The following is a 57671-nucleotide window of genomic DNA, read 5'->3' on the forward strand; positions in this document are numbered from 1 at the left end:
CGTTCGCGAGGTCGCCGAACAGCCACGGCCGTCCCTGGCAGCCGCGCCCGATGACGACGCCGTCGCAGCCGGTCTTGGCCATCATGTCCAGGGCATCCTCGGCGGCGAAGATATCACCGTTGCCGAGCACCGGAACGGTGTCGCCGAGGTGGTCCTTGAGCCGGGCGATCGCGTCCCAGTCCGCGGTCCCCGAGTAGAGATCGGCCGCGGTGCGGCCGTGCAGAGCGACGGCGGCGACACCGGCGTTGCGCGCGGTCTCGGCGGCGTCGAGGAAGGTCGTGTGGTCGGCGTCGATGCCTTTGCGCATCTTCACGGTCACGGGTACGTCCCGGCGGGCCGCCTCGGTGACGGCCGTGGTGACGATGGATTTGAACAGGTCCTGCTTCCACGGCAGCGCGGAGCCGCCGCCCTTGCGGGTGACCTTGGGGACGGGGCAGCCGAAGTTGAGGTCGATGTGATCGGCCCGGTCCTCCTCGACGAGCATCCGCACGGCCTGGCCCATGGTCACCGGGTCGACTCCGTAGAGCTGGACGGAGCGCGGAGTCTCATAGGGCTCGTGGTGGATGATGCGCATCGTCTTCGGATTGCGCTCGACCAAGGCCCGGGTGGTGACCATTTCGGTCACGTACAGGCCGGCTCCGTATTCGCGGCACAGGCGGCGGAAGGCGGTGTTCGTGATTCCGGCCATGGGCGCGAGCACGACGGGCGAGGACAGCTCGATGGGCCCGATGCGCAGGGCTGTTTCGGGCTTCGGGGATGCGGTTTCTGGGGCACGACTGATGACACTCACAGGGCCATTATCCCAGTCAAGTCAAAATCGCACATTCGTCTGTCTCTCCCGCCTGCTTAGCCGGCTCGGCTCGTCCTTTTCGTCTCAACTCAATCAACGGCTTCGGTGCGCAGAAATTCCCGCACATCCCATTCGGTGTCGACGGAGAGTTCGGCGGCGAGCCGGTCGTCGTGGGTGACGATCACCATGGCACCGCCGAATCCTTCGAGAGCGGTCACCAGCGCCTCGATCGATGACAGGTCGAGATTGTTGCCCGGTTCGTCGAGGATGAGCAGCTGCGGAGCCGGGTCCTGGAGGAGCCCTGAGGCCAAGGCGACACGGAAGCGCTCCCCACCGGACAGGGTCTGACAGATCTGGCCGGCGCGTCCGGCGCGCAGTCCCATGGCCGCGAGCACTTCGTGGACGCGGTGCGGGTCAAGCTGCGGGTTGCCCGCGCGCACTGCCTCCATCACCGTGAGCTCCCCCGGCAGTCGGTACTGCTGGTCGAGGTGAGCCGTCGGTGCAGAGACGGTGATGGCGAGGTCGCCGAAGAGTGCGGCGATCGGCGGACCGGTTTCGCCAGCTCCCTCTCCCCCAGCTGTCTTTCCTGTGTCCTCGTCCTGTCCGTCCTGGCCGTCCTGTCCGTCCTGGCCGTTGGCAGCCGCCAGGATCGCTGCCAGCAGGGTCGACTTCCCCGCCCCGTTCGGTCCGGTCAGCCGGATCCGCTCGGGACCGACGATAGAATGCGGACGTTCGGACCTCGCCGAGGCGGCCGCGGAGATCTCGAGGACCCGTTTGGTCGCGTGCACCTGGGTGTCCGGCAGGTCGAGGCGGACGCTCGAGGACCGGCGCAGCGCATCCTTGGCGTTGGTGAGTTCGTCCCAGGCGGCCGCTTCGTCGGCGGCTTTGTCGTCGCGTCGTTTGGCCGCTGACTTCTCCGCGAAGTGAGCCATGGCGTTGGCTGCGATCCGGGGACGACGCCTATTCAGTTTGTCCTTCGCCCCTTTCTGCTCGCTGCGGGCGAGCTTCGTCTGCAGTTCGATCCGCTGTCGCTTCTCGATCTGGTGGGACTTCTTCGCATCGGTGACCTTCTGCTGCTTCGCCTCTTCTTCCGCGGCGACCATGGCTTCGTAGTCGTCGAAGTTCCCTCCGTAGACCCGCAGCCGGTCGGTCATCTCGATGATCGAGGTCATATGCGTCAGCAGCGTGCGGTCGTGGGAGATGACCAGGGTCGGTCCGCGCCGTTCGGCGAGCAGGGACGTCAGCAGGGCCCGCCCGTCCTCATCAAGGTTGTTGCTCGGTTCGTCGAGGATCAGCCAGGCTTCACCGACCAGTGCCGCTCGGGCCAGTCCGATGCGTGTGGCCTGTCCGCCGGAGAAGCTGCTCAGACTCCGGTCGAGATCGCTGACGCTCAGCTGCAGACCGAGTTCGGACAGCGCCACCAGGGCTCGCTCTTCGATGTCCCAGTCGTCGCCGATGAGGTCGAAGTCGGCGCCCGTCGCTACTCCGGCCAGGGCGCGGCCCAGCGCTTGTCGGACGGGTGCGATGTCCAGTTTGGTGTCGACCCGCTGCGTCGAATGCGGCAGCAGCTGGTCGATGTAGACGGCGCCATCGGGACCCGTGACGGTTCCTGACGAGGCTCGCAGTCGACAGGCGAGGATGCGGGCGAAGGTGGATTTGCCGATCCCGTTGTCGCCGACGAGTCCGACGAGGTCGGCAGGGATGGTGGCGGTGAGTCGGGAGAAGATCTCGGTATCGTCGCCGAGGCGGTAGTCCAGTTCGGACACAGTGATTGCTGCAGGCATGAGGGTCCTCATTGCGTGTACGCAGAAGCGCCGCGGGCCCGTGGCACCCGCAAGTCACGGCATGAGGATTCACTTCACAGCAGATACGTCCTTGAACGGAAACGGAACATAACAATGATCGCCGAGGCGGCTCGCCCGGTCAACACCACCCCTCCTTACTACCTGACGGCGGCCCAGCAACCTGGCGCGAGGTTGCTGGGCCGCCGTCAGGTAGTAAGAAGGGGTCCGGCAGATTCAGATGATGATGAGCATGAGTTCGGCGGGCTCGTCGTGAGGGTTGGCCAATTGGTGCGGAACGTCACCGGGAGCCTGGGCGCAGTCACCGGCGTGCAGGGTCGTGCGGCGGTCGATGGTGGCGACCTCGATGCTGCCCTTGAGGACGAAGAAGCTCTCACACGATCCGCTGCGGTGGGCAGCGAAGGCCGAGGTCTCGCTGCGCGGGTCGAGGCGGTAATGCACGACATCCATATTCTCGATCGCCGATGGCAGATCCCGCCGCCAGACCCCCTTGCCGAAGGTCGAGGTCGTGGGGATCGCCTCGCTGCGGGTGATCGTGACTTCCGGGGCGGCCAACAGTTCGCCGACATCGACGCCGAGGGCGCGGGAGAGACCCATGGCGTTCGATACCGATGTGTCCTGCTCACCGCGTTCGATCTTCGACAGAGCGGCGCGGGACAGTCCCGCCCTCACCGCGAGCTCATTGAGGGTGAGGTTGTTGTACTTGCGCCGGGCTCTGATGCGGGCGCCGAAGACACGTGCGCCGAGATCCTCTTCTTTCGCCATTGGAGCATCATATTCTATTCTTGGATCGTAGAATCACATCTCACAAAGGAAACTTCACCCTATGGCGGCAGTGCTGGCTCTCACACCGATCCTGATTGCCATCGTCCTGCTACTGCTCAAACAGAGCTCCTGGGTCGCCGCTCTCGCCGGCGGCGTGCTCGCGGCCGGTCTCGTCGCCTTCGTCTTCCCCACCCCCGCCTCGGTGTTGGTGGAATCGGGAATCGACTACTTTCCGCTCATCCTCGAGGTCGCGCTCATCCTGCTCTTCGGCATGCTGCTCGCCCGGCTGCTCGAGTCCGCGGGGTCGATGTCGCAGATCTCGTCCTGGGTCGAGTCGCTGTCACCGGGGCGACCGCTCGGGGTCGCGCTCGTCGTGTTCGGCATCGTGCCCTTCGCAGAATCGGTCACCGGCTTCGGCATCGGCGTCACCGTCGGGGTGCCGATCCTGCATCATCTCGGCTGCACCCTGCGGCAGTCCGCGATCCTCGGCCTCCTCGGTCTCATCGCGGTGCCGTGGGGTGCCCTGGGACCGGGCACCACCGTCGCAGCGGCGCTGGCCGGACTGGACGTCGACGAGCTCGGTCTGGCCACGGCGTGGATCAATGCGATCCCGGTCATCATCGTCGCGATCGCCGTGGTCGCGATCATGCGACCGTCCGCCGCCTCGGCGCTGGGGATCATCGGTTCCGGCGCACTCATGTGGGCGGGGATCCTCGCCTCCAGCTCCGTCATCGGCATGGCCCCGTCGGGGATCATCGGCTCCTTGATCGTCATCCTCCTCCTCGGTGCGCTGTTCATGATCCGGAAGAGAGCCACGGGGCTGACGCGTCGCCTCGGCGTGGCGGTTCTGCCCTACGGGGTGCTCACGGTCGGGCTGCTGTTGGCGCGGGCCCTGGACGCCGCGCTGCCATCGACGGTCACCCAGATCATCGCCTCTCCCCCGTTCTGGCTGGCCGCCGCCTGCCTCATCGCCGCCATCACTGTCGCCGGCAGACGCGAAGTCACCGTTGCGGCCGTGCGTTCCTGGATTCCCATCGGCGTCGGCACCGCCGCATTCATGCTCATGGGCTGGATCATGACGACGACGGGGATGAGCGAGGCGATCGGTTCCCTGCTGCCGGCCGGGCTCATTCTGCTGACTCCGTGGCTGAATTCCATCGGGGCAGTGCTCACCGGCTCGAACACGGGAGCGAACTCGATGTTCACCGGCACCCTGACCGCGGCCGCCGCATCATCGCAGGTCTCGGCTCTGCCGGTCGTCGCGGCCGGAAACGCGGCAGGCTCACTGGCCGCTCTCGCCGCTCCCCCGCGGGTGGCGATGGCCGTGCAGATCGCCGATGCGTCGGTGGCCGCCTCGGCGAAGGACATCTCCTGGGTGCAGGGCCGGGCGCTCGCGGTGGCGGGGATCAACGCCCTGGCCCTCGGTCTGTGGATCCAGTTCTTCGCCTGATCGAGGCAGGCGAGTTCGGCTCAGCGAAGCGAGCGGATAGTGCCGGGACGGGCTGGCTGCGCCCGAGGCACGCCCGCGGAACGGCTCAGACGCGGATGATCTCACGCGGGAAGTTCGTGAATGGCTCGCAGCCGGTGTCGGTGATGAGCACGGGTTCCGACAGTTCGATTCCGTAGCCGTTCATCCACATTCCGCCGATGAGGTGGAAGGTCATTCCCGCTTCGAGAATCTGGTCGTCCTCGGTGCGGATCGAGATCGTCCGCTCGCCCCAGTCGGGCGGGTAGCCGATCCCGATCGAGTAGCCCAGGCGGCTGGGTTTCTCCAGTCCTGACAGAGCCAGCACGCGATTCCAGGTGCGGGCGAGTTCTGCGGTGGGCACCTCGGGGGCGGCGACGTCGAGGACAGCGGACAGCGCCTCGGCGACAACGCCTTCGAGGCGGACGAGCTCCTGTTTCGGTCGCCCGGTCACCGCGGTGCGAGCCAGCGGAACATGGTAGCGGCGGTGGACGCCGGCGAGTTCGATGCTCACCGATTCGTCGCGTTCGAACTTCCGGTCGGTCCAACTCAGATGCGGGGTGTCCGCGCTTTCGCCGGTGGGCATCAGCGGGACGATCGAGGGGTAGTCGCCCCAGACTCCGTCACCGCCTCTGGTCTGGGCTTCGAAGATCGCGGCCGCCACTTCGTTCTGGCCGACGCCGACGCCGATCGTGCCCAGTGCCGCGTCCATGGCAACGGTGGTCACCTTCGCGGCCTTGCGCATGAGCGCGATCTCCGCCGGAGATTTGACCGCGCGGATCCAGTTGACGAGTTCGAAGGAGTCGACGAGGCGCCATTCGGGCACGCCGTTGACCAGCGCCCGGAAGGCACGCGGGGAGAAGAAATGCGAATCCATCTCGACGCCGACCGGAGAGGTGGAGGCACGGGCGACCTCCCACCGTTGGCGCAGGGCGAAGGCGACCCAGTCGAAGGGGTGGATATGCGGACGCTGCACATACCGTTCGGGATAGCCGACGATGTCCTCCGGTGGCAGCCAGGAAGTGTGCGAGGCTCCCCGCGCGTCCATATCGCGCATGAACAGAGTCATGGGTCCCGACGACGGCACGAAGAGCAGCTGCGGGGTGTAGAAGGACCACGCGTTGTAGCCGGTGAGGTAGTAGATGTTGGCCGGGTCGGTGACGATGAGCGCGGCCAGGCCCTGGTCGAGCATGCGGTTGCGCACCGAAGCGATCCGCCCGAGGTACTCCTCAGCGCTGAACGACAGTTCGTTCGCGCCGATCGTATCGACTTCGCCGGGAACCGGCTGCGGGCGCGCCTTGACCTCTTTGCCGGCCTGCCCCTGCTCGGCCCCGGGACGCATCCCGTGCACATCCGGGCGATTGTCGTCGCCGCCGTAGAACAGCTCACCCTCATTCATGATCCCAGTGTGGTGATCTCTCTCACATACTGTCAATCACTGTCGATGCGCGTGTTGTCGACGGTCTGCCTATCCGGGCGCCTGCGGGGATCTGACGGCTTTCGCAACGGCGATTCACAGAGCTTCTCAATAGGGCTTCGGACTGCCGCCGACGTCGGTCCCTGGCAATCCTCGGACCGCCGCTTCGGATGGTCGGCGAACGGCGGATTCGGATCGTCAGTGAACTACGGATTCGGGTGGTTGCTATCGGCGGATCCGGGCGACCCGGCAACGGCGCTTGACGCGGATACCCGTCGGCCTCCTCGGCGATATTGACGAATCCAGAACCAAACATTTTCAGTTTCGACTGAATTCGCATACACAACAGCGCATTTCAGCAGATTCGGTGATAGATTGTCCTGAGACGCACATCACGGAGGTGAAGAATGGACCCGCTTCTGCCGAACGGCAGCGGTTCCCGACTGGGGAATCTCGACGAGAAATCTAAGGCGATCATCGTCGAGCTGCAGCACGACGGAAGGAAATCCTATTCGGCCATCGGCAAGTCCGTCGGCCTGTCCGAGGCCGCCGTGCGCCAGCGGGTGTCGCGGCTCATCGATTCGGGTGTCATGGAGATCGTCGCCGTGACCGACCCGCTGAGTCTGGGATTCGCGCGACAGGCGATGGTGGGGCTCAAGGTCCGCGGGGACATCTCCGCGGTCGCCGAGAAGCTGCACGACTACGACGAGATCGACTACCTCGTCGTCACCGCCGGTTCGTTCGACCTCCTGGTCGAGATCGTGTGTGAATCGGATCGGCATCTGATCGAGTTCGTCAATGAGGAGCTCCGCTCGATCGATGCCGTCGTGGATACGGAGCTCTTCATGTACCTCTCACTCGAAAAGCAGAAATACAACTGGGGGACGCGATGACAGACAATGTCACCAGGGCCGGCACTCCTTATCAGGATGCCATCCGCAATAACGTGTGGATGCACATGTCACCACACCAAGCACTGTTCAACGGTGGTGAGGCGCCGGTCATCGTACGCGGCGAGGGTCACCACATCTTCGACGACAAGGGCAAGAAGTACCTCGACGGTCTCGCCGGTCTGTTCACCGTTCAGGTGGGGCACGGTCGTGAGCAGATCGCGAAGGCGATGTATGACCAGACGCTCAAGCTGCCGTTCATGCCGCTGTGGTCGTACGCCCACCCGCAGGCGATCGAGGTCTCGGAACGTCTGGCCAGCTATGCGCCGGGCGATCTCAACCGGGTCTTCCTCACCTCCGGCGGCGGCGACTCGGTCGAGTCGGCGATGAAGCTGGCGAAGAACTACTTCAAGCTCGTCGGCAAGCCCGGCAAGCACAAGATCATCTCGCGGGCCACCGCCTACCACGGCACGCCGCACGGTGCGCTGTCGGTGACCTCGCTGCCGGGTCTGCGGGAGCAGTTCGCTCCGCTGGTCCCCGGTGCTCACAAGGTGCCGAACACGAACTTCTACCGAGCACCTGAGCACCTCGCCCACGATGAGAAGGCCTTCGGCCGCTGGGCCGCCGACCGCATCGGTGAGGCCATCGAGTTCGAAGGTGCCGACTCCGTGGCCGCCGTCTTCCTCGAGCCCGTGCAGAACTCCGGCGGATGCTTCCCGCCGCCTCCCGGATATTTCGAGCGGGTCCGCGAGATCTGCGACGAGTACGATGTGTTGCTGGTCTCGGACGAGACGATCTGCGCCTATGGTCGCATCGGCGACATGTTCGCCTGCAACGACTTCGGCTATGTTCCCGACATCATCACCTCGGCCAAGGGCATCACCTCCGGCTATGCACCGCTGGGTGCGATGATCGCCTCCGATCGGCTCTTCGAGCCCTTCGGCCCCGGCGGCGATGAGACCTTCTACCACGGCTACACCTTCGGCGGTCACCCCGTCGCCTGTGCCGCCGCGATGGCGAACTTCGACGTCTTCGAAGAGGAGAAGCTCAACGACCACGTGCACGAGAACGCTGCGGCGTTCAAGTTCACGCTCGAGAAGCTCAAGGATCTGCCGATCGTCGGTGACGTCCGCGGTGAGGGATTCTTCTACGGAATCGAACTCGTCAAGGACAAGGACACGAAGGAATCGTTCACCGAAGAGGAGTCCGAACGGATCCTCAAGAACTTCGTGTCGGCGAAGATGTACGACAGCGGTCTGTACTGCCGCGCCGACGACCGCGGCGACCCGGTCATCCAACTCTCGCCTCCGCTGACCGTCGGTCAGAACGAGTTCGACGAAATGGAGCAGATCATCCGCGGCGTCCTGCAGGAAGCCTGGACAATGTTCTGACCCCAATTGCTACCTGACGGCGGCCCAGCAACCTCGCGCGAGGTTGCTGGGCCGCCGTCAGGTAGTTCCGGGGCGAAGTTCAGCGGTTCTGGTCGCGTTCACGGGCCTCGCGACGGGGCATCGGCGGCCGCTCCTCGGTGAGGTCTGCAGCCGCGATCATGCCCGAGTCGGCAGCCGCGATCGTGCCGGGGGCAGCCGCGATCATGCCGGGCGCAGCCGCGGATCCGGTGGGCCGCCCCGGCGGGCGCACTCCCGATTTCACCACGAGGACACCGAGTCCGGTCGTCAGCGGAATCGCGATGACCAGACCGATCGAGCACACGAGGATGCTCACCACCTCGACCGACATGTCTCCGAGTGTGAACGTGTCGAACAGCGGCTGATCGTGCGCGGAGACGATGATGAGCGTCATCAGCGCCGAGCCCACATACGCGAACGTGATCGTATAGACGGTCGAGGCGATATGGTCACGCCCGATGCGCATCGCCCGGGAGAACAGCTGACCGGGCTTCATCTCCGGGGCAGCGGCTGCCAGCTCCCACACCGCCGAAGCCTGTGTGATCGTGACGTCGTTGAGCACTCCGAGTCCGGTGATGAGGATCGCGCACACGATGATGTCCGTCATCCCCAGATCGGTCGTATCGACCAGCAGATACCCGTCCTCCGAATAGGCGATGCCCAGATTCGCCCAGGACGTCATCCACGCACCGAGGATGCCCGTGATGATGATGCCGAGCACCGTTCCGAACAGCGCCGTCGACGTCCGCGTCGAGATTCCGTGCGCCAGGTAGAGCGCGATGACCATGATCAGACTGGCAGAGACCATCGCCACCAGCACCGGCGGTTTGCCGTCGAGCATCGCCGGGAGCATGAAGACGAACAGCACGGCACCGGCGAACCCGAGTCCGATGAGTGCGCGCAGGCCCCTCAGACCGGCGACGAGGAGGACGACGATCGCGTAGATGATCGCCAGGGCGAGCATCGGGACGTTGCGGTCGAAATCGATGAACACGTAGTCAGTGCCCATCTCCGCCCGGTCCGGTGACTTCGTGAAGTCGAGGGCCTTGATCGTGTCGCCGACATCGACGCCGGCCTTGACCGCGTCGGGGGTGACATAGAGGCTGCCTTCCTGCCCGTTCGCCTCCACGGTGTACGTCGTGCAGTCAGCGCGGACCATCGGGTCCGTCTCCCCAGGGTCGCAGTCCGAAGCGTCGACGGCGGTGACGGTGACCTTCGTATCGCTGGTCCCTTCGGCCGAGTTCGTCGTCGGTCCGCCACAGGGCAGATCCTTGTCAGGTCCTGACGGCCACAGCACGAAAAGTCCGGCGATCGTGACGACGATGAGCGGGATGAGGCAGGCGAGCATGATCAGACGAACCTTCGGCGAGGCCTTCGGTTCGTGTGTGGACGTCATATGCATGGCGGTCCTTCAGAGACGGCTGACCGGACAGATGCGGGGGCGGTCGACCAGGGCGGAATGGCGGCTGGTGCTCACCGAGGCGGCCAACCATTATCACAACTACCTGACGGCGGCCCAGCAACCTGGCGCCAGGTTGCTGGGCCGCCGTCAGGTAGTAATTGGGGTCAGGCTCCGGCGAGGTGGTCGGCCAGGTAGTTCTCCACCTGATCGATGCTCACGCGCTCTTGGCTCATGTCATCACGCTTGCGGATCGTCACGGCCTGATCATCGAGGGTGTCGAAGTCGACGGTGATGCACAGCGGCGTTCCGATCTCGTCCTGGCGGCGGTAGCGACGGCCGATGGCACCGGCATCATCGAAGTCGATGTTCCAGCGTCGACGCAGCGTCGCAGCGAGGTCCTTCGCCGCCGGTGTCAGCTTCTCGTTGCGGCTCAACGGCAGCACCGCTGCCTTGACCGGTGCCAGGCGCGGATCCAGCTTGAGCACAGCACGCTTGTCGACTCCGCCCTTCGTGTTCGGCGCCTCGTCTTCGGAGTAGGCCTCGACAAGGAAGGCCATCATCGACCGGGTCAGGCCGAAGGAGGGTTCGATGACATACGGGGTGTAGCGGTCTCCGCTGGCCTGGTCGAAGTACTGGAGCTTCGCTCCCGAGACCTCCGTGTGAGTGCCGAGGTCGTAGTCGGTGCGGTTGGCCACACCCATCAGCTCGCCCCATTCGGACCCCTGGAAGCCGAAGCGGTATTCGATGTCGATGGTGCCTGCCGAATAGTGCGCACGGTCCTCGGCGGGAACGTCGAGGCGGCGGACGTTGTCCTCGGAGATGCCGAGATCGAGGAACCAGGACCAGCAGTCTTCGACCCACTGCTTGTAGTAGTCGTCGGCCTCGTCCGGGTGGACGAAGTACTCGATCTCCATCTGCTCGAACTCGCGGGTGCGGAAGATGAAGTTGCCGGGGGTGATCTCGTTGCGGAAGGCCTTGCCGATCTGGCCGATGCCGAACGGCGGCTTCTTCCTGGCGGCGGTGAGCACATTGTTGAAGTTCACGAAGATGCCCTGCGCGGTCTCCGGCCGCAGGTAGTGGAGTCCGGCTTCGGAGTCGACAGGTCCGAGGAAGGTCTTGACCAGGCCGGAGAACTCCTGCGGCTCGGTCCACTGACCGCGCGTGCCGCAGTCAGGGCAGACGATATCGGCCATGCCGTTCTCCGGAGCCTTCTTGTTCTTCGCCTCATACGCCTCGACGAGGTGGTCCTCGCGGTGGCGCTTGTGGCAGTTGAGGCACTCGACGAGAGGATCGACGAAGGTGGCGACGTGGCCGGAGGCTTCCCAGACGCGCTTGGGCAGGATGATCGAGGAGTCGAGGCCGACGACGTCTTCGCGACCGCGCACGAACTGCTGCCACCACTGCGCCTTGATATTGTCCTTGAGCTCCACGCCCAACGGCCCGTAGTCCCATGCCGAGCGGGAACCGCCGTAGATCTCTCCTGCTTGGAAGACGAATCCTCTGCGCTTGGCCAGGGCGATGACGGCATCCAACTTGGACTGTGCCACTAGTTCTCTCCTTGTTTCAGTTCGCCGACGGCCGGCTGCCGTGGCTCGCAGATACCAGCCTAACTGGTCACGCCGTCGCTTCCTCAACACCGACCGGACCCACCCTGACGTCCGCCCTCGGCGACGACAGGTGACGGCAGGAGACCATCGGAGGCGACTGATCTCACACTCGGTTTCCCACTCCGGGACCGCCTCGGCGAGGGTGCGGCATGTAGACTTGGGGTACACCCAAACCTTTCTCCGTACCGACGTCTTCACGTCTGTCCAAGCGAGTTCTTGGATCTCTACGGTTTCGGCCCGGATTGCTCACGATGATTGCACAAGCGGCCGCAGGGTAGATCGCCACTACAGTCATCTGCGATCAAGTGTGTGCCGACGTGAGAGAGATCACTCATGACCGATGTGTCCGCAAACGACGAAACCACTCCGAGATTCTCCGAACTGGGACTCCACCCGCTCGTGCTCAAGGCCGTAGAGGCGCAGGGCTACGAGATCCCCACCCCCATCCAGGCCGAGACGATCCCGACCCTCCTGTCGGGCCGTGACGTCATCGGTCTGGCCCAGACCGGAACCGGCAAAACCGCAGCTTTCGCCCTGCCTGCCCTGTCCGACCTCGCCGAGGCGGGGCGCGCCGACGACGGCCCGTTCGCTCTCGTACTCACCCCTACTCGCGAACTTGCGATCCAGGTCGCCGAGGCGTTCACCTCCTACGCCACGGAGCTGTCCGACTTCTCCGTGCTCCCGATCTACGGCGGTCAGGCCTACGGCCCGCAGCTGGCGGGTCTGCGCCGTGGTGCGCAGGTCGTCGTCGGCACCCCCGGTCGTGTCATCGACCACCTCAAGAAGGGATCGCTCAAGCTCGGCAGCCTCAAGCACCTCATCCTCGATGAGGCCGACGAGATGCTCAAGATGGGCTTCGCCGAGGACATCGAAGAGATCTTCAGCCAGGTCGGTCCCGACCGTCAGGTCGCATTGTTCTCGGCCACCATGCCGTCGTCGATCCACCGGATCACCGGGAAGTACCTGGACGACCCGAAGGAAGTCCGGATCGCTGCGAAGTCGCAGACCGGTGCGAACATCCGCCAGCGCTACTTCATGGTTCAGCACTCGCACAAGCTCGATGCGCTGACCCGGATCCTCGAGGTCGAGGAGTACGAGGGCATCATCATGTTCGTGCGCACGAAGCAGGCCACCGAGGAGCTGGCCGAGAAGCTGCGTGCCCGCGGGTTCAAGACCGCCGCGATCAACGGCGACATCCCGCAGCAGGCTCGTGAGCGCACGATCGATCAGCTGCGTGAGGCGAAGATCGACATCCTCGTCGCCACCGATGTGGCCGCCCGCGGTCTCGACGTCGAGCGCATCACGCTCGTCGTCAACTACGACATCCCGCACGACACCGAGTCCTACGTCCACCGCATCGGCCGCACCGGTCGTGCCGGACGCTCCGGTGAGGCGATCCTCTTCGTCACTCCGCGCGAGCAGCGCATGCTCGGCTCGATCGAGCGCGCCACGAAGCAGAAGGTCGAACCGCTGACTCTGCCCAGCGTCGAAGAGCTGACGAACACTCGCGTCGACAAGTTCACGAAGCGCATCGACGATGTGCTCGCGCAGACCGAACTGTCCGAACTCACCGACGTCATCGAGGCGTACTCGCTCTCCCGTGATGTGCCGGCCTCGAACATCGCCGCCGCGCTGGCGTCCCTCGTCCTCGAGTCGAATACGCTCAAGGCCCAGCCGATGCCCGAACCGGCACGTCGTCCGGGCCGAGACCGTGATCGCGACGGCGGTCGTGACGGCGGCCGTCCGGGCCGTGGCGGACGTGCCCGTGATGAGAACATGACGACCTACCGTCTGGCCCTCGGCCGCAATGAGCGTCTGCAGCCGGGCGCCGTCGTCGGTGCGATCGCGAACGAAGGCGGAATCACCTCGAAGCAGATCGGCCATATCGACATCCGTTCGAACCACACGCTCGTCGACCTGCCCAAGGACCTCGATCCGTCGGTGCTGCGCAAGCTCTCCCACACCGAGATCCAGGGCCGGCCCATCGACATCCGTCCGGATTCCGGACGCCCGGGACGCCCGTTCAAGAAGCGCAACTTCGACAAGCAGCCCGGTGACGGCCGCAACTTCCGGGGCGATCGCCGAGGCGGCAAGAAGTTCGGCGGTCGCAGCGACCGCTCCCGCGACCACTACTGATCCGCCTCCGGGACACGACCGGGGCTCCAGCTCCACGAACGTGGTCCCTGACCTGGGTTCGCTCTGAAGTGACAGTTCGGCCCCGCAGCATTGCGCTGCGGGGCCGATCTTCGTACCCAGACCAGTTCTTGACTACGCTCGCGGCTCCATAGCTTGGTGAAGCTGCAGCAGCTTGGTCCCTGCACCAAGCTGCTGCAGTTTCACCAAGCTGCTACGGAAATTGCGCGGGGCACCTCAGATGACCACGGCGCACCGCTCAGGTGTGCATGCCCCTCAAGCGCTCGGCGTGTCGACGGCGGCGCCGAAGCGACGGTCGCGGCGGGCATACTCTTCGATCGCCGCCCACAGGGTGCGCCTGTCGACGTCGGGCCACAACACATCCTGGAAGACCATCTCGGCATAGGCTGCCTGCCAGAGCAGGAAGTTCGAGGTCCGCTGCTCCCCCGAGGACCGCATGAACAGGTCGACGTCGGGCACGATGGGTGCGTAGAGGCGGGAGCGGACGGTCTTCTCCGAGACCTTGCCGGGTTTGAGCTTCCCGGCGGCCACCTCGGCGGTGATCTCATTGATCGCGTCGACGATCTCGGAGCGTCCACCGTAGTTCACGCAGAACTGGAGCACGAGACCGGTATTGTTCTTCGTCATCTCCGCGGCAGTCTCGAGTTCGTCAATGACCGAACGCCACAGCCGACCGCGCCGGCCGGACCACACGATCCGCACGCCCAGGGCGTTGAGCTCATCGCGGCGGCGGCGGATGACGTCACGGTTGAACCCCATGAGGAAGCGCACCTCTTCGGGTGAGCGCTTCCAGTTCTCCGTCGAGAACGCATACGCCGACAGATAGTCCACGCCGATCTCGATCGCGCCGTGGATGACGTCGAGCAGCGAAGCTTCCCCAGCTTTGTGCCCTTCCGTGCGCGGCAGCCCCCGCTGATTCGCCCACCGACCGTTGCCATCCATGACGATTGCGACGTGCCGAGGCACGAACTTCGCGTCGATGCGCGGAGGTCTCGCTCCGCTGGGGTGGGCCGGTGGTGCGGGGTAGCTCATGTGCTCTCCAGAACTCTCAGTGATCGGATATTGCGCTCGAGGTGCCAGGACACCCAGTCCGAGACCAGCTTCGACCCGTCGATCTGATCGTGCAGGTCGGAGGCCTCGGCACGCTCCCAGTCGCCGGACAGGAGCGCGGCCATATGCTCGAGCGCATCGGTGTCGGGCAGTGCCGCACCGGAGGGGCGACAGTTCGTGCACACGGCACCGCCCAAGGCTGCGGAGAACGCGCGGTGGGGTCCGGGATTCCCGCACTGGGCGCAGTCCAGCAGGCTCGGTGCCCACCCGGCCACGGACATCGCCCGCAGCAGGTACGCATCGAGGGACAGCCTCGGCGGGTGTTCGCGGTTGCACAGCGAACGGATGGCAGAGACGAGGAGGAGGAAATGCGTACGCGACTGGGGTTCGACTTCGGTGATGCTGCGTGCCGTTTCGGCCATCACCGAGGCGGCCGAGTAGACATCGAAGTCCGTGGCGATTCCGCGGGCGAAGGGTTCGACGAGTTCGACCTGGGTGACGATGTCGAGGCTGCGCCCGACATGGCATTGCAGATCGACGAGCATAAAGGGTTCGAGACGGGAACCGAACCGCGATTTCGTCCGTCGCACCCCCTTCGCGACGGCGCGGACGAGGCCGTGGCTGCGAGTGAGCACGGTGACGATGCGGTCGGCTTCGCCGAGCTTGTGCCCCTGGAGCACGATGCCTTCATCACGATAGTTGTGCACCTGCCCATTATCGCTTAAGCGCGGCGGGGAATCACCCCGCCGCGCTCTGCTGATGCTGTGAGATCGACCGCGTAGCCTCAGCTCTGACGGTCGCGAGCCGCACGGTTGACGGCCGAGACAACGGCCTTGAGCGAGGCCTTCGTGATGTTCGGGTGCAGACCGGCGCCCCAGACGACGCGGTCTTCGACGGCGAGTTCGACATAGGCGGCGGCGTTGGTGTCAGCACCGGAGCCGATGGCGTGCTCGGAGTAGTCTTGGAGTCGCACATCGACGTCGAACTGATCGATGAGGATCTTCACCAGCGCGTCGATCGGTCCGTTGCCGCGTCCTTCGTAGGTGCGTTCCTGACCGTCGACAATGAGGTCGACCTCGATGCGCTCTGCCGATGAGCCGCCACCGTCGACATTGCCCGAATCGGTACGCAGGCCGACGATCTGGAAGCGGCCCCATGCTTTCTCTGAGTCTTCGGCGGGCAGGTATTCGTAGTTGAAGATGCGGCGGATCTCCTCGGCGGAGACCTCGCCGCCGGCTTCGGTGTGCTGCTGCACGGCGCGGGAGAATTCGACCTGCATCCGACGCGGCAGGTCGAGTCCGTACTCGCTCTTGAGCAGGTAGGTCACTCCGCCCTTGCCGGACTGCGAGTTCACACGGATGATCGCCTCGTAGCTGCGGCCGAGGTCCTTCGGGTCGACCGGCAGGTAGGGCATGTCCCATTCCATGAGGTCGACGGGGGTGCCCTGGGCGTTCGCCTTCTTCTCACGGTCGGCAAACGCCTTGTTGATCGCGTCCTGGTGCGAGCCCGAGAACGAGGTGAAGACGAGGTCGCCTCCGTAGGGGTGACGTTCGTGTACTCCGATCTGGTTGCATTCGGTGACGGTGTGGATGACCTCGTCGATATCGGAGAAGTCGAGCTCCGGGTCGATGCCCTGCGTGTACAGGTTGAGGGCGACGGTGACGAGATCGAGGTTTCCGGTGCGTTCACCGTTGCCGAACAGGCAGCCTTCGATGCGGTCGGCGCCGGCCATCATTCCCATCTCCGCAGCGGCCACGCCGGTGCCCCGGTCGTTGTGCGGGTGCAGGGACACGGCCACTTCGTCGCGGTAGGGCATATTGCGGCAGAACCATTCGATCTGGTCCGCGTAGGTGTTCGGTGTGCCGCGTTCGACCGTGGCCGGCAGGTTGACGACGGTCTCGCGGCCGGCTGCCGGCTGCCACATATCGAGGACGCTGCCGACGATGTCGAGGGCGAACTCGGGTTCGGTGTCGACGAAGATCTCCGGCGAATACTGGTAGCCGAAGTCCGCGTCCGACAGCAGCGTCTCGGCGTGCTTCATCACGGCCTGAGTGCCCTGCAGTGCGATATCGCGAGTCTGGTCGAAGCCGTCTCCGTCGAAGCCGAAGACGACCTTGCGGAAGACCGGCGCGGTTGCGTTGTAGAGGTGCACGGTGGGCATCTTCGCGCCGACGAGTGATTCGACAGTGCGTTCGATGAGGTCCTCACGAGCCTGCGTGAGCACGGAGATCCGGACATCATCGGGAATCGCGTCCTGTTCGATGATCTCGCGGACGAAGTCGAAGTCGACCTGGCTGGCTGCCGGGAATCCGACCTCGATCTCCTTGAACCCGAGACCCACGAGCAGATCGAACATCTTGCGTTTGCGGTCCGGGGTCATCGGATCGATGAGCGCCTGGTTGCCGTCGCGCAGATCGGTGCTCAGCCAGCGAGGCGCCTTGCTGATGATCTGGTCGGGCCAGGTGCGGTCGCGCATATCCAGCGCGATGCGGTCCTGGAACGACTTGTACTTGCCGAACGGCATGGGAGAAGGCTTCTGCAGTTTCATTGTTCCTCTAACTTAAGTTTCTCAGCGCTTGACCAGCATACGAGGACTCCGCGACGAGCGTGCTGTCCGTTCAGGACTCGTCGCGGCAAGGAAGGAGGAGGAACCTATGAGCCACACCATCACCGTAGTCCCCCTTCCGCGGTCCGTCCGAATCCCGTCCACATCCTAAGATCGCCGAGGCGGCTCCCGGCTCCTACTTGAGGAAGTCGACCGAGGCACGGCGGACGTTGAATCCGACTCCGGTGTCGTCGGATTTGCAGGTCATGCCCTCTTCGCTGGAGGTGCAGGTCATCCCCGCCGCGGAGATCGAATCCCCGTAGCCGAGGACGCGCGCCGGGCCGTTGCTCTCGGGGGCCTCGACGCAGGAGAAGCCTGAGCCTTCCTTGTTCGCCACGACGATGGAGCCCCAGTCGTCGAGCTTGCAGTCGTCGGGCTTCTCCGGTGGGGAGTACTCGTAGTCCTTGATCACGCAGCGTGCTCGTTCGGAGTCGATGGTGCAGGCGATATTCCCCGACGGAGATGTGAAGGTCTCTTCGGCGACGGGAGCCTTCGAGCTGCCCGAATCGGACGGCTCGGGATCATCGGTCTGACCGATCGACGGTTCGTCCGTGGGTCCGACGGTGGTGGTGTCGTCACCCTGGGTGGAGTCCCAGACGATATAGCCGACGATGCCGAGGGCAAGGATGAGCGCGATGGCAGCAAGCACCCACAGCCACGCGGGGACCTTCTTCGTATCACTTCGCCGACCATAGGGGTCGTGCGGGCCGCCGGGATTCCCCGGTCCGCCGAGGCCTCCCGGCCCTCCTGGTCCGCCGGGCCGTCCTGGCCCGCCTGTTCCTCCGGGACCGGCAGGTCCACCCGGCGCATATCCGGCGGCATAGGCACCGCTATAGGCGGGAGCAGGGCCTGCCTGCTCGTATCCGGGCCCCGCGGGGCGACCGGTGCCGGGCTGAGCGTGATCGGGTCCCGCCGGCGACTGCACCGGTCCGGCGGCCTGCGGCTGAGATGCTGCGGCCTGACCGGCGGCACCGAACTCTCCGCCCCACTGCCCCTGGTGCGGGTGAGGATCTCCCCGATGCGGGTGCGATTCGGGCTGCTGCGAATGCGGCTCGGCTCGGTGTGGGTCCGCAGGCGCCGGCTGCGAGCCGGGCAGCGGGTTCCACTGCTTCGGCACCGAGGGAGCCTCAGCAGCGGCAATATCATCGGAGTTCACCTTGCGCGGCGCGGCCGGCAGCCCTCCGGTCTGATATCCATCGGCGGCGGCCAGTCCGCGCAACTCTTCGAGGCTGAGCACCTCGGTGGCATCGGTGCCGTCGGATTCGACCATCGACCGCAGCCTCTGCAGTTCTGCGGGAGTGAGTGCTTGGGTGGAGCCATCAGCGGCCGCGGACTCATCCTCGCCGATGAACAACTGGGTTGTGATCGACTCCGGAGACTCCTCGGCCGGCTTCCGACGCCCGGGGCGCGGAGGATGGTTCGGCACAGGTGGAATGCTCATGGTGTCATTTTCGCATAGTCGCTACCGGCGAGTTCTCATGCTTCGTGAGATGATGGCCTCATGTCCGATGGAGTCCTCCGGCGCGCGGGAGTGCCCGCGCTTCTCGCCTGCGCTCTGCTGGTGACCGCCTGCGGGGCCGAGGCCGACGACGGCACGGACGATTCCTCGGCGGCCGAATCCGCCGGTTTCGCCGCTCCGGCACAGCAGACGGGTTTCGGTGATTTCGCAGCCCCGGCCCAGGATTCCCCCACCGGCGCCGACTCCGCATCGACGACGTCCGATCAGTCCGGCACCGAGGCGACCGGCCCGGTCCATCCCGTCCCTGTCCCCGGTCTGGCGAAGGAGTTCGCTGACCAGATCCCGGCAGAGACCTCGCAGGTCCTCGTCGCGACCTCGCCGACAGCCGCTTCGGAGAAGTCGACCTTAAGCTTCTATGAATTCGCGGACAAGAAGTGGAAGAAGCTCAAGACCTTCGACACCCACAACGGCTCCGAAGGATGGCTGAAGGATCGCCGCGAGGGCGACAAGACCACCCCGATCGGAGTGTTCACGCTCAGCGACGCGGGCGGTTTCAAGGCGAACCCGGGCACCGACCTGCCGTACACCCAGGACAATCGTCTGCCATCCTCGGCGACGGTGGCCTATGGGGCGGACTACGAATCGGTCTTCGACTACATCATCGCCATCGACTACAACCGCAGACCCGGCACTCCCCCGACGGACAAGACCCGACCGATGGGCTGGGACAAAGGCGGCGGAATCTGGCTGCACCTCGACCACGATTCCGGCACGAACGGCTGCGTCACCCTCGACGAGGCGGACCTCAAGTGGATCATGCGCACGATCGATCCCGACGCTCACCCGCGCATCGCCATGGGGCCGGCACCCGAAGTCAAGAAATAGCAGCGCCTGAGAAGCAGAAGAGCAGGAACCCGTGCGCCGTCTCATCATCTCCCTTGTCCAATCGATCAACGGATCCTTCGCCGAGAACGGCTGGTCGACCGGGGTGTCCACGGACGCCGACTTCCGGCGCTTCCTCGCCCTGCGACGCAGCGCGAACGCGATCATCGTCGACCGGCGCACCGCGCTGAATCCGCAGCTGCCCGTCATCAACGCCGCAGGCAAAACGCTGGAGCACACCCCCGTGCATGTGCTCACCGAGTCCGATCCGACGGCCCTGCAGAGCGAGCTCGACGCCCGCGGCCTCGACTATCGTGCCCAGCACTTCACAGCAGACACGATCACCGAGGTGGCTGCCTTACTGCCGACGGCACCGTCCCCCGAATCGCGGCCCTCCGATGAGACGGTGCTGCTGTGCGAGTCGGGTCCGAATCTCGCGTTCCGGCTGCTCGAGCACTATCCGGGTGCGGAACTGCATCTGAGCGTGAGTCCGCGCTATATCCGCACCCCCGGCAGCCACTTCTCCGGGCTCGAGGCCGAGATCGCTCTGCGCCTGGTCGATGTGCGCACCGAGGACGACCAGATCTTCCTCCGCTACACCCGCGCCTGAGTCGAAGCAGTCAGCCGGCAGAGGTCCCAGCGTTCGCGTGGATCTCGGTGCTCACCTCGAAGCGATCGGGCGAGTCAAGGAGCGCGGTGATCCCGTCGGCCACCTCGGTGAGATGGACGGTTTCGACTCCCCCGGACAGATCATTGCGATCATCACCGCCAATGGGAGCCATGATCCGCAGCTCGCGGAAGGCCACGCTCGTCGATTCCGCCGCGGCGACTTCGATGAGCATCTTCTGTGCGGCGCCGAAGACGCTGATCGCCCCGGACCCGGCCAGCGCTTCGACGCTGGCGACGCCGTTGAGTGCCAGGTGGACGAATCCGCGGACCCCACTCGCCCGGTCGGTGGCCAGGGACTGCGAGAGCGCACAGGCCGTGAAGTGCCCGCGCAGGTAGGAGTCATAGTCCGCATCGAACTTCTCCAGACCTCGGTCGAGCACCGGTTCGTCGATGTACCACCCGCCGATGGCGGCGATGACAGCATCGACCGGCGGCAGGTCTCTGGAGGCGAGCGCCGAGGTGACCGCCTCCGGCTCGTCCACCCAGTTCGGCACAGTCACCGGCTCGTACGCCGTCTCCGTGTCCGGAGCGCGGCGGACGATGCCGGTGACTGAGTGCTGCGAACTGAGCTGCTGGGCGAGCCCGGTGCCGACGTGGCCGGAGGCGCCGAAGAGGAGGATGTGCATGAAGCGAGTCTATGTCCCCTGCGTATTCAGCGTCCTCCCTCCTCGGCACCCGTCCGCCTCTGCGGCGGACAGTGTTATTTGCGGATATAGACCTTGAGTCCGGTCTTCTTCGTATAGGTCATATAGCCGCGTTCGAAGTTCTGGCGTTTGACGCCGCTCTTCACAGTCCGGTCAGCGGTGGGCAGACCGAGCTTGCTTCGTTCATAGCCCAACTTCTTCCACTTCGTGAGGAAGCCGCCGTAGATGACATCGCTGCCTGTCTGCGGCGACCAGGTGATCATTCCGGAGTGGAATCTCTGGTATCGAGCGCTCTTCCGGTATTTGAAGGTCTGCTTATCGCTGCTGGGGAACCCGAGGACGCCTTTCTCATACTTCACTCGCTTGTAGGCGTCACGGATCTGGCCCTTGGTGAGGAAGTGCGCACCGGTCGATTTCGACCAATAGACGGTGCCCTTGGCGAACGGCTGGTAGGCACCGTTCGGGTTCTTCAGGTTCTTCTCCGAGCCGACCGGTTTGCCGGTCTTTCCCGCGTTCTTCTGATAGTACGAACCGATTGCGCCCTTCGTCGGGTACGTCTTCGGCTTCGGTGTCGGACTCTTGGTGGGCGTCTTCGTCGGTGGCGGGGTCAGCTCAGGCACCAGTGCTTTGGCTCCCGAGCGGATGCTGCCGAGCTTGTTGTAGAACGCGAGTCCCGGGCATTCGGTGTAGCTCGTGTCCCGGTGTCCGGCGACGACGTTGAGGCTGACCTTCTTCCCGAGGGCGTACTTGCTCGTGCCGCCCCCACCGGAGGTCAAGGTCATCTTCCCGGTGGGGTTGAACCCGTACTGCCCTGCTTTCCATGCGACGAGGCGCTTGACCGAGGTCTGTGCTGCCGAACTCGGAGCCGCCGACGAATAGGTGCCGAGCACGCTGATGCCGATGGTCCATGAATTGAACCCGGAGGCGTGAGCTCCGGTCACTGCCTTGTCCAGGCTGCCGGCACGGCCCTCGTACATGGTGCCGTATTTGTCGACGAGGAAGTTGTATCCGAGGTCGCACCACCCGCGGTTCTGCGTGTGGAAGGCGAGGTAACCGCGGATGATCGCCGGTGCCTGTGCTTTCGAGTACGAGTTCGAACCCGCTGTGTGGTGGATGAACACGCCCTTGGCCGACGACGTCTTGTCCGTGGCGCAGCGGACGAGCTTCTCATCGGCACCCCACTGTTTGCGGGTGACGATCTTAGCCCGCAGATCCTTGGCCGAGATCTGAGCGTCGACTGCCGGTCCCGTGGCCGAATGCGTGGTCACTCCCCCAGCGGACTTCGCGACCTGTGCGTCAGCCTCGGTGACTGCAGTCGACACCTGAGTGATCTGCAGATCATCGGTATCAGCCTGCTTGTCTGCGGCGCGCACCTCGACAGTGTCCGAATCGAGCACCGGAAGGGCAACGGACTGCGACTGGTGTGAGGCAGCGGGGATCTGAGCGGCCTCTGCGGAAACGGCGTCGGGGCCTCCCTCGTCATCGGTCGGCAGGCTCTCCCACGCCGACCAGCCGTTGCCGTCACGAGTGCGGATTTCGAGTTCGGGATCATCTCCTTCCCACGTGGCACCGATGATCGTGACGTCGGAGGAATCGACTGGCAGAGTCGTGACCTCATCAGTCTGGGCATCGACGGTCCTCTCGGAGGGAGTGCCGTCGGAGGAAGTGCCGTCGGCGGCAGAAGCGCCGGGCGTGTTCGTGTGTGTTTCCGGTGTGGCGGCGAGCGCCGGTCCCGATAGGGTCGCAGTGAGGAGAATTCCGGTGAGTGCCGAGGCGAGGAATGGCAACGGTTTCATCAGTTATGATCCTTGAGGTCATCCATGACCAAGTGAGCGTTCTTCTCACTGGATGGGGCCGAATTACGGGCACCCAGTGTGACCGCAGGATTATCTTAAGGTTATTCTCAGATTTTCGGAAGTCGGTACTTCAGCAGATGGCTGATCGCCGCGAACTCACGCGCCTCGAGGCTGTCCTCGATGCCTTCGCCGACAGGCTTCTTCCTCGTCATCCTCGCCGTGCTCATCCAGATCGGCATGCTCGTCGCTCGACTCGAGACCGGCCGCGAGCTCATCGTCATCATCGTCTTCCACATCGTCGGCACCGGAATGGAGATCTTCAAGACCGCCGTGGGTTCATGGAACTACGCCCCCGGCGGGGTACTCCACATCGGCGCCGTGCCGCTGTTCACCGGGTTCATGTACGCCGCCGTCGGCTCCTATACCGTCCGCGTATACCGTCTCTTCGACTTGCGGTTCAGCCATTACCCGCCGAGGTGGCTGACCGCGATCATCGCCGCCGCCATCTACCTCAACTTCTTCACCCACCACTTCATCGTCGACCTCCGACTGCTCCTCGTCCTGGCCACCGTCATCCTCTTCTTCCCCTGCCGCATGTACTTCCATATCCATCGCAGGACACTGACGATGCCCGTGCTGCTGGCCTTCCTCCTCGTCGCCCTCTTCATCTGGGTGGCCGAGAACATCGGGACCGCGGCCGGTGCCTGGCTGTATCCGAGTCAGGACGACGGCTGGCACCTGGTGCCGCTGACGAAGCTGGTGGCCTGGTTCCTGCTCATGATGATCTCCGTAGTCCTCGTGACCTTCGTCCACAGACCCAGGCCGCCTGAGGTCCACAGACCCGAGCCTCCTGACACCTATACTTGCTGAGAACCGAAACTTCCAGGACGGCCGAAGGAGACTCATGGCGGCACCCGATGCGCAGAATGAGAAGGAATCGAGCGCATTGCTCGAGGTGCTCCGCCCAACCAGCGGATCCAACCTGTCTGTCAGCGCTCGTGTGCTGCTGCGCATCATCGCCGGAGTCCTCGTCTTCGCTCTCATCCTCGCCCTCGTCGGACTGTTCCTCGTCCGCCGCTCCTTCCCGACCACCGACGGCGAGATCTCACTGCCCGGCCTCGACGCGCCGGTCACCGTCCACCGTGACGAATCGGGTGTTCCCACCATCGAGGCCGAATCCGCCCATGACCTGTTCCTGGCTCAGGGATTCGTCCACGCTCAGGACCGGTTCTGGGAGATGGACTTCCGCCGACACGTCACCTCGGGACGACTCTCCGAACTCTTCGGCAAATCCCAGCTGGGCACCGACACCTTCATCCGCACACTCGGCTGGCGGAAAGTCGCCGAGCAGGAGGTGAAGAAGCTCGACAAGACGAGTCTGGGCTACTACGAGGCCTACGCGGACGGCGTCAACGCCTACCTCAAGGACAAGTCCCCCACCGAGCTGTCCCTCGAATACGCCGTCCTCGGCCTCGAGACCGGCAGCACCGAGGTCGAGAAATGGACCCCGGTCGACAGCGTCGCCTGGCTCAAGGCCATGGCATGGGATCTGCGATCGAACCTCGAAGACGAGATCGACCGGTCGATCCTCAGCTCGGAGCTCACCGACGAGCAGATGAGCGATCTCTATCCGGATTACCCGTATGCCACCCGTCCGACGATCCTCGGCGGCAGAGCCGGCGACAAGGCACCGAAAAACCGCAGCGGCGACGACGTCGAGCAGAAGCCGCGAGTCGATGACCGTGCACGGGAGGACGATGAGGCACAGGCCGGAGGCACCGTCACCGAGGCACCCCGAACCGGGAACACCGACACCGAGGCGGCCGTCCCCACCGATGATCTCCTCGAACTGCGGAATACGCTCACATCGCTGCCGCCGATGCTGGGACAGAACAGCGACGATATCGGGTCGAACTCGTGGGTGATCTCCGGGGAGCACACGAACACCGGTCGACCGCTGCTGTCCAATGACCCGCACCTCGCCCCGGCGATGCCCTCGGTCTGGTACCAGGTGGGACTGCGATGCAAGAAGGTCACCGACGAGTGCCCCTTCGACGTCACCGGTTTCTCCTTCTCCGGACTGCCGGGAGTCGTCATCGGCCACAACCAGTCGATCGCCTGGGGATTGACGAACCTCGGCGCAGATGTCACCGACCTCGTCGTGGAGAAGATCCGCGACGGAAAGGTCATCCACGACGACGGCGACGAACCGCTGCAGGTGCGCAAGGAGACGATCGAGGTCGCGGGCGAGGACCCTCGCGAGATCACCATCCGCTCCACCCGCAACGGCCCACTCGTGTCGAAGCTCGACGGCACGTATCGCAAAGCGCTCGATGCGACGACCGGGGCGGATTCGCAGGACCCGAAATCGGGGCCGGCCGAGGAGCACTACGGTCTCGCCCTCGATTGGACGGCTCTGCGTCCGGGCACGACCGCCTCGGCGGTGTTCGCCATCAACAAGGCCACGAACTGGCAGGAATTCCGGCACGCGGCGTCCCTGTTCGACGTGCCCTCCCAGAACCTCGTCTACGCCGATGTCGCCGGGAACATCGGCTATCAGGCCCCCGGGATGATCCCACGCCGAGGCAAGGCCGACGGCACCGTGCCCCGCCGCGGATGGAAGTCCGACGAGGATTGGCAGGGCTGGGTCGACTTCGAGGATCTGCCCAGCCTGTACAACCCCGAACGCGGATGGATCGTCACCGCGAACAACCCGGTCGCCGCCCCCGGTGAGACAGTGCAGCTGGGTGAGGACTTCGACTACGGGGATCGCGCCCGCCGCATCACGAAACGCATCAAGGACGCGGTCGACGAGGGCCGGAAGCTGCGGCCGATGGACATGGCGGAGATCCAGAACGACGACCAGAATCCGTTCGCCGCGAAGCTCGTACCCGAAGCGGTGAAGATCCACTCCCATGGTGACGAGGACATCCTCGAGGCGAAGAAGCTGCTGAAGAGCTGGAACGGCTTCGACTCCGCAAACAGCGCGGGTGCCGCCTACTTCAATGTGCTCACGAAGACGCTGCTCGAGCAGACGATCAGCTCGAAGCTGCCCGACGGGGTGTCCCCCGCCGGCGGTTCACGGTGGTACCTCGTGCTCTCGGAACTGCTCGAAGACCCGGATTCCCAGTGGTGGTCGAGCAAGGGCGTCGAAGGTCGGGACCAGGCTCTGCGCAAGGCCATGAAGACGGCGTGGGCGGAGACGGAGGACCTGCTGGGACCGGAGCCCGTGACGTGGCGGTGGGGAATCCTGCACCGCCTGACGATCCGCAACGCCAGCCTCGGCGAATCCGGGATCACACCGGTGGAGAAGCTGTTCAACCGCGGCCCTTATGAAGTCTCCGGCGGTTCGGGCGTCGTCCATGCCACCGGGTGGGATGCCTCGGTCGGGTATGAGACGAACTGGGTGCCGTCGATGCGTCAGACGGTCGATCTGTCGAACTTCGACGCCTCGAACTGGATCAACCTCACGGGCGCGTCGGGGCATGCCTTCCACCCGCATTACGACGATCAGACGAACGATTGGGCCGCCAACGTCAATCGACCGTGGCCGTACTCGAAGAAAGCCGTGGCTGCGGCGGCGGAGGACACACTCACTCTCGAACCGTGAGGACGGGGTTTCAGTCCTTGGGCAGGATCTTGGCTTCGAGGAAGTTCGCGACATCGTCTTCCCAGCGCACCGGGTCGATGTTCCATTCCTTCGTGTGATGGGCCTTGCCGTATGAGGGCATGGTGACCAGATCCCGTCTGACCCCTGCCAGCGCGTGAGAGGGGCCGGAGGGAACGAATTCGTCGTCATCGGAGTGGATGAGCAGAACCGGCACATCGAGTTCGGCGGCACGGGTCACCCAATCCATGCGATCGAGATCGAGCGGGGTCTCCAGTCCGGTGATCGGCCGTGCCCATGGCTGCGTGATCATCTCGAGCGTGAGTTTGGCGATAGGTGTCGGCAGCATGTTCTTCTTCGCCTGCCCGTCGAGGACGTTCACCCAGTCGACGACGGGTCCGTCGAGGACCAGCGAGGTGACGAACCTGCGGTTGCGTCCGCGGGAGGCCGCCTGCAGGGCGATGGCTCCGCCCATCGACCAGCCGAAGAGCACGACGTTCTTCGCTCCGTGTTCGACCGCGAAGTCGATGGCGGCGTCGACGTCGATCCATTCGGTGTCGCCGAGCCCGTAGCGAGATGTGGTCTCCACCCGAACCTCGGCGTCGTTGCGGTAGGACATCGCGATCGAGGGCACCCCGAGGGTGTTGAGCACGGGGGCGGCACGCAGTCCCTCGGCGCGGGTGCTGGCTCGACCGTGGATGAGGATCGCCCAGGTGTCGTGCGGTTTCGGATGGTCGGTCGGCAGCAGCCACGCGGGCAGGTCCCCGGCGTCGGAGCGGATCTCGATGTCGTCGAAATTCACTCCGGCAGCGATCGGATCGGGATAGACGACTCCGGTCCACCGTCCCCGCCAGGCCCGTCGGATATCGCCGCGGGTGACGGACAGGATCTCTCGGGAGACCGTGCGCGAGCGCGGATCGTACTCGACGATGTCGCCGACGACGGCATGTCCCGAACCCTGGTTGAAGTAGAGACCATAGGTGCCGGGCACCGTGGTCTCCTCGTCGGCGGGCAGCTGAATGCGCATATTCGGCGGGAAACCGTCGATGTGCAGGATGTCGAGTTCTTCCGGGGCGTTCTCCGGAACGATGATCTTGCGGGCGAAGTAGGCGGCCAGACCCGATGACGCCACAGAGATCAGGGCACCGAGTCCGGCGCCGACGCCGATACCGGCAGCGAGCAGGCGGGCGGGGAACTTCGTGTCGCGGACCATGAAAACCTCCTGTGTTCATTGTTGCCTACGGAATGATCAGGCACCAAACGCTGTTGTGCGGAATGAGCGAGTGTCACTCGCTGTTGCGCTCACCAGGGGCGGAGATCTTCTCCTCCTCGTCGCAATCACCGTCACTGACAGAGACCGGAGGTCACGATGACTCAGTCATCAGATATCAACGCTGGAACTTCGACGAACGAGGAGGCCGCGGCTGAGGAGATCCGTTGGCAGGACGTGCTCTCTCCCGAGGAGTTCGCGGTGTTGCGCCAGGGCGCGACCGAACGTCCCTTCACTGGCGAGTACAACGACGAGACGGCAGCCGGGATGTACCAGTGTCGGGCCTGCGGAGCCGACCTGTTCCCCTCCGATACGAAGTTCGCCTCGCACTGCGGATGGCCGTCGTTCTATGCGCCTCTGGCCGAGGACCGGGTCCGCTACATCCGCGACACCTCGATGGGCATGGAACGCGTCGAGGTCCGCTGCGCGAACTGCGACTCGCATATGGGCCACGTCTTCTCGGGCGAGGGCTACGGCACTCCCACCGATCAGCGCTACTGCATCAACTCGATCTCGTTGAAGCTCAACACCGACGCTGCGGACAGCTGAGGTGGCGACGGACGCTCGGAGCACCGGGGCGACCCAGCTCGTCGTGAAGACCTTCGACGAGCTCCGGCCCAGGGAGCTCTACGGAATTGTGCAGCTGCGCTCCCGGGTCTTCGTCGTCGAACAGGAGTGCGTGTTCCTCGACCCCGACGGGGTGGACTCACTGCCGGAGACCCTGCACTTCTTCTACCCGCGACCGGCCACGGCGATGTCGGACACTCACGGCGCCGAGCACGGACGCGACCTCTCGCCATGGGCCTATGCCCGTCTGCTGCCGGCGGAGGTGCCCGACGGTCCGGCAGCCAGGCCGGGAGCGCGCAGCATCAGTCGCGTTGCCACCCACCCCGATGCCCGCGGGCAGGGGTGGGGCCGCCGACTGCTCAGCGACATCGTCCACGCCTGGTCGGCTTCCCCGCTGACGCTCAACGCGCAGTCACACCTCGAAGGTCTGTACTCGTCCCTCGGCTTCGCCCCGAACGGTCCGCGCTTCGATGAGGACGGGATCGAGCACACCCCCATGGAGCGCCCGGCAGGCTGACCGATCAGCCCTCGGCCTCGACGGAGGCGTCGACGGAGGCGATGATCTTCTGCATCACAGCGTGCAGTTCACGCACTCCGTCGACGTCCATGCCGAGCTTGGCCATCATCGTTCCGGGAATCGCCTCGGCGGTCTTGCGCAGTTCACGGCCGGTGTCGGTGAGGGTGACCTCGACAATCCGCTCATCGCTGTCGCTGCGCGTCTTCGTCACATAGTCCAGCGCTTCGAGGCGTTTGACCAACGGGGACACAGTCGCGGGTTCGAGTCGCAGCAGTCGAGCGATCTCGCGCATCGGCAGCTTCTCGTGCTGCCACAGCGCAAGCATGACCAGATACTGCGGATGCGTCAGACTGATGGGTTCGAGCACGGAGCGATACGCGCCGATCACCCCGCGGGACGCCACCGCCAGAGCGAAGCAGATCTGACTTTCCAGCGCCAGCGGGTTGTCCAGCGGCTCCGTCGAAGCTTCGGATTCCAGCATCGTGTGTCGTCGATCCTCCGTGTCGGCAATCAGGGCGTACATACTCTTCGCAGATTACTTAGTGCACTAATGGTTAGTGTACACTAAGGGTGAAACCTGCCCAATCCTCGCCCAAGCGGCACCTCGTCGATAGGATCCTCGCTATGTCGTCCGCCTCGCAGCCTTCCCCCGATGGTTCGAACCGGAAGCTCGACAAGAAGCAGAAGAATTCGGCACGGAAGACGAACCAGCACCCGGAGTCCCAGCGCGGAGTGGGCTGGCTCAACAACTTCTTCCGCAAGATCGTCGGACCGGCGCAGGTCGACAACACTCGCCCGGGCGGATACTTCGAGGACGAGACGCTGCGGCACCAGCAGCTCGATGCCATGGGGCTGGAGATGCGCACCGACGCAAACGGCCATTCCTATGTGGTGAAGAAGGGCAGCCGGTAGCCGCCGGCCGCTCCCCGACCATGCGCAGGGCCGCCGCACCGAATCGGTGCGGCGGCCCTTTCTCGCTGTCTCGTTCTCGCTGCCTCCGTCCCGGCCGGGCGACCTGCTCTCTGCCGCAGTCCCGGCCGGGTCAATGACGTTCGGTCAGCGCCAGTCGGAGATGATGTCGACGAGTTCGCGACGCGGTCCGGTGTAGAACGGTACCTCTTCGCGCACGTGCAGGCGCGCCTCGGTGTTGCGCAGATCGCGCATCAGGTCGACGATGCGATGGAGCTCGGCGGCTTCGAAGGCCAGCAGCCATTCGTAGTCGCCGAGGGCGAAGGAGGCGATCGTGTTCGCCTTGATGTCCTTGTACCCGGCGGCGGCCATACCGTGGTCGCGCAGCATCTTCGCTCGTTCGGCGGGGTCGAGGAGGTACCAGTCGTAGGACCGCACGAACGGGTACACGCAGATGTAATCGCCGGGTTCGGGATCGGTCAGCAGAGCGGGCAGGTGCGCCTTGTTGAACTCCGCAGGGCGGTGGATTCCGACGACGGACCACACTGGTTCGAGCACTCCGCCTACCAGGCTGCGGCGGATCGCCGAGTACGCGGCTTGGACGACTTCGATCTCGGGGGCGTGGTACCAGAACATGACGTCGGCATCGGCGCGCAGGGCGGAGACGTCGTAGATTCCGCGCACGATCAGACCACGTTGCTTCAGGGGCCCGAGAGCCGCATGCAGCTCATCGGCGAGTTCTCTCCGGTCGGCATCGCCGAGTTCTCCGGCAGAGGCGAAGACGGAGTAGGCGATATACCGCGTCTGCTCGTTCGCTTCCTCGATCTGGGCGTCGGTGGGCTGAGTGAATTCGCTCATATCTGCTCCTTCTGTCTTCTCTTCATTCTGAAGTGTCACGGTGGTCGTCTGCGCGTCGGTTCAGTCTCCGGGCCGCGGCGTCCGCGCGGGCGATGCAGGCGGGAATGCCGACTCCCCCATAGGCGGATCCGGCGAGTTCGAGGCCGGGCAGCGACGCGATCTCTGCGTCGATGGCGGCGATGCGTCCGGCGTGGCCGGGCAGGTATTGCGGCAGCGCGGAGTTCCAGCGCTGCACTACCGAGCCCAGCAGCTGCGACTCCGGACGGGAGGTGATCGTCTGCCAATCGGCGAAGGCACGTTCGACGATCTCCTCATCGGAGAACCTGCTCCAGACCTCGGGTCCGTCGCCGAAGCGTCCGATGCTCATCCGCACCAGGGCCGTCCCCGCGGGGATATGGTCGGCCGTCCACGGCCATTTGTTCGACACGAAAGTCGAGGCCTTGATGAACGTGCCCTCGGTCGCGGGGACGAGGAACCCCGAACCCTTCAGTTCGACTCCCCCGAGGTCGACGAGGGCGGCGACCAAGGCGGTGGAGGCATAGGGAATCTCGCCGAGGCGGCTCGCCGATTCCGGGGCCACCGACCTCAGCAGCCCGGCAGTCACATGCGCGGGCGTGGCGAGAACGAGCCCATCGGATTCGATGTCGTCCCCCTCACCGCGGACGATCCACCTTTCGCCGTCGCGGTCGATCCCGGTGACACCGGCGCCGAGGCGGACCGTCCCGCCGTCCAGCACGATCGCCTCGTGCAGGGCCGGGATGAGGCGGTTGATTCCGCCTTCGAAGCTCATGAACACCGGTTCCGGGTTCCCTGTCGACGCGGTCTGGGCATCGCGGGCGGCGAGGAGCCGTGCGACGAGGTCGAGCACCGAGGTGCCCTCGATCGCAGCGGGCAGCAGCGCGGGCACCGTTTCGGCCAGGGACAGGTCCCGGCAGCGACCGGCGTAGACGCCGCCGAGCAGCGGATCAACGAGTTCGTCGACGATGGCGCCGCCGAGGCGCTCGGACAGGAAGTCCCCCAGCGAGACGTCATCACCCTCGATCGGCGGGGTGATCCGTTCGGCCGCCAAGCGAGCGGCCGCCTCGGTGCCGATGAGGGATTCGACCTCGGCCGCTTCGGCGGGCACCCCCATGATCGTCCGTTTGGGAATCGCGTGCAGGCTTCCTCGACTGAGCACCTGCGAACTGTGCCGGGTCGAGGGGAACACCGAGGCGAGGCCGAGTTCGGCGGCCAGGATCTTGGTCTCCGGACGTCGGTTGAGGCTCGCTTCGGCTCCTGAGTCGATGCCCACGGGCACGCCGCCATCGAGCGTGGTCGCTTTCAGACAGCCGCCGAGGAGGTCGCCTGATTCCAGCACGGTCACTCGGTGGTCGGCGGAGAGACGATAGGCGGCGACGAGGCCGGAGATCCCTCCTCCGACGACGGTGATCTGAGACATTCGATCAGCCGCGGCTGCCGAGGATCTCGGCCGAGACGCGGTGCACGAGGTCGACGACGCGTCCGGGCACCTCGGGGTCGGTGTCGGGCAGGACGCCGTGGCCGAGGTTGAAGACGAATCCGCGGTCGAGTTCGAGTCCCTTGCGCACGATCGCCTCGACGCGGGCCGACAGCGCCTCCCACGGGGCGAAGAGCAGGGCCGGGTCCAGGTTGCCCTGGAGTGCCTGACCGGGATTGACGCGAGTGGCGGCATCGGCGAGGTCGACGCGGAAGTCGACGCCGACGGTCGTCGATCCGGCCTGTGCCATGGAGCCGAGCAGCTCACCGGTCTGCACGCCGAAGTGGATGCTGGGCACGTCGTGTCCGGACAATGCGTCGAAGACTGCGGTGGAGTGTTCGAGGACGTGGTTCTCGTAGTCCTCCCGAGCGAGGTAGCCGGCCCAGGAGTCGAAGAGCTGGAAGGCCTTGGCACCGGCGTTCAGCTGCACGTCGATGAAGGTCGCCGACATCGTCGCAAGCTTGCTCAGCAGGGCCGAGAACGCCTCGGGGTCGGAGACCATGAGCGACTTCGTCTTCTCGTGGTTCTTACTCGGCCCGCCTTCGATGAGGTAGCTGGCCAGGGTGAACGGAGCACCGGCGAAGCCGATGAGCGGGGTGGCCTCGCCGAGTTCGGCGGTCACCCGCTGGATCGATTCGGCGATGTCCGGGATGTCGGCGGCGTCGAGTTCGGGCAGGGCGTCGATATCGGCGCGGGAGCGCACCGGGGAGGCGATGACCGGGCCGACGCCGGGAACGATCTCCACCTCGACTCCGGCGGCCTGGAGCGGGACGACGATATCGGAGAAGAAGATGGCCGCGTCGACGCCGTGGCGGCGGACCGGCTGGAGGGTGATCTCGGAGACCATCTCGGGGTCGCGGCAGGCATCGAGCATCTGAGTGCCTTCGCGCAGCTTGCGGTACTCAGGCAGGGAGCGGCCGGCCTGCCGCATGAACCAGACGGGAGTGTGCGAAACCGGCTCCGAACGCAGGGCAGCCAACAGGGGTGATGTCATGGGGCCATCTTCCCATTCTTCGATCGCTCATGCCCACTCGTCGTCGGTTTCAAGACGGGCCGTCTTGCCGTCTCAGCATCCGGCCGAGGACACGATCCGACGGATTGTCCGGGGCCGCCTCGGCGTGGATGATTCCTCTGTCCGCACGGCTGATCTATCGTGGCAATTGTGGTCAACACCTCACCTCTCAATCGCATTCCGGCGGAGTTCTCCGCCGTGACGTCGGTGCTGCGTCAGGCGCGCAGCACGAACAACGTGTCGATTTCCGAGATTCCCGCCCCGGCCCGTCTGGCGCCCTACTCCTATGCGCTCGGGGCCGAGGTCAGCGCCGATGAGACGTTTCTGCGGGCCAGCGGCGAGGCCATCGACGAACTCGCCACCGGCCGTATCGTCGTCCTCTTCGATCCCGCCGCACCCGAGGAGTGGGAAGGCTCGTTCCGGGTCGTCTCCTATATCCGCGCCGAACTCGAACACGAACTCGGCAACGAGACGATGCTCGGGCATGTGGCATGGAGCTGGCTCGAGGATGCCCTCGATGCCAACGACTGCCAGGTGCTCGCCGCCGGCGGGACGACCACACGGGTGCTGTCCGAGAGCTTCGGCACCTTGGCCGATCGCCCGGCCACGATAGACTTGGAGCTGCGCGCCTCGTGGACACCCGTGATTGACGAGCCGGATCTGATCGGCAATCACTTCGAGGCCTGGATCGATCTGCTCAGCACAGTCGCCGGACTGCCACCACTTCCTGAAGGAGTCACAGCCCTGCCCGGGCGCCGTCGATGACAACTGAACTACCGCTTTTGGAAACACCCGCGAACGGCATCCCCGACGTCGTCGACACACCAGAGGACCTCTCCACCTCGATCGCCAGTCTGGCCGCCGCCCAGGGTCCGATCGCCATCGACGCCGAACGTGCTTCCGGCATCAGATACGGGCAGCGCGCCTTCCTCGTCCAGCTGCGACGTGAAGGTGCGGGCACCTTCCTCCTCGATTCCGAGACGCTCGGTGACCTCAGCGACCTCAACCCGGCTCTCGGCTCCGACGAGTGGGTCATCCATTCGGTGACGCAGGACCTGCCGTGCCTGCAGGAGCGCGGAATGCGCCCGGCCGCTCTGTTCGACACCGAGCTGGCCGCCAGGCTGCTCGGGTGGGAGAAGTTCGGTCTGGCCGCAGTCGCCGAACGCACCCTGGGGGTGCGACTGGCTAAGGAGCATTCGGCCGCCGACTGGTCGACGCGTCCGCTGCCGAAGGAGTGGCTGAACTATGCCGCCCTCGACGTCGAGGTGCTCCTGCCGATCCGCGATATCCTCCACCAGCAGCTTCTCGACTTGGACCGGTGGGAATTTGCGCAGCAGGAGTTCGCGCACCTGCTCGACTTCACCCCGAAGCATTTCGATGAGCCGTGGCGACGCACGCATGGACTCTCGAAGATCAGGTCCCGCCGCGACATCGCCCGAGTCCGCGAGCTCTGGCAGGCGCGGGATTCCATGGCCCGTGAAGCCGATCTGGCTCCCACGAAGATCCTGCGCGATCGTGAGCTCGTCGCCCTCGCCCAGTCCGGTGTGAAGTCCAGCGATGACATCCTGGCGCAGTGGCGCCGGCTCTCTCGCGCCGAGGCGGCCCGGCTCTTCCGTGCCTACCGCAAGGCCTCCCGGTTGGGTGCCGAAGAGCTGCCGGGACGGTTCGAACGCGGACGGTCGAAGCGCAGCGCGTTCAACCCGGCGGAGCTCAAGGAGCGGGTGGCGGCGCTCAAGGCCGCAATGTCGGAGCTCTCCGACGAGCTGACGATCCCCCATGATGTGCTCCTCCAGCCGGCAATCGTGAAGTCCCTGGCTGCGGAGTCGAACGTCGATGTCGAGGATTACCTCGCCGAGGCGGGGGCACGGCCCTGGCAGGTCGAGCTCAGTGCTCCCGAGCTGCAGAAGGCCTTGGCCGGACTCCCCCAGGCCTGAACTCACGCTCAAGTCCCAAGGGTCGAACTTCTGTCCTCCGTCGCCCCTGTGAGCCCGAACTCACACCGCGCGGCGGGAACTCTGATCGGCTCGATCGGCCACCTCGGCGGGCAGGGCCTTGAGGATTTCGGACAGGATCGTGTCGACGTCGAGGCCCACCTCGGCGAGGATCTCTTCACGTGTCCCCTGCGGCAGGAACTCATCAGGCACGCCGAGTTCGAGCACCCCGATCCGCGAATCGGCTTCGCGCAGGTCGGAGCGGACCTGTGAACCCACACCGCCGATCTTCACTCCGTCTTCGATGACGGCAACCAGACTGTGGTCGGCGGCGAGGTCGATGACGGATTCGGGTACGGGCAGCACCCATCTGGGATCGATGATCGTCGCGTTCAGTCCGTGTTCGGCCAGGCGGTCGGCGACGTCACCGGCCAACCTGGCGAAGGGTCCCACGGAGACGATGAGCACATGGGATTCGGACCCGGCCGGTCCCTCACGGAGGATGTCGACGCCGTCGTCGAGCCGCCTCAGCGCCGGGATGTCGGCACCGACGCCGCCGCGGGGAAATCTCACCACGGTCGGGGCGTCTTCGACGGTCACGGCTTCGCGGAGCTCTTCGGTCAGTCGGGCGGCATCGCGGGGTGCGGCCAGGCGCAGTCCGGGGACGACGCGCAGCATCGCGATGTCCCAGATTCCATGGTGGCTGGCTCCGTCGGGGCCGGTGATTCCGGCGCGGTCGAGCACGAAGGTCACGCCCTGGCGGTGGAGGGCGACGTCCATGAGCACTTGGTCGAAGGCGCGGGAGAGGAACGTGGAGTAGATGCACACGACCGGGTGGAGTCCGCCATAGGACAGACCGGCGGCGGAGGCGACAGCGTGCTGTTCGGCGATGCCGACGTCGAAGACGCGGTGTGGGAATTCCTCGGCGAATTTCGCCAATCCCACGGGCAGGAGCATGGCCGCGGTGATGGCGACGATGTCCTCGCGCTCTTCGGCGAGTTCGCAGATCTCGGTGCCGAAGACTGAGGTCCATGACGTGGATTTCGAGGGCGTCGATCTCCCGGTGACGGGGTCGATGACGCCGACGGAGTGGAACTGGTCGGCGTCATCGTTGACGGCCGGGTCGAATCCGTGGCCCTTCTGCGTGATCATATGGACGATGATGGGGCCGCCGTCGAACTGTTTGGCCAGCTGCAGGGCTTTTTCAACCGAGGGCAGATCGTGTCCGTCGACCGGGCCCAGGTATTTGATGCCGAGTTCGTCGAACATTCCGGTCTCGGGCGGGCTGACCATGTCCTTGAGTCCGCGTTTGACGCCGTGGATGGCGCTGTAGGCGGCGCGACCGGGGCGACCGGATTGGCGCAGAGTCTCTTTGCCCCAGCTCAGGAGCTTCTCGTAGCTCGAGGTGGTGCGCAGTTCGTCGAGGTGGGCGGCGAATCCGCCGACGGTCGGGGCGTAGGAGCGGCCGTTGTCATTGACGACGATGACCAGCCGCCTCGGCGGGGTGGAGGTGTCGGCGGCGATGGTGTTGAGCGCTTCCCAGGCCATTCCCCCGGTCAGGGCTCCGTCGCCGATGACGGCGACGACGTGGCGGTCTCGCTCACCGGTGAGCTGGCGGGCCTTGGCGATGCCGTCGGCCCAGGACAGGGAGGCCGAGGCGTGGGAGTTCTCGACGACGTCGTGCTCGCTCTCGGACCTGTTCGGGTAGCCGGAGAGGCCGTCGCGCTGTCGGAGGGTGGAGAACTCCTCGCGGCGGCCGGTGAGCAGTTTGTGCACATACGTCTGGTGGCCGACGTCGAAGATGATCGTGTCGCGTGGCGAGTCGAAGATGCGGTGGAGGCCCATCGTCAGTTCGACGACGCCGAGGTTGGGGCCCAGATGTCCGCCTGTGCCGGACACGGTCGTGATGAGGTAGTCACGGATCTCTTTGGCCAGCACTTCGCATTCCGATGCGTCGAGTCGACGCAGATCGGCAGGCGAGCCGAGGGATTCGAGAAAGGTCATGCGGCCTCAGTTCTGACGACATCGTTGGCGGACAGATTCCATGCGCCCCATCCTATCTCTCACCGATGCGTCCCTCACCTTTCGCGGCATATCTCCGCGCTGCAGTACCCCTCAGTCTTCCCGTCGCACCGCCTCGGCGCCGGCAATTCACACCATTGCGAACGCACCCCTCACCGTTCGTGGCACACCACCCCGTTGCAGCACGGTGTTCAGTGACTGCCGATGAGTGATGGTCGCATTCGCGCCCACCCCCACCCACGCCGAGGCGGCCGACCACCAGCGCACGGATTCCCGCGGACGCGCTCACGCTCCCTGACAATCCCGCACGACAGCGACCGTCCCTCACCCTTCGCCGCACAGCGCACCGCTGCAACGAGGCGATCTGTCACGAACGGTGACGGATGCCGAACTGCATGGAGGACGTGACACGAACGGTGAGGGATGCTCGATCAACGGCATCGTCACACGCGTCCGGGCACGACGAAGGCCGGTGGGAAGAATCCCACCGGCCTTCGAAGTGTCCCGGTTCAGCGCCTCAGCCCGAACCGACTACCGCGAGTCGGAGACTCATAGCGCAACCTGGTGCGGCGAAGTCGCCGCTCAGGCGTCGTCTCCTGCGATCAGGCTTCTGCGAGCTGACGCAGAACGTACTGAGACATGCTTCGATAGCCCCTGTCACCGCCAATTCAGCGGTCCGGCGTCGATGCTGCTTCCGTCGGTGTCCATCGCTGCGGCGTTGACGACCAGTCCCGAGCTGATGATCGCCTGGCGCGCCGTCCTCGGCGTGGGAGGAGCCATGATGCTCCCGTCCACGCTGGGACTGATCTTCGTGCTCTTCGCCGACCCGAAGGCGCGAGGCGTCGCGATCGGCGTGTGGGCCGGCGGGATCTCCGCCGGCGTCGCCCTCGGACCACTGCTGTCCGGACTGCTGCTGGAAGTCTTCGGCTGGCAGGCGACGTTCCTGGTCGCGGTGCCCGTGATGGCGTTGGTGGCCATCGGCGCGCCGCTGCTGCTGCCTGAGCACAAGGATCCGACCGCGAAGATCGATCTGCTCAGCGCACTGCTCCTGGTCGCCTCGCTGCTGGCCATCATCTACGGCGTCAAGCGCTTCGCCACCCAGGAGCCGGCCGGTCCGTCGATCGGCCTGCTGATCGCCGGAGCACTGGTCGGGTTGTGGTTCGTGATCCGGCAGCTGCGCGCGACCCAGCCCCTGCTTGACGTGCGGCTGTTCGCCAACCGCACCGTCAGCGGAGCACTTGCGGTGTTCCTCCTCTCGGCCGCGGCGCTGGGTGGGGTGTACTCGCTGTTCACCCAGTACCTGCAGCAGGTCCAGGGGCTCTCGCCCATGCAGGCCGGGCTGTCAATCCTGCCCGCCGCGGCAGTCCTCATCGTCGTCTCGACCCTCTCGCCGATGCTCGCCCGAAGGTTCCGGCCGGGCAACGTGATCGCCGTCGGACTACTCACCCAGGTCGTCGGCTACATCCTGTTCACCCAGCTCGACGCCGGCACCGGCCTCGCGCTGGTGATCGCGAGCTTCGTCGTCACCTACCCCGGGGTCGCGCCGTCCATGGCGCTGACCACGGACCTGGTCGTAAGCTCGGTCCCACCGGAGAAGGCCGGCGGTGCCTCCGGGCTCGCGACGACCGTCAATGACCTCGGGATCTCCCTCGGCGTCGCGGTCATCGGCAGCATCGGGATCGCCGCCTACCGCAGCCAGATCTCCGGCTCCCTGCCCGATGGGCTGCCACCGGAGGCCGCGGCCGCGGCTGAGACCGGAATCGACGGGGCCATCGACGCCGCCGGGCAGCTGCCGGGTGACATCGGAGAGGCACTGACGACCGCGGCCCAACAGGCCTTCACCAGCGGACTCAAGGCCGCCGGGATCACCTCCGCCGTCATCGCTGCCGTCGCCGCGATCATCGCCGCCGTCGGCCTGCGCCATATCCGCCCCACCGGGCAGGCCCACGACGACGCCGAGAAGGAACCCGCTCAGGAGTCGTGACGCATCCTCGACCCTTCGTGTCCGGCGGACGGATGAGTCCGCCGGACACGAACGCCGACACCCGCCATAGGTACACCGAGAAGACGGCAGAACCGCCCCGCGACGAGGCCGCCGAACCACGCCGAAGGAGACACGATGACCACGCTCAGAACCACCATCGACACTGTCCGACACTTACCGACGGCGCGGCGCGTGCTGCACTGCCTGCTCCGATGCGCCGCGTCGGGGGCATTGGATCGTTTCTCCCGAACGACGCATACGTCTTGTCCGCGCAACTGAGTCGCAGGCCGCGCACCCGAAGAGGTTCGCGGCCCCGATGCTTCAGTTGACCTGGTAGGCGATCGTCGTCATCATCCCGGCTTCCCCGTGGTAGACATTGTGGCAGTGCGAGAGCCACCGTCCGGGATTGTCGGCATCGAACTCGACCCGCAACGTTGTGCCGGGAACAACGATCGAGGTGTCCTTGCGCGGCCCTCCCCCTGGATGCTGGTAGGTGTGCCCGTGCAGATGCATCGGATGCCACATCGTCGTCGAGTTCTTGAACTCGAGGGCGACCCGCTCCCCTTCGACGATGCCGAGGGCGTCGCGCATCGGCTTGTCCATGTTCATGCGCTTGCCATTGATCGCCCAGTCGTATTTCTCCATGCCACCGGTCAGCTCGAGTGAGAGAGTGCGGTCGACGGCGCGCTTCGGCAGAGCGACTGAACTGGTTGCTTTGAGGATGTCCGCGGTGGCGGGGGTCTTCTGCTGGGGCAGCTTCACGTCCTTCGCGGGCGCGCTTCCCAACCCAGTGCGCAGAACAGCATGGGCCTGGTTCTGCTTCCCTAGGGCTTCGGCGATGACTGCGAATGCGCCGTCGCCGGCGGTGATGATCGCGTCGTAGCGCTCCCCCATTCCAAGAACGAGGCTCTCTGCCTTGAGGGGTTTGACGGGGAATCCGTCGGAGTGCGTGATCGTCATCTCGTGCTCGGTGACGCCAAAGCGGAAAGCGGTGTCGCCGCCAGCATTGATGATCCTCAGCCTGATCCGCTCTCCGGGCTTGGCGGCAAAGGTTTGCGGGTCATTGGCGGGCTTGCCGTTGATCAGGTAGAGGGGGTAGTAGACGTCGCCTGCGTCGCCGCCGAGCAGAGGCGAGGTCGCGCCCATGAGGGTGTTGCCCATTCGCATCGGGCCCATCTCCATGTCACCGTGTCCCCCACTATCGTGGTCCATCATTCCCTGGCCGAGCTGCTTCATCACCTCGTCCGGCGTCGCGGTGACGCCGTCGAGCCAGTCATCAAGGACGATGACCCATTCCTTGTCGTAGTCGCCCTTCTCGTTCGGGTCATCGATGATCAGCGGCGCATACAGGCCACGGTCTTGTTGCGTGCCGACGTGGGGATGGAACCAGAACGTGCCTGATGCGGGCAGTGTGAACTCGTAATCAAACGACCCGCCGGGCTTCACGGCATCCTGGGTGAGGCTCGGCACTCCGTCCATGTCGTTGCGCAGCGCCAGTCCGTGCCAGTGGACGCTGGTCGGGTCAGGGAGATCGTTGGTGAAGGCGACTTTCAGGGTGTCGCCGACGTTGCCGCGCAGCGGCTGGGCCGCCGAGGCTCCCCGGTAGGCCCAGGTCTTCGCGGTCTTCCCGCCGAGGTCGAGGGTGACCGGTTCGGCAGTCAGCGCGCGCTGCACGACGGTACCGGTGCTGCGTCGCTTCGCCTCCGCGGCGGTGACCGCAGCGCTGGTGGGCCTCACGAACGAGGTTGTCTTGGTGGTAGTGGTGCTGCATCCGGCGAGGCCGGCGGCGGTCAGCGTCAGTGCGCTGACGGACAGGAACTGCCTGCGGTTCAGGGTGGAGTGCATGGGTGATGTCCTTCTGTGTCGATGGTGAACGGGGCCACGAGATCGCGCCTGCGCGCTCGACGATCATGGGTGGTCGGAGGCGCAGGGCTGCTTGGCCTCGGAAGAAGGGCCAGCGTTTTTGGACACGGTGTCGTGGCAGGCACGGCAGGGTCGTGAACCCGCCGAGATTGCTGGCTGAGGAGCGCCGCATCGGCGCTCCTCAATGCTCACGTTCGGTAGATCGACAGCTCCAGATGCGTCAGCGCGAACCGGCGAGGCGTCTCGGACGGCGGAGCCGGCATGGGCGCAGAGACGGGTGTGGGCACAGCCGCGACGGACGGAACGGGGAGGGCCGGAATGCTCTCGGCCGTAGGCGCGGAGACACAGGTGGAGTCGCCGCTGTTCATGGCGTCTGCGCAGCCGCCGGAGCCGCGCACCAGGCCCTGTGCTCCGGACGCGCTCGACATGGAGGCGGTAGTCGTCATGCCCGTCATGCCGGGAGAAGACGAGGATGCGTGAGCAGGCGACGCCGTGGAGGTCGTCGCCGCTGCCGGCCCGCCGACCAGCGCGTGCATGCCGAGAAGACCCGTGATCAGCAGCGCCGCAAGAACGACCAGCTGAAGCCAGTGCCGGCTGCGGCGGGGTTCATCGGTCACGGTCTCCACACCCAAAGCATACCCCGGAGGCGTATCCCTTCGACGCGGCGGGACCATTCACCGGCGAGTCCGGCCCGCCTTGCAGGAATACCCTCAAGGGGTATACGGTTGCACTCACATAGGTACCCGCCGGGGGTACCCAGATTGAGGAGGCTATCCGATGGCTGCGAACGAATACCAGGTGACGGGCATGACCTGCGGGCACTGCGAGATGTCGGTCCGCGAGGAGGTCAGCGAGATTTCCGGTGTCACCGACATCCAGGTCAGCGCACAGACCGGCAAGCTCGTCGTCTCCGCCTCCGACGAGGTCGACGACGCGAAGGTCCTGGCCGCTGTCGAGGAAGCCGGCTACACGGCGGTCCGGGTCTGATGAAGGCACCAGTCAGGCTCGCGGCCTACGGCGCTGGGCTGGTGGTGGCGTTCGGCGCAGCCTTCGGGCTCGCCGGCGTCGCCGTCCCCGACAGCGTCGTGACCGCCTGGGCCAAGAGCAGCGACTCGAACGCCCACGGCGAGGGTCACAGCGACACGGAGGAGCAAAACAAGGAGCACGCGATGAACGGCGTCTCGGCCAGCGCTGCCGGCTACATCCTCTCCCCCGTCACGGCCCCCTCGGGCACCAATGATGCCGGCACGCTGAGCTTCCGGATCCTCGATGAGGACGGGCAGCCGGTGACGGAGTACACGACGACCCATGAGAAGGATCTGCACCTGATCGTGGTGCGCACCGACGGGACGCAGTTCCGCCACGTGCACCCGGACTTGGACGAGGCCACCGGCACCTGGTCGGAGTCATCGTGGAGCTGGGACGAGGCGGGAACCTACCGCGTCTACGCCGACTTCACAGCCGGGCAGGACGCCGAGGGGGTCACGCTCACCCGCGCTGTCGAGGTCGCCGGCGACTACGCCCCGGTCGAAGCGACTGTCTCGCGCACCGTCGAGGTCGACGGGTACACCGTCACCCTCGATGGTGACCTCGCCGCCGGAAGCACGAGCGAACTGACAGCCACCGTAGAGCGCAACGGCAAGCCGGTCACCGCACTCCAGCCCTACCTCGGCGCGTACGGCCACCTGGTCGCGCTGCGAGAGGGCGATCTGGCCTACCTGCACGTTCACCCCGCCGGCGAAGAGCCCCAGGCGGGATCGACCGGAGGACCAGACGTCGGCTTCGCCGCCGAGGTCCCCACCGCCGGCCGGTACCTGCTGTACCTGGACTTCCAGGTCGACGGGCAGGTCCGCACCGCCGAATTCGTGCTCGACGCCGGGCACGGCGACGGTAACCAGGCAGACGATGAATCGCATTCGGGCGGCCACTGACCCCCTAAAGGGCCAGTCCGTCGACGAAAGAAGCAACAGGAAAGGACTTGCAGTGAGCACCCAAGCTGCAACGAACACCGAAACGCCGCTGGTCGCGGACGCCGGCATCGAACTCGAGATCGGCGGGATGACCTGCGCCTCCTGCGCGAACCGGATCGAGAAGAAGCTCAACAAGCTCGACGGCGTCTCCGCCACGGTCAACTACGCCACCGAGAAGGCCAAGGTCACCGTGCCCGCCGGCTACGACCCCGCCCTGCTGGTCGCCGAGGTGGAGAAGACCGGGTACACCGCCGCCATGCCCAAGCCCAAGGACGCGACGTCATCGGGCCCGACCGGCAACGACGGCGAAGCTCCCGACTCCGAACTGACATCGCTCAAGCACCGCCTCATCGGCGCGATCGTGCTCACCGTCCCGGTGATCGCCATGGCCATGGTTCCCGCGCTCCAGTTCACCTACTGGCAGTGGGCCTCTCTGGCCCTGGCCGCACCGGTGATCGTGTGGGCGGCCTGGCCGTTCCACAAGGCGGCCTGGACCAACCTGCGCCACGGCACCGCGACCATGGACACCCTCATCTCCATGGGCACGACCGCGGCGTTCCTGTGGTCGCTCTACGCCCTGTTCCTCGGCACCGCCGGCACCCCGGGGATGACACATCCCTTCGAATTCACCATCGCTCCGTCCGACGGCGCGGGCAACATCTACCTCGAGGCCGCCGCCGGGGTGACGATGTTCATCCTGGCCGGCCGCTACTTCGAGAAGCGCTCCAAGCGCCAGGCCGGTGCCGCACTGCGCGCTCTCCTCGAGCTCGGCGCGAAGGAAGTCTCGGTCCTGCGCGGCGGGGCCGAGGTCAAGATCCCGACCTCCGAGCTGGCCGTCGGCGACGAATTCGTCGTCCGCCCCGGCGAGAAGATCGCCACCGACGGCACCGTCGTATCCGGGACATCGGCCGTGGACGCCTCTATGCTCACCGGAGAGTCCGTGCCGGTCGAGGTCGTCGCTGGCGACCCGGTCACGGGCGCGACCGTCAACGCCGGCGGCCGCCTGGTCATCCGCGCCACCCGCGTCGGATCGGACACCCAACTGGCGCAGATGGCCAAACTCGTCGAGGACGCCCAGACCGGCAAGGCCGCGGTCCAGCGCCTGGCCGACCGGATCTCCGGCGTGTTCGTCCCGATCGTCATCGCTATCGCCGTCATCGCCCTCGGCGCATGGCTCGGTGCCGGATTCCCCGTCTCCGCCGCCTTCACCGCAGCGGTCGCGGTCCTCGTCATCGCCTGCCCCTGCGCCCTCGGCCTGGCCACCCCCACCGCACTGCTAGTCGGCACCGGCCGCGGCGCGCAGATGGGCGTGCTCATCAAAGGCCCCGAGGTCCTCGAATCCACCCGCAAGGTCGACACTGTGGTGCTGGACAAGACCGGCACCGTCACCACCGGCAAAATGACCCTGGTCGAGGCGATCACCGAGCCCGGCGTCGACCGCACCGAGCTGCTGCGCCTGGCAGGCGCGTTGGAGGACGCCTCCGAGCACCCGATCGCCCAGGCCATCGCCAAGGGAGCAGTCCAGAAGGTCGGGCCGCTGCCCACGCCCGAGGACTTTGCGAACATCGAGGGCAAGGGCGTCCAGGGAGTCGTCGACGGCCGCGGCGTGCTCGTCGGCCGGGAGTCCCTGCTGGCCGACTGGTCTCAGCACCTTTCCCCCGATGTCGCCGCCGCCAAGGCCGCAGCCGAGGACGAGGGCAAGACTGTCGTCGCCGTTGGTTGGGACGGACAGGCCCGCGGGATCCTCGTCGTCGCCGACGCCGTCAAGCCCACCAGCGCCGAGGCCATCGCCGGCCTGAAGGGTCTCGGCCTCACCCCGGTCCTGCTCACTGGCGACAACGAGGCCGTCGCCCGGCGGATCGCCGCCGAGGTCGGCATCGAGAAGGTCATCGCCGAGGTTCTGCCCAAGGACAAGGTCGACGTCGTCACCCGCCTGCAGGGCGAGGGGAAGGTCGTCGCGATGGTCGGCGACGGCGTCAACGACGCCCCGGCGCTGGCCCAGGCCGACCTGGGCCTGGCGATGGGCACCGGCACCGACGTCGCCATTGAGGCCTCCGACATCACGCTCGTGCGCGGGGACCTGATGGCCGCGTTCGACGCGATCCGGCTCTCCCGCAGGACCCTGGGCACGATCAAGTCGAACCTGTTCTGGGCGTTTGCCTACAACGTCGCGGCCATCCCGGTCGCAGCGCTGGGCATGCTCAACCCCATGCTCGCAGGCGCGGCGATGGCGTTCTCCAGCGTCTTCGTCGTCGGAAACAGCCTCCGCCTGCGCGGGTTCCGCAGCGTCGCCAAGCAGTGACGCCGCAGAACCGATCATCATCCGAACACACGAAAGGCATTCACCGAGAATGAGCAACGAAGACCAGGCATCCACCAGCTGCTGCAGCACTTCCCCCGCAGCCAAGGCATCCGCCGCCGAGGAACCTGTCAGCGATGGTTCCAGCTGCGGCGGCATGATCGGCGCAGAGAACCCCGCCGCCGATTCCGGACATCGCGATAACCTTCTCGTCGAAGGAAGCGACGACGACATGACCACCTGCCCCGTCATGGTCGGCAATCCGGTCAACAAGCAGGACGCCGAAGAAAAGGGCCTATTCCGCGACTACTACGGGCAGCGCTTCTGGCTCTGCTGCCCAGGCTGCGGACCGACCTTCGACTCCGATCCAGCCAAGTACGCCGCCAACATGGCCTGATCCTTCGACGACCCGGGGCTGCAGCATCACTGCTGCCGCCCCGGGTCGACTGGATCGTAGCTGAGCGATTCCACGCCCGCCGATCGATATTTGACCGATACCCCAGAGGGGTATAATGTTGATCGGGCCAGAATGAATAGGAGACTTTATGCGCAAGCGCCTCATGACCACCGTCGCCGCAGGAGTGCTCGGCGGAGCACTCGTGCTCACCGGCTGCAGCAACGGAGGAGACCAGGACCAAGCGACCCCCTCATCGACCAGCCAGCACGAGGGCCACGGAAGCAGTGGCAGCAGTTCTGACAGCGGCGGGATGGAGCATCCGATGGACGGCGGCCCCGCCCCCGAGGGCATCGAGAAGGCTGCGTCGCCGAAGTACCCGGCCGGCACCGAGGTCACGCTCACCGCCGAACACATGGAGGGCATGGACGGCGCAAACGCCACGATCGCCGGCGCGTTCGACACCTACACCTACGCGGTGAACTTCACGCCCACCACCGGCGGGAATCCGGTCAAGGATCACAAGTGGGTCGTGCAGGAAGAGATCAAGGACGCCGGAGACCAGCGTCTGGCCGACGGCACCGAGGTCACTCTCGAGGCCGAACACATGGAGGGCATGAAGGGCGCGAAGGCCACCATCGCCTCCTCCACCGACCAGACCGTCTACATGGTCGACTACGAGTCCGACGGCATGACGATGACCAACCACAAATGGGTCGTCGAGAGCGAGATCAAGCCGGCCTCCTGAGCCGGTCGCCGCGGGCCCATTCAAGGTCCGCGGCGAGACACGACCCGATCGAAGGAAAGACCGGGGAAGAACGAGGGAAGCGAAGAGCAATGACGGACCCGACCACGCATCACCATCACCATGACCACGACGGTGTCGCGACCACCGAGTCCGGCCACGTTAACGACTCGCACGCCGAGCACGACGGCCACACCATGGAACACGGTGACCACGCCGGGCACGGCGATCACGGCAGTGGTCATGGTGGTCATGCGGGCCACGGCGACCACGTCGGCCAGTTCCGCAGGCTGTTCTGGATCAACCTCGTCATCGCCATCCCGGTGGTCGCGTTCTCCCCCATGTTCGCCATGCTCCTCGGGTACTCCGTGCCCGGCTGGGCAGGCTGGGTCGCCGCAGTCCTCGGCACCGTCATGTACGCCTGGGGCGGCACCCCGTTCCTCACCGGTGCCGTCAGCGAGCTGAAGAGCCGCCAGCCGGGGATGATGCTGCTCATCGCGCTCGGCATCACCGTCGCCTTCCTCGCCTCCTGGGCCGCCACTCTCGGCCTCGTCCACCACGAGCTCGAGTTCTGGTGGGAGCTGGCACTGCTGATCGTCATCATGCTGCTGGGCCACTGGATCGAGATGCGTTCCCTGGCCCAGACGACCTCGGCGCTGGACTCCCTGGCCGCGCTGCTGCCTGACGAGGCCGAGCGCGTCGAGGGCGACGACGTCGTCACGGTCGACCCCGCCGACCTCCGCGTCGGTGACATCGTCGTCGTCCGCCCCGGTGGCAGCGTCCCCGCCGACGGCACCATCGTCGACGGTCGCGCCGATATGGACGAGTCCATGATCACCGGCGAATCACGCCCCGTCGCCCGCGGCGAAGGCGAGAACGTCACTGCTGGCACCGTGGCCACTGACTCCGGCCTGCGCGTGGAGATCACCGCCACCGGCGACGACACGGCTCTGGCGGGCATCAACAGGCTCGTCGCCGAGGCGCAGGGCTCCTCCTCCCGCGCCCAGCGCATCGCCGACCGCGCCGCCGCCCTGCTGTTCTGGTTCGCCCTCGGTGCTGCCCTGATCACCGCAGTCGTTTGGACTCTCTTCGGGCTCCCCGACGATGCGGTCATTCGCACCATCACCGTCCTCGTCATCGCCTGCCCACACGCGCTGGGCCTGGCGATCCCGCTGGTGGTCTCCATCGCCACCGAGCGCGCCGCCCGCGGCGGCGTCCTGGTCAAGGACCGCCTCGCGCTGGAGTCCATGCGCCAGGTCGATGCGGTGCTCTTCGACAAGACCGGCACCCTGACCAAGGGCGAGCCCACCGTCACCGGCGTCGAATCGACCGGCGACCTGGACTCCGACGAGGTGCTCGCCCTGGCCGCCGCGGCCGAGGCCGACAGCGAGCACCCGCTCGCCCGGTCCATAGTCACCGCCGCCAAGGAGAAGAGCCTCGCCCTCGAGCCGGCCAGTGGGTTCTCCTCCTCCCCGGCAGTCGGCGTCACCGCGACCGTGGCCGACCAGGAGATTCGCGTCGGCGGTCCACGGCTGCTCGAGGAGACCGGGCAGGACGAGGTCGACACGGCCGACGCGTGGCGGGCCGAGGGTGCGATCATCCTGCACGTCCTCCGCGACGGCCAAGTGATCGGCGGCCTCAAGCTCGCCGACGAGGTCCGGCCCGAGTCCCGCGACGCCGTCGACGCCCTCCATGAGCTCGGCGTCGAGGTCGTTATGATCACCGGCGACGCCGAGGCCGTGGCGAACGAGGTTGGCCGGGAACTCAGCATCGACCGTGTCTTCGCCGGCGTCCGCCCCGAGGACAAGTCCGCAAAGGTCGCTGCGCTTCAGGACGAGGGCAAGAGGGTCGCGATGGTCGGCGACGGCGTCAACGATGCCCCTGCGCTGGCGCAGTCCGACGTCGGTATCGCCATCGGGGCAGGCACAGACGTCGCCATCGCCTCTGCCGGCGTCATCCTCGCCAGCTCCGACCCGCGCAGCGTCCTGTCGGTCATCCAGCTCTCCCGTGCCGCATACCGTAAAATGAAGCAGAACCTGTGGTGGGCTGCCGGATACAACCTGCTCTCTGTACCGCTCGCGGCGGGCGTGCTCGCACCTGTCGGGTTCGTCCTGCCGATGTCGGTCGGCGCGATCCTGATGTCGATCTCCACTGTCGTCGTCGCGCTCAATGCCCAGCTGCTGCGTCGCATCGACCTCACCCCAGATGCCAGCACTCGCTCCGTCCTGGAGCACCAGAAGTGAAGGACACACCCATGAACACCGACACTGCAACCGATGAGACCGGGGCGCACCAGCACGGTTACATCAGCGACAAGGACCGTTACCGCAACCGCATGAAGCGCATCGAAGGCCAGGCCCGCGGCATCACCAAGATGATCGACGACGAGAAGTACTGCATCGACATCCTCACCCAGGTCTCCGCCTTGACCCGCGCCCTGCAGGGAGTGGCGACCGGCCTGCTCGATGACCACCTCAAGCACTGCGTGCTCGACGCCGCCAAGCAAGGCGATGAGGACGCGGCCATCGCCAAGATCCAGGAAGCCAGCGACGCCATCAATCGCCTCGTACGCTCCTGACACCATCCGATTTCGTCAATACAGGATGCCTCGGACCGGTTGCGCCCCAGGTCAAGACAAGGCTCTCGATGTCTCCTGGCAGGCGTGCGCTGCGCTTCGTCTTGCCCTTGGCACCGGCGAAATCGGGCTGCTTTAGGTCTTACCTGACGACATGAACACCTTCACCTGAGAAAAGAGTTGGGCATGCCCCTTGCCATTGTTACTCCGATCCAGCCCTCCAGGAGCCGCCTGAGACTCTGCGCGACCATGACTGCGCTGGCGACCAGCGCCGTCCTCCTGCTCAGCGGCTGTGCTGATGCGGAACCGTCCGCTGACGCAGGATCCGATCACTCACTGGTGGTCGAGCATAATCTAGACGGACTGAATGCACGGGAAATCATCAAGCGCCTCGACACAACGAAGGTGGCAGATCGCTCGTCTGAACTCATCGCTTCGATTGAACCCGACCAACTCGTCCTGACCGACGATCAGAACAATCAAACCACTCTGCCGATGCCAGAAGACGAATTCTACGTCTCTATCGCCCCATATCGCGGCCAGACTCACGAATGTTACTTTCACAGCCTCACTACTTGCCGCGGCGAGCTCGCCAATACTGACGTCGACGTCACCGTGGTCGAGGCGACGTCCGGGAAGACCATCCTCGATGAAACACTCACGACTTACGACAACGGATTCGTCGGACTCTGGCTGCCCCGCGGCATTGACGCGACGCTCACGGTCAGCACCGGAGACCGCATCGCGAAGCAGGACATTTCGACCCGCATCGACGACCCCACCTGCTTGACTGGTCTTCAGCTGACTTGACGCCCGGACGCTGAAAATGGCGAGGAGCTGCAGATCACCGCGATGGGCGAGCCGCGGTTTCGGAGGGTGAGCACGACTGACTTGCTGATTGAATCGATATCCTTCAATATAGAGGCATGTCTAATCAAGCATCTCTCACTGCACCCCCTGTGACGCGACGGCTCTCGACCCTGGACAGGTGGCTGCCGCTGTGGATCGGGCTGGCGATGGTCGCAGGCCTCCTTCTGGGACGATTCATTCCTGGAATCTCGGAGTTGCTGTCGCACATGGAGATCGGCGGGATCTCCATGCCGATCGCGCTCGGCCTTCTCGTGATGATGTACCCGGTCCTGGCCAAGGTCCGCTACGACAAAGTCGCCGCCGTCACCGGCGACAAGAAGCTCCTCATCTCCTCTCTGGTACTCAATTGGCTCGCCGGGCCGGCGATCATGTTCGCCCTGGCCTGGCTGCTCCTGCCCGACATTCCCGAGTACCGCACCGGGCTCATCATCGTCGGTCTGGCCCGCTGCATCGCCATGGTCGTGATCTGGAACGACCTGGCCTGCGGCGACCGCGAGGCGACCGCGGTGCTAGTGGCGATCAACTCGGTCTTCCAGGTCGTCATGTTCTCCGTCCTCGGCTGGTTCTACCTCAGCGTCCTGCCGAGCTGGCTCGGCCTGGACACACAAGGGCTCGAGGTGTCGATGGGCCAGATTGCCCTCAACGTCCTCGTCTTCCTCGGAGTGCCCCTGGTCGCGGGATTCGCCTCGCGCTGGATCGGTGAGAAGCGCAAGGGCCGGGACTGGTACGAGGAGAAATTTGTTCCTAAGGTCGGACCATGGGCCTTGTACGGGCTGCTGTTCACTGTGGTACTGCTGTTCGCCCTCCAGGGTGAGCAGATCACGAGCCGGCCGCTGGACGTCGTCCGGATCGCTCTGCCGCTACTGGTGTACTTCGCCGTCATGTGGTTCGCCGGCCTGCTGCTGGGCAAAGGCATCGGCCTCGGTTATGCACGGTCGACGACACTGGCATTCACTGCGGCGGGCAACAACTTCGAGCTCGCCATCGCCGTCGCGATCGGCACCTTCGGCGCGACTTCCGGCCAGGCACTGGCCGGCGTCGTCGGACCGCTCATCGAGGTGCCCGTCCTCGTCGGCCTCGTCTACGTCTCCCTCTGGGCCGCCAAGGCGTGGTTCCGCACCGATCCCTATAACCAGGAGGTACGAACGTCATGACCGACATCGCCCTGACGCCAGCCGCCCCCGATGAAGACTGCCTGCCCCAAGTGACGCCGATCTCGACGGCCCTCGGCCAGGAGGTTGCCGCGACACTCGCGGGCACCCTCAAAGCCCTCGCCGACCCATTGCGTCTGCGGATGCTCTCGGCGATCGCAGCCGATCCTCGCGGCGAGTCGTGCGTATGCGATCTCGCCGACCTCGCCGACGTCTCACAGCCGACCGTCTCCCACCACCTCAAGGTCCTCCGGACAGTGGGGCTGCTCGATTCCGAGCGCCGTGGGACTTGGGTCTGGTACAGCATCGCGCCAGGGAAAAGTGACGCTGTCGCCGCCTTGCTCGAAGGATTCGCACCGGCGGCCGTCGCCCCCAGCATGGAACCGGAAACGACGGCCGCCGCAGAGCTGGAGAGCATGGACGAGCACATCGAGCGTCTGGCCGCCGACCTCGCCAACGCGACGTCGCAGCTGCCGCGGGATACCGTCACCAGCATCGTCCGGGAATCGTACACGGCGCTGGCCCGGTCGGCGAAGATCACACGCTACCTGGTGCCCCTGAGCGAACGCTTCGCTCGGCAGCGACTGGCTGACCTCACCCGCAACCGAGCAACCGCACCGCCTCAGGTGCTGTTTGTCTGCGTCGCCAACGCAGGTCGCTCCCAGCTGGCCGCGGCGCTGACCCGCAGCCTGTCCGAGGGCAGGGTCGTCGCCCGATCCGCCGGCTCGACCCCGGCGGCGGGCATCCACCCGCACGTGCGCGACCTCGTCGCCGAGATCGACCGCGAGGCCGCCGACGAGGCGTTCCCCAAGCCGCTCACCGACGACGCCATTCGCGCCGCCGATGTCGTGGTGACCATGGGCTGCGGCGACGCCTGCCCCGTCGTCCCCGGAGTCCGGTACGAAGACTGGGCTGTCGGCGACCCGGCCCTGGCATCGCCGGAGGGACTCGCCGCTATCCGCGACGACATCGCTACACGCGTCAGCCGACTCCTCCCCACCTTCACCACCGAATGAACGAGAGAAGCACAGATATGAACGATCGCACGCCCTCCGTCCTGTTCGTCTGCGTCCACAACGCCGGCCGTTCCCAGATGGCTGCCGGCTGGCTGCGCCACCTCGCCGGGGACCGCATCGAGGTTCGCTCGGCCGGGTCGATGCCCGTCGAGCAGATCAATCCGGTCGCTGTCGAGGCCATGCTCGAGGTGGGGATCGACATCACTGCCGAGCAGCCCAAGGTGCTCACAGCCGAGGCCGTGCAGGACTCCGACGTCGTCATCACGATGGGCTGCGGTGACGCCTGTCCGTACTTCCCCGGCAAGCGCTACGAGGACTGGGAGCTCGACGATCCCGCTGGTCAGGGCATCGAGGCGGTGCGCCCGATTCGCGACGAGATCAGGTCTCGGATCGAGACGCTCACCGCAGAGCTGCTCGGCCAGGACCCGGCGCGGGCGTGAGTGACGTCGTCGTCATCGGAGGAGGCCAGGCCGGTCTCGCCGCGGGATATTTCCTCCGCCGCGCCGGCTTGGACTTCGTCATCCTCGACGACCAGGAACAGCCGGGAGGAGCCTGGCAACACGGCTGGCAGTCGCTGCGAATGTTCTCCCCGGCCCAGTACAGCCCCCTGCCCGGTTGGTCGATGCCCGCCCAGGTCGGCGAGACGTTCCCCACCGCCGACCACGTCGTGGACTACCTCCAACGATACGAGGAACGCTACGAGTTGCCTATGCATCGGTCGGTCAGCGTCACCAGCGTCCGCCGGGAGAATGATCGTTGGATCGTGGACACGGACGCAGGCTCTCTCAATGCCTCTGTGGTGATCAGTGCCACTGGCACGTGGCAGAGTCCCTATCTGCCGTACTTCCCGGGTCAGGACACGTTCACCGGCAGGCAGCTGCACACCGTCGACTACGACTCCCCTGACATGTTCGCCGGCCGACGGGTCGTGGTCGTCGGAGGAGGGAACTCGGCCGCGCAGATCCTCGCCGAGGTCTCCACAGTCGCCGAGACCTTGTGGGTGACGCGTCGTCCGCCGCTGTTCATGCCCGACGAGGTGGACGGCAGAGTACTCTTCGACGTCGCTACTGCCCGCGAGGCAGCCCGTCGCTCTGGCCGGGACCACGACGGTGTGGCCGGACTTGGAGACATCGTCATGGTGCCTCCAGTGCAGGCGGCGCGCGATCACGGCGTCCTGGACCGCTCGCCCATGTTCGACCGCCTCAGCCCGACGGGAGTCTCCTGGAACGACGGCCGAGAGCACGAGTGCGATGCGATCATCTGGTGCACCGGCTTCCGCCCTCACCTCGGCCACCTGAGCGGGCTCGGACTGACACGCGAGAACGGCCATCCCGCCACCGACGGCACTCGGAGCATCGACCACCCCGGGCTGCAATTGCTCGGCTACGGCGACTGGACCGGATTCGCCTCCGCCACCATCATCGGCGCGGCTCGCACCGCCAAGCCCGCCGTCGCCGAGATCGGCGCTCGGATGGCTAGGACTTAACGCTGATGTCGGACGTATCGATGGCGCAGATGATATTGACGTCTATCGATGCGTCGCGTAGATTCCATATAGATCATCATCGAATCAAGGAGTGGCAGATGGACTGCTGGGAACACGAAACGGCCGGGCAGAGTTCTGTCCCCGCCGTCGCCTTCTGCCGGCACTGCGGCGCAGCGCTGTGCCGGGATCATGCGATAGTCTGTACGGACGAACGCGTGCGCCAGAACGCCGTGGGCTCGCCCACGCGCCTGCTGCCCGATGGCCGGAAGATCTGCTGCTCGACCTGCCGCGACGCTTTCGCCGAGTCCATCCCCGTGCACCGAGTTGAGCAACGTTGGCGTGAATTTGCAGCCACTGGGCCAGAGTCCGCAGCCGCGTCGTGCTGATCCGACTGGCGCGCCCCTGTTGATGAGTGGTGGACATGAACGCCGTCCACTGGACCCTCGACGTTGGCCAGCCGCCGGCATGCCGGGACTGCTCGGCCGCGATGACATCGCGGCAAGTGTCCACGAGCTCAACGTCGTTCTTACCAACTATTGAACAAAGGTAGATATCGTGATCGAGAAGAAGCCGTCCGTCCTGTTCGTCTGCGTCAAGAACGCAGGCAAGTCGCAGATGGCCGCCGCACTCATGCGCCAGGTCGCCGGCGACTCCGTCCGGGTGCACTCGGCCGGCACCTCCCCCGGGACAGCGCTCAATGCCTTGTCCGCTGCCTCTGTCGCCGAGGTCGGGGCTAGCATGGCCGACGAGCACCCGAAGCCGATCGATCCCACTATGCTGCAGACTGCGGACCGCGTCGTCGTCATCGGCGACGAGGCCGTCGTCGAGCCCGTGCCGGGGATGGCCGGGACCATCGAGACATGGACGATCGACGAGCCCTCGGCGCGAGGGATCGAGGGCGAGGAACGAATGCGCCTGGTCCGCGACGAGCTCGCCGAGAAGGTCCGTTGCCTGGCCGCGGGGCTTGTCAAGACGTCAGAGCCCTGAGCCGGCCACGCACCCCTCGCCGTCGTCGCCTTCGCCCGCCTGGACGTTCTCTGGCGCGCTGGCGATCCTGAACACCTCCTCAAGGTCAGCGAGGACGGCGAAGTCGCTGGCGACGGTGCCGGTCGCCTCGGCCGTCGGCTTCACCAGGAGAGACTCGTCACCAGCAGCACTCAAGTTACTGCACATATGGATGCCAAAGGCCGATTGCGTCCACGATCGCCTCCCACCCGCTCGACATTCACTCCATCATCAGCCGGTGCGCCGGCGCGCCCATCCGGCTACGGGTTATCCGCATGTCCCCGTTGAGCTCAATACCGAATTGAGCAACTAATGGCACTCACCGCTGGCCGTCAATCCAGTCTCGCGCGCAGCGCCGCTTCGATCTGCTCCTGACCAGGTGCGCCAGCGAACCCCTTCCCTGTGGCATAAACCCGGCACGCCAGCGAACGAACCGGTGTCGTTGGGAACAGGTCGACACCGTCGACGAGGATCGTGGGCGAGCCTGCGAACTGCGCGTTCGTTGCATCGACCTCGGTGTGAATCGTGACCAATTGGATGGGCACGGCCGTGAGTCCGAGAACATCCAGTGCTGCGCGTGCGTTGGCTTCGGCGCTGGCCGTGTTCGGGCAGTCGACGATGTGGAGCAGTTCGACCTTCACGAGATCTGCTCCTTCCGGGCCCGGGCGGCACGCAGGCCGTTGAGGATCACGACGACCTCTGCGATCTCATGCACGAGCACCACAGCGGCAAGCCCCAAGACACCGAACAAGGCAAGCGGAAGCAGGACGGTGATGATCAGCAGCGACAGAACGATGTTCTGGTTGATGATGTGCCGTCCCCGGCGGGCGTGGTCGAACGCGCGCGGGAGCAGACGCAGGTCGTGGCCGGTGAAGGCGACGTCGGCTGACTCGATCGCGGCATCGGAACCGGTGGCACCCATCGCGATGCCGATGTCCGCAGCCGCGAGGGCCGGGGCGTCGTTGATGCCGTCGCCGATCATCGCGACCGATCCGTTCTTCTCGCCGAGCTCGGCGATCGCTGAGGCCTTGTCCTGGGGGCGCAGCTCGGCGCGCACGTCATCGATCCAGGCCTGCGCGGCCAGGGCGCGGGCGGTGCGGGCGTTGTCGCCGGTGAGCATCGTCACCTCGACGCCCTGTCCGGCGAGGGTGCGGACCACCTCGGGGACCTCGGGGCGCAGCTCGTCGCGGACGCCGATCGCAGCCGCGGCGGTGCCGTCACGGTGCACGATCACGACCGTCATGCCTTGCTCCTCCAGACCCGCGACCCGATCGCCGAGACTCCCGGCGTCGAGCCAGCGCGGGCTGCCGACCGTGATTCGCGCGCCGTCGAGGGTGCCTTCGATGCCGTGACCTGCCTGCTCGGTCACGGCATCGGCCACAGGCGTACCCGGTGCGGCGGCGGTGATCGCCGAAGCGAGCGGGTGGGTGCTGTGCTGCTCCAGTGCGGCCGCCCACGCCAGCGCCTGCGCCTCGGTCACTCCGTCGGCGGTGAGCACCGCGTTGACGGCGGGCTCGTTGCGGGTCAGGGTGCCAGTCTTGTCCACGGCGACGTGGCGGATCACGCCGAACCGCTCGAACACGGCACCCGACTTGATGATCACGCCGAACTTGCTCGCCGACCCGATCGCGGCCACCACCGTCAGCGGCACCGAGATCGCCAGTGCGCACGGCGAGGCCGCCACGAGCACCACGAGGGCGCGGGTGATCCACAGCTCCGGGTCGCCGAACAGCGACCCGATGACCGCCACCAGGACGGCGAGGATCAACACACCGGGCACGAGTGGTCGGGCGATGCGGTCGGCGAGGCGGGCGCGGTCACCCTTCTCCGCCTGCGCCTTCTCCACCAGGTCGACGATCGTGGTCAGCGAGTTGTCGGTGCCCGCAGCGGTCGTCTCGACTTCCAGCGCGCCGGCGGTGTTGATCGCCCCAGCCGACACCGTGTCGCCGGGCTCGACCTCGACCGGGATCGACTCGCCGGTGATCGCGGAGGTGTCCAGGCTGGATCGTCCCGTCCGGACGATGCCGTCGGTCGCGATCCGCTCGCCCGGCCGCACCAGCATGAACTGACGGACAGCGAGATCCTTGGCCGCGACCTCGACCGATGCGCCGCCTTGGCGGATCGTGGCGGTCTCCGGGACGAGCTTGAGCAGCGCCCGCAGCCCGCCGCGGGCGCGATCCATCGCCTTGTCCTCCAGTGCCTCGGCGATCGAGTACAAGAACGCCAGCGCAGCGGCCTCCTCGACGTAGCCGAGGATGACCGCGCCGATCGCGCTGATCGTCATCAGGAGGCTGATGCTGAGCTTGCCCTTGAACAGCTTCCGGATCGCGCCCGGGGTGAACGTCGACGCGCCCAACAGCAGACCGATCCAGAACAGCACCAACGCCGGGACCTCCAGCCCCGACCATTCCAGCACCAGGCCAGTTAAGAACGCGACGCCAGAGAAGACCGGGACCATGATCCCGGCATCACGCCACCAGGGACGCCCCTGCTCCTCCTCGGCTTCCTCCCCGGTCTGAGTCTCCGGCTCGTCGCAGCCGCACGCCGCGCTCACGCGCCCGACTCGCAGCAGCCCGGCACAGTGCACTCGGCGTCCACGCACGGCGCGTGCTCGTCGACCGCGAGGGTCACATCCATCAGGGCCGTCAGCGCCGCCGCGAGGTGCGGGTCGGCGATCTCGTAGCGCGTCTGCCGCCCCTCGGGCTCGGCCACGACGATCCCGCAGTCGCGCAGGCAGGTCAGATGGTTCGAGACGTTCGAACGGGTCAGCTCTAGCTCGCGCGAGAGCACGGCCGGGTAGCTCGGGCCGGCAAGCAGGGTCATCAGGATCCGAGAGCGGGTCGGGTCCGCCATGGCCCGGCCGAGTCGATTCATGACGTCGAGGCGTGAAGCAATAGTCAGCATGCACTGAACTATACAGTGGCCGCTGAACTATTGTCGATCCTTATGTTGGCTCGACGCTGATCCCACCCCGGGGATCCCCTCGATGACCTCAGGATTGACGGCGGAACTCGCCGACCTGCATATCCAGCGGGCGCATCCGACCGGCGGTTGTCGCCCTGCCGTGTGTGCTGGCGACCGTGAGGACGGTCCCTACGGCGGCCACCGCGGCCAGGACCGCGAAACCGGTTGCGTAGCTGCCGGTGACCTCGGCAAGGACCGCACCGGCCCCGGGAGCCAAGGCGGTGGCCAGCAGGACCGGGAGGCCGAGGACGCCGGAGAGGCGGCCGTATCCGCGTGCGCCCCACCGATCAGTGACCGCGGTCGCCTGGAGCAGCGTCGCGATGCCGCGCCCGACCCCGGCGGTCATCGACGCCGC

General features: G+C 65.9%; 53 protein-coding genes (2 of these 53 only partly in view). 27 read left to right on the forward strand and 26 right to left on the reverse strand.

The genetic code is table 11. The features are described from left to right. The 3 genes from dusB to HK353_RS04180 all read right to left on the reverse strand — a co-directional run. On the reverse strand, window positions 1-790 hold the 5' portion of the coding sequence (gene dusB / locus HK353_RS04170) for a tRNA dihydrouridine synthase DusB (protein ID WP_173152772.1). The gene continues 398 nt to the left of window position 1, outside the view; the window shows 790 of its 1188 coding nt (coding positions 1-790); its start codon is at window positions 788-790; its stop codon lies beyond the left edge, outside the window. Window positions 791-879: 89 nt separating this feature from the next. Then, the gene (locus tag HK353_RS04175) at window positions 880-2574 is read right to left on the reverse strand and encodes an ATP-binding cassette domain-containing protein (protein WP_173152775.1); all 1695 of its coding nucleotides are present in this window, start codon (window positions 2572-2574) and stop codon (window positions 880-882) included. 234 nt (window positions 2575-2808) lie between these two features. Further along, the gene (locus HK353_RS04180) at window positions 2809-3357 is read right to left on the reverse strand and encodes a helix-turn-helix domain-containing protein (protein WP_173152778.1); all 549 of its coding nucleotides are present in this window, start codon (window positions 3355-3357) and stop codon (window positions 2809-2811) included. Between the two features lie 61 nt (window positions 3358-3418). On the opposite strand from HK353_RS04180, the gene HK353_RS04185 reads away from it, so the two are divergent. Beyond that, complete coding sequence (locus HK353_RS04185; protein ID WP_173152781.1) at window positions 3419-4807, forward strand: L-lactate permease; 1389 nt, start codon at window positions 3419-3421, stop codon at window positions 4805-4807. Window positions 4808-4892: 85 nt separating this feature from the next. On the opposite strand, the gene HK353_RS04190 is transcribed toward HK353_RS04185, so the two are convergent. Further along, window positions 4893-6221, reverse strand: a complete 1329-nt coding sequence (locus HK353_RS04190; protein WP_173152784.1) for a M24 family metallopeptidase — start codon at window positions 6219-6221, stop codon at window positions 4893-4895. Between the two features lie 425 nt (window positions 6222-6646). Here HK353_RS04190 and HK353_RS04195 point away from each other — a divergent pair, with 425 nt between their 5' ends. Further along, window positions 6647-7132, forward strand: a complete 486-nt coding sequence (locus tag HK353_RS04195; RefSeq protein WP_101547408.1) for an Lrp/AsnC family transcriptional regulator — start codon at window positions 6647-6649, stop codon at window positions 7130-7132. Next, entirely contained in the window at window positions 7129-8520 is a 1392-nt protein-coding gene (locus HK353_RS04200; protein ID WP_169252425.1) for an aspartate aminotransferase family protein, read from the forward strand. Before HK353_RS04195 ends, HK353_RS04200 begins: the two co-directional genes overlap by 4 nt. Before the next feature lie 79 nt (window positions 8521-8599). Here the strand turns inward: HK353_RS04200 and HK353_RS04205 are convergent, their stop codons facing one another. Both HK353_RS04205 and HK353_RS04210 read right to left on the reverse strand, forming a co-directional pair. Continuing rightward, window positions 8600-9934, reverse strand: coding sequence for a YibE/F family protein (locus HK353_RS04205; protein WP_173152787.1), 1335 nt, complete (start codon window positions 9932-9934; stop codon window positions 8600-8602). Between the two features lie 170 nt (window positions 9935-10104). After that, on the reverse strand, window positions 10105-11487 hold the full coding sequence (locus tag HK353_RS04210; protein ID WP_173152790.1) for a glycine--tRNA ligase: 1383 nt from the start codon (window positions 11485-11487) through the stop codon (window positions 10105-10107). A 393-nt stretch (window positions 11488-11880) separates the two neighbouring features. Here HK353_RS04210 and HK353_RS04215 point away from each other — a divergent pair, with 393 nt between their 5' ends. After that, a complete protein-coding gene (locus HK353_RS04215; RefSeq protein WP_173152793.1) occupies window positions 11881-13683 on the forward strand; it encodes a DEAD/DEAH box helicase in 1803 nt (600 codons plus the stop codon). Window positions 13684-13956: 273 nt separating this feature from the next. Here HK353_RS04215 and HK353_RS04220 read toward each other — a convergent pair whose 3' ends face one another. From HK353_RS04220 to HK353_RS04235, 4 genes are all read right to left on the reverse strand, one after another. After that, window positions 13957-14733: an isoprenyl transferase gene (locus HK353_RS04220; RefSeq protein WP_173152796.1), complete on the reverse strand. Its 777-nt coding sequence runs from the start codon at window positions 14731-14733 to the stop codon at window positions 13957-13959. After that, window positions 14730-15458, reverse strand: a complete 729-nt coding sequence (gene recO, locus HK353_RS04225) for a DNA repair protein RecO (protein WP_101546999.1) — start codon at window positions 15456-15458, stop codon at window positions 14730-14732. Before recO ends, HK353_RS04220 begins: the two co-directional genes overlap by 4 nt. 77 nt (window positions 15459-15535) lie before the next feature. After that, on the reverse strand, window positions 15536-17299 hold the full coding sequence (gene leuA, locus HK353_RS04230; protein WP_173152799.1) for a 2-isopropylmalate synthase: 1764 nt from the start codon (window positions 17297-17299) through the stop codon (window positions 15536-15538). A 193-nt stretch (window positions 17300-17492) separates the two neighbouring features. Then, window positions 17493-18797, reverse strand: a complete 1305-nt coding sequence (locus tag HK353_RS04235; protein ID WP_173152802.1) for a DUF6636 domain-containing protein — start codon at window positions 18795-18797, stop codon at window positions 17493-17495. A 60-nt stretch (window positions 18798-18857) separates the two neighbouring features. Here HK353_RS04235 and HK353_RS04240 point away from each other — a divergent pair, with 60 nt between their 5' ends. After that, window positions 18858-19700: a L,D-transpeptidase family protein gene (locus HK353_RS04240; RefSeq protein WP_173152804.1), complete on the forward strand. Its 843-nt coding sequence runs from the start codon at window positions 18858-18860 to the stop codon at window positions 19698-19700. 31 nt (window positions 19701-19731) lie between these two features. Next, window positions 19732-20307, forward strand: a complete 576-nt coding sequence (locus HK353_RS04245) for a hypothetical protein (RefSeq protein WP_173152807.1) — start codon at window positions 19732-19734, stop codon at window positions 20305-20307. Window positions 20308-20317: 10 nt separating this feature from the next. Here the strand turns inward: HK353_RS04245 and HK353_RS04250 are convergent, their stop codons facing one another. Then, on the reverse strand, window positions 20318-20992 hold the full coding sequence (locus HK353_RS04250; RefSeq protein WP_173152810.1) for an NAD(P)-dependent oxidoreductase: 675 nt from the start codon (window positions 20990-20992) through the stop codon (window positions 20318-20320). A 74-nt stretch (window positions 20993-21066) separates the two neighbouring features. Next, on the reverse strand, window positions 21067-22806 hold the full coding sequence (locus HK353_RS04255) for an N-acetylmuramoyl-L-alanine amidase (protein ID WP_173152813.1): 1740 nt from the start codon (window positions 22804-22806) through the stop codon (window positions 21067-21069). Between the two features lie 180 nt (window positions 22807-22986). Here HK353_RS04255 and HK353_RS04260 point away from each other — a divergent pair, with 180 nt between their 5' ends. Together HK353_RS04260 and HK353_RS04265 are read left to right on the forward strand one after the other, a co-directional pair. Beyond that, window positions 22987-23676, forward strand: coding sequence for a DUF817 domain-containing protein (locus HK353_RS04260; protein WP_342589812.1), 690 nt, complete (start codon window positions 22987-22989; stop codon window positions 23674-23676). A 34-nt stretch (window positions 23677-23710) separates the two neighbouring features. Next, entirely contained in the window at window positions 23711-26416 is a 2706-nt protein-coding gene (locus tag HK353_RS04265; RefSeq protein ID WP_173152816.1) for a penicillin acylase family protein, read from the forward strand. A gap of 10 nt (window positions 26417-26426) precedes the next feature. Here the strand turns inward: HK353_RS04265 and HK353_RS04270 are convergent, their stop codons facing one another. Next, window positions 26427-27626 (reverse strand): alpha/beta hydrolase family protein, encoded by a 1200-nt coding sequence (locus tag HK353_RS04270; RefSeq protein WP_173152820.1) that lies wholly within the window; start codon window positions 27624-27626, stop codon window positions 26427-26429. Between the two features lie 156 nt (window positions 27627-27782). Between HK353_RS04270 and msrB the strand changes: the two genes are divergently transcribed. Continuing rightward, window positions 27783-28232: a peptide-methionine (R)-S-oxide reductase MsrB gene (gene msrB, locus HK353_RS04275; RefSeq protein WP_173152822.1), complete on the forward strand. Its 450-nt coding sequence runs from the start codon at window positions 27783-27785 to the stop codon at window positions 28230-28232. 1 nt (window position 28233) lies between these two features. Next, window positions 28234-28767, forward strand: coding sequence for a GNAT family N-acetyltransferase (locus HK353_RS04280; RefSeq protein WP_342589813.1), 534 nt, complete (start codon window positions 28234-28236; stop codon window positions 28765-28767). A gap of 4 nt (window positions 28768-28771) precedes the next feature. On the opposite strand, the gene HK353_RS04285 is transcribed toward HK353_RS04280, so the two are convergent. Then, window positions 28772-29248, reverse strand: a complete 477-nt coding sequence (locus tag HK353_RS04285; RefSeq protein WP_173152825.1) for a MarR family winged helix-turn-helix transcriptional regulator — start codon at window positions 29246-29248, stop codon at window positions 28772-28774. 143 nt (window positions 29249-29391) lie between these two features. Here HK353_RS04285 and HK353_RS04290 point away from each other — a divergent pair, with 143 nt between their 5' ends. Next, entirely contained in the window at window positions 29392-29679 is a 288-nt protein-coding gene (locus HK353_RS04290) for a hypothetical protein (RefSeq protein ID WP_245395765.1), read from the forward strand. Window positions 29680-29823: 144 nt separating this feature from the next. Here the strand turns inward: HK353_RS04290 and hemQ are convergent, their stop codons facing one another. Genes hemQ through hemE form a run of 3 tightly spaced genes read right to left on the reverse strand, consistent with a single transcriptional unit; the run spans window position 29824 to window position 33023 of the window. Beyond that, window positions 29824-30534: a hydrogen peroxide-dependent heme synthase gene (hemQ, locus tag HK353_RS04295; protein ID WP_173152828.1), complete on the reverse strand. Its 711-nt coding sequence runs from the start codon at window positions 30532-30534 to the stop codon at window positions 29824-29826. 22 nt (window positions 30535-30556) lie between these two features. Further along, complete coding sequence (hemG, locus tag HK353_RS04300; RefSeq protein WP_173152831.1) at window positions 30557-31972, reverse strand: protoporphyrinogen oxidase; 1416 nt, start codon at window positions 31970-31972, stop codon at window positions 30557-30559. A 4-nt stretch (window positions 31973-31976) separates the two neighbouring features. Further along, a complete protein-coding gene (gene hemE / locus HK353_RS04305; RefSeq protein WP_173152834.1) occupies window positions 31977-33023 on the reverse strand; it encodes a uroporphyrinogen decarboxylase in 1047 nt (348 codons plus the stop codon). Window positions 33024-33191: 168 nt separating this feature from the next. On the opposite strand from hemE, the gene HK353_RS04310 reads away from it, so the two are divergent. Both HK353_RS04310 and HK353_RS04315 read left to right on the forward strand, forming a co-directional pair. Further along, window positions 33192-33806 carry a DUF3000 domain-containing protein gene (locus HK353_RS04310; RefSeq protein ID WP_173152837.1) on the forward strand — a complete coding sequence of 205 codons (615 nt, stop codon included), beginning with the start codon at window positions 33192-33194 and terminating at the stop codon, window positions 33804-33806. 17 nt (window positions 33807-33823) lie between these two features. Continuing rightward, a complete protein-coding gene (locus tag HK353_RS04315; RefSeq protein WP_245395766.1) occupies window positions 33824-34975 on the forward strand; it encodes an HRDC domain-containing protein in 1152 nt (383 codons plus the stop codon). Between the two features lie 60 nt (window positions 34976-35035). On the opposite strand, the gene dxs is transcribed toward HK353_RS04315, so the two are convergent. Then, window positions 35036-36976, reverse strand: coding sequence for a 1-deoxy-D-xylulose-5-phosphate synthase (dxs, locus tag HK353_RS04320; protein ID WP_173152860.1), 1941 nt, complete (start codon window positions 36974-36976; stop codon window positions 35036-35038). A gap of 675 nt (window positions 36977-37651) precedes the next feature. Further along, window positions 37652-37774: a hypothetical protein gene (locus HK353_RS17270; protein ID WP_264801886.1), complete on the reverse strand. Its 123-nt coding sequence runs from the start codon at window positions 37772-37774 to the stop codon at window positions 37652-37654. On the opposite strand from HK353_RS17270, the gene HK353_RS04325 reads away from it, so the two are divergent. Next, window positions 37734-38978 (forward strand): MFS transporter, encoded by a 1245-nt coding sequence (locus tag HK353_RS04325; protein ID WP_245395795.1) that lies wholly within the window; start codon window positions 37734-37736, stop codon window positions 38976-38978. The two genes, HK353_RS17270 and HK353_RS04325, sit on opposite strands and share 41 nt — an antisense overlap. A 321-nt stretch (window positions 38979-39299) precedes the next feature. On the opposite strand, the gene HK353_RS04330 is transcribed toward HK353_RS04325, so the two are convergent. Beyond that, window positions 39300-40823, reverse strand: coding sequence for a multicopper oxidase family protein (locus HK353_RS04330; RefSeq protein WP_173152863.1), 1524 nt, complete (start codon window positions 40821-40823; stop codon window positions 39300-39302). Window positions 40824-41029: 206 nt separating this feature from the next. Next, the gene (locus tag HK353_RS04335; protein WP_173152866.1) at window positions 41030-41467 is read right to left on the reverse strand and encodes a DUF6153 family protein; all 438 of its coding nucleotides are present in this window, start codon (window positions 41465-41467) and stop codon (window positions 41030-41032) included. 151 nt (window positions 41468-41618) lie between these two features. Between HK353_RS04335 and HK353_RS04340 the strand changes: the two genes are divergently transcribed. The 13 genes from HK353_RS04340 to HK353_RS04400 all read left to right on the forward strand — a co-directional run bounded on the left by HK353_RS04340 (window position 41619) and on the right by HK353_RS04400 (window position 54334). Then, entirely contained in the window at window positions 41619-41828 is a 210-nt protein-coding gene (locus HK353_RS04340; RefSeq protein ID WP_173152869.1) for a heavy-metal-associated domain-containing protein, read from the forward strand. Further along, the gene (locus HK353_RS04345; protein WP_173152872.1) at window positions 41828-42772 is read left to right on the forward strand and encodes a hypothetical protein; all 945 of its coding nucleotides are present in this window, start codon (window positions 41828-41830) and stop codon (window positions 42770-42772) included. The genes HK353_RS04340 and HK353_RS04345 overlap by 1 nt, the downstream gene beginning before the upstream one ends. A gap of 127 nt (window positions 42773-42899) precedes the next feature. Continuing rightward, window positions 42900-45113 carry a heavy metal translocating P-type ATPase gene (locus HK353_RS04350; protein ID WP_217278276.1) on the forward strand — a complete coding sequence of 738 codons (2214 nt, stop codon included), beginning with the start codon at window positions 42900-42902 and terminating at the stop codon, window positions 45111-45113. Between the two features lie 49 nt (window positions 45114-45162). Beyond that, window positions 45163-45507, forward strand: coding sequence for a hypothetical protein (locus HK353_RS04355; RefSeq protein ID WP_173152878.1), 345 nt, complete (start codon window positions 45163-45165; stop codon window positions 45505-45507). Window positions 45508-45655: 148 nt separating this feature from the next. Next, complete coding sequence (locus tag HK353_RS04360) at window positions 45656-46252, forward strand: YdhK family protein (RefSeq protein WP_173152881.1); 597 nt, start codon at window positions 45656-45658, stop codon at window positions 46250-46252. 89 nt (window positions 46253-46341) lie between these two features. Further along, entirely contained in the window at window positions 46342-48492 is a 2151-nt protein-coding gene (locus tag HK353_RS04365) for a heavy metal translocating P-type ATPase (RefSeq protein ID WP_173152884.1), read from the forward strand. 11 nt (window positions 48493-48503) lie between these two features. Then, window positions 48504-48827 (forward strand): metal-sensitive transcriptional regulator, encoded by a 324-nt coding sequence (locus tag HK353_RS04370; protein ID WP_173152888.1) that lies wholly within the window; start codon window positions 48504-48506, stop codon window positions 48825-48827. Window positions 48828-49073: 246 nt separating this feature from the next. Then, on the forward strand, window positions 49074-49634 hold the full coding sequence (locus tag HK353_RS04375) for a CueP family metal-binding protein (protein ID WP_245395767.1): 561 nt from the start codon (window positions 49074-49076) through the stop codon (window positions 49632-49634). Window positions 49635-49750: 116 nt separating this feature from the next. Further along, window positions 49751-50848: an ACR3 family arsenite efflux transporter gene (gene arsB / locus HK353_RS04380; RefSeq protein WP_166971860.1), complete on the forward strand. Its 1098-nt coding sequence runs from the start codon at window positions 49751-49753 to the stop codon at window positions 50846-50848. Next, window positions 50845-51861, forward strand: a complete 1017-nt coding sequence (locus HK353_RS04385; protein ID WP_166971862.1) for a metalloregulator ArsR/SmtB family transcription factor — start codon at window positions 50845-50847, stop codon at window positions 51859-51861. The genes arsB and HK353_RS04385 overlap by 4 nt, the downstream gene beginning before the upstream one ends. Before the next feature lie 17 nt (window positions 51862-51878). Further along, window positions 51879-52301, forward strand: a complete 423-nt coding sequence (locus HK353_RS04390; RefSeq protein WP_166971866.1) for an arsenate reductase ArsC — start codon at window positions 51879-51881, stop codon at window positions 52299-52301. Beyond that, window positions 52298-53347, forward strand: a complete 1050-nt coding sequence (locus HK353_RS04395; protein WP_173152894.1) for an ArsO family NAD(P)H-dependent flavin-containing monooxygenase — start codon at window positions 52298-52300, stop codon at window positions 53345-53347. The genes HK353_RS04390 and HK353_RS04395 overlap by 4 nt, the downstream gene beginning before the upstream one ends. Before the next feature lie 555 nt (window positions 53348-53902). Continuing rightward, a complete protein-coding gene (locus tag HK353_RS04400; protein ID WP_157689076.1) occupies window positions 53903-54334 on the forward strand; it encodes an arsenate-mycothiol transferase ArsC in 432 nt (143 codons plus the stop codon). Here the strand turns inward: HK353_RS04400 and HK353_RS04405 are convergent. From HK353_RS04405 to HK353_RS04425, 5 genes are all read right to left on the reverse strand, one after another. Further along, the gene (locus HK353_RS04405; protein WP_157689074.1) at window positions 54323-54478 is read right to left on the reverse strand and encodes a hypothetical protein; all 156 of its coding nucleotides are present in this window, start codon (window positions 54476-54478) and stop codon (window positions 54323-54325) included. The two genes, HK353_RS04400 and HK353_RS04405, sit on opposite strands and share 12 nt — an antisense overlap. Before the next feature lie 206 nt (window positions 54479-54684). After that, window positions 54685-54993: a hypothetical protein gene (locus HK353_RS04410; RefSeq protein WP_039209028.1), complete on the reverse strand. Its 309-nt coding sequence runs from the start codon at window positions 54991-54993 to the stop codon at window positions 54685-54687. Continuing rightward, window positions 54990-56906 carry a heavy metal translocating P-type ATPase gene (locus HK353_RS04415; RefSeq protein ID WP_197678128.1) on the reverse strand — a complete coding sequence of 639 codons (1917 nt, stop codon included), beginning with the start codon at window positions 56904-56906 and terminating at the stop codon, window positions 54990-54992. Before HK353_RS04415 ends, HK353_RS04410 begins: the two co-directional genes overlap by 4 nt. Next, window positions 56903-57256: a Cd(II)/Pb(II)-sensing metalloregulatory transcriptional regulator CmtR gene (gene cmtR, locus HK353_RS04420; protein WP_039209032.1), complete on the reverse strand. Its 354-nt coding sequence runs from the start codon at window positions 57254-57256 to the stop codon at window positions 56903-56905. Before cmtR ends, HK353_RS04415 begins: the two co-directional genes overlap by 4 nt. A gap of 88 nt (window positions 57257-57344) precedes the next feature. Then, on the reverse strand, window positions 57345-57671 hold the final stretch of the coding sequence (locus HK353_RS04425; protein WP_200885294.1) for an MFS transporter. It continues 879 nt past the right edge of the window; 327 of the gene's 1206 nt are visible here — the last part of the coding sequence; its start codon lies beyond the right edge, outside the window; the stop codon is at window positions 57345-57347.

Source organism: Brevibacterium permense (assembly GCF_013280495.1).
Lineage (GTDB): Bacteria > Actinomycetota > Actinomycetes > Actinomycetales > Brevibacteriaceae > Brevibacterium > Brevibacterium permense.

What these genes read in the sequence shown, in the direction of transcription:
- HK353_RS04175 (WP_173152775.1), bottom strand. Translation starts at nt 2,574, where the DNA reads ATGCCTGCAGCAATCACTGTGTCCGAACTGGACTACCGCCTCGGCGAC.
- HK353_RS04180 (WP_173152778.1), bottom strand. Translation starts at nt 3,357, where the DNA reads ATGGCGAAAGAAGAGGATCTCGGCGCACGTGTCTTCGGCGCCCGCATC.
- HK353_RS04185 (WP_173152781.1), top strand. Translation starts at nt 3,419, where the DNA reads ATGGCGGCAGTGCTGGCTCTCACACCGATCCTGATTGCCATCGTCCTG.
- HK353_RS04190 (WP_173152784.1), bottom strand. Translation starts at nt 6,221, where the DNA reads ATGAATGAGGGTGAGCTGTTCTACGGCGGCGACGACAATCGCCCGGAT.
- HK353_RS04195 (WP_101547408.1), top strand. Translation starts at nt 6,647, where the DNA reads ATGGACCCGCTTCTGCCGAACGGCAGCGGTTCCCGACTGGGGAATCTC.
- HK353_RS04200 (WP_169252425.1), top strand. Translation starts at nt 7,129, where the DNA reads ATGACAGACAATGTCACCAGGGCCGGCACTCCTTATCAGGATGCCATC.
- HK353_RS04205 (WP_173152787.1), bottom strand. Translation starts at nt 9,934, where the DNA reads ATGACGTCCACACACGAACCGAAGGCCTCGCCGAAGGTTCGTCTGATC.
- HK353_RS04215 (WP_173152793.1), top strand. Translation starts at nt 11,881, where the DNA reads ATGACCGATGTGTCCGCAAACGACGAAACCACTCCGAGATTCTCCGAA.
- HK353_RS04220 (WP_173152796.1), bottom strand. Translation starts at nt 14,733, where the DNA reads ATGAGCTACCCCGCACCACCGGCCCACCCCAGCGGAGCGAGACCTCCG.
- leuA (WP_173152799.1), bottom strand. Translation starts at nt 17,299, where the DNA reads ATGAAACTGCAGAAGCCTTCTCCCATGCCGTTCGGCAAGTACAAGTCG.
- HK353_RS04235 (WP_173152802.1), bottom strand. Translation starts at nt 18,797, where the DNA reads ATGAGCATTCCACCTGTGCCGAACCATCCTCCGCGCCCCGGGCGTCGG.
- HK353_RS04240 (WP_173152804.1), top strand. Translation starts at nt 18,858, where the DNA reads ATGTCCGATGGAGTCCTCCGGCGCGCGGGAGTGCCCGCGCTTCTCGCC.
- HK353_RS04250 (WP_173152810.1), bottom strand. Translation starts at nt 20,992, where the DNA reads ATGCACATCCTCCTCTTCGGCGCCTCCGGCCACGTCGGCACCGGGCTC.
- HK353_RS04255 (WP_173152813.1), bottom strand. Translation starts at nt 22,806, where the DNA reads ATGAAACCGTTGCCATTCCTCGCCTCGGCACTCACCGGAATTCTCCTC.
- HK353_RS04260 (WP_342589812.1), top strand. Translation starts at nt 22,987, where the DNA reads ATGCCTTCGCCGACAGGCTTCTTCCTCGTCATCCTCGCCGTGCTCATC.
- HK353_RS04265 (WP_173152816.1), top strand. Translation starts at nt 23,711, where the DNA reads ATGGCGGCACCCGATGCGCAGAATGAGAAGGAATCGAGCGCATTGCTC.
- HK353_RS04270 (WP_173152820.1), bottom strand. Translation starts at nt 27,626, where the DNA reads ATGGTCCGCGACACGAAGTTCCCCGCCCGCCTGCTCGCTGCCGGTATC.
- msrB (WP_173152822.1), top strand. Translation starts at nt 27,783, where the DNA reads ATGACTCAGTCATCAGATATCAACGCTGGAACTTCGACGAACGAGGAG.
- HK353_RS04285 (WP_173152825.1), bottom strand. Translation starts at nt 29,248, where the DNA reads ATGCTGGAATCCGAAGCTTCGACGGAGCCGCTGGACAACCCGCTGGCG.
- HK353_RS04290 (WP_245395765.1), top strand. Translation starts at nt 29,392, where the DNA reads ATGTCGTCCGCCTCGCAGCCTTCCCCCGATGGTTCGAACCGGAAGCTC.
- hemQ (WP_173152828.1), bottom strand. Translation starts at nt 30,534, where the DNA reads ATGAGCGAATTCACTCAGCCCACCGACGCCCAGATCGAGGAAGCGAAC.
- hemG (WP_173152831.1), bottom strand. Translation starts at nt 31,972, where the DNA reads ATGTCTCAGATCACCGTCGTCGGAGGAGGGATCTCCGGCCTCGTCGCC.
- hemE (WP_173152834.1), bottom strand. Translation starts at nt 33,023, where the DNA reads ATGACATCACCCCTGTTGGCTGCCCTGCGTTCGGAGCCGGTTTCGCAC.
- dxs (WP_173152860.1), bottom strand. Translation starts at nt 36,976, where the DNA reads ATGACCTTTCTCGAATCCCTCGGCTCGCCTGCCGATCTGCGTCGACTC.
- HK353_RS04325 (WP_245395795.1), top strand. Translation starts at nt 37,734, where the DNA reads ATGATCGCCTGGCGCGCCGTCCTCGGCGTGGGAGGAGCCATGATGCTC.
- HK353_RS17270 (WP_264801886.1), bottom strand. Translation starts at nt 37,774, where the DNA reads ATGGCTCCTCCCACGCCGAGGACGGCGCGCCAGGCGATCATCAGCTCG.
- HK353_RS04330 (WP_173152863.1), bottom strand. Translation starts at nt 40,823, where the DNA reads ATGCACTCCACCCTGAACCGCAGGCAGTTCCTGTCCGTCAGCGCACTG.
- HK353_RS04340 (WP_173152869.1), top strand. Translation starts at nt 41,619, where the DNA reads ATGGCTGCGAACGAATACCAGGTGACGGGCATGACCTGCGGGCACTGC.
- HK353_RS04345 (WP_173152872.1), top strand. Translation starts at nt 41,828, where the DNA reads ATGAAGGCACCAGTCAGGCTCGCGGCCTACGGCGCTGGGCTGGTGGTG.
- HK353_RS04350 (WP_217278276.1), top strand. Translation starts at nt 42,900, where the DNA reads ATGACCTGCGCCTCCTGCGCGAACCGGATCGAGAAGAAGCTCAACAAG.
- HK353_RS04355 (WP_173152878.1), top strand. Translation starts at nt 45,163, where the DNA reads ATGAGCAACGAAGACCAGGCATCCACCAGCTGCTGCAGCACTTCCCCC.
- HK353_RS04360 (WP_173152881.1), top strand. Translation starts at nt 45,656, where the DNA reads ATGCGCAAGCGCCTCATGACCACCGTCGCCGCAGGAGTGCTCGGCGGA.
- HK353_RS04365 (WP_173152884.1), top strand. Translation starts at nt 46,342, where the DNA reads ATGACGGACCCGACCACGCATCACCATCACCATGACCACGACGGTGTC.
- HK353_RS04370 (WP_173152888.1), top strand. Translation starts at nt 48,504, where the DNA reads ATGAACACCGACACTGCAACCGATGAGACCGGGGCGCACCAGCACGGT.
- HK353_RS04375 (WP_245395767.1), top strand. Translation starts at nt 49,074, where the DNA reads ATGACTGCGCTGGCGACCAGCGCCGTCCTCCTGCTCAGCGGCTGTGCT.
- arsB (WP_166971860.1), top strand. Translation starts at nt 49,751, where the DNA reads ATGTCTAATCAAGCATCTCTCACTGCACCCCCTGTGACGCGACGGCTC.
- HK353_RS04385 (WP_166971862.1), top strand. Translation starts at nt 50,845, where the DNA reads ATGACCGACATCGCCCTGACGCCAGCCGCCCCCGATGAAGACTGCCTG.
- HK353_RS04390 (WP_166971866.1), top strand. Translation starts at nt 51,879, where the DNA reads ATGAACGATCGCACGCCCTCCGTCCTGTTCGTCTGCGTCCACAACGCC.
- cmtR (WP_039209032.1), bottom strand. Translation starts at nt 57,256, where the DNA reads ATGCTGACTATTGCTTCACGCCTCGACGTCATGAATCGACTCGGCCGG.